This is a genomic window from Oceaniradius stylonematis (assembly GCF_003149475.2).
GTDB lineage: Bacteria > Pseudomonadota > Alphaproteobacteria > Rhizobiales > Rhizobiaceae > Roseitalea > Roseitalea stylonematis.
The window spans coordinates 150,131-204,161 of record NZ_QFWV02000005.1; the positions used below are offsets into that span (position 1 = coordinate 150,131).

Below are 54,031 nucleotides of genomic sequence, written 5' to 3' on the forward strand. Positions count from 1 at the left end.
GTTCATGGAGGCCGGGCAATGAGCGCCGGCACGTGCGGCCTGCTGGTGCTGGGCGCGGGTCCGGGGGGCTATGTCTGCGCGATCCGTGCCGGGCAGATTGGCATCGACACCGTCATCGTCGAGGAAACAGCGCCCGGCGGAACGTGCCTGAATGTCGGCTGCATCCCCTCCAAGGCACTGATCCACGCGGCCAACGAGTTCCACAAGATTACGCACGCATCGGACCAGTCCGCCCTTGGAATCAAGGTGGCCGATCCGACCATCGACCTTGGCAAGACGGTCGACTGGAAGGATGCGATCGTGCGCCGCCTGAATGGAGGCGTCGAAGGTCTTTTCAGGAAGGCCGGCGTGCGCCTCGTCCGTGGACGCGGTGAAATCCTCGACGGCAAGACGGTTCGGGTCGTTACGGAGGATGACGAGGAGACGATCCAGACGGAAGCACTGGTGCTGGCCACCGGATCGGCGCCGGCGGCGCTGCCCACGCTGCCCTTCGGCGGCAAGGTCATCAGTTCGACCGAAGCGCTGTCCCTGGCCGAGCCGCCGTCCGCGCTGGCGGTCGTCGGCGGCGGCTATATCGGGCTCGAACTGGGAACGGCCTATGCCAAGCTCGGCTCGCGCGTGACGGTCATCGAGGCCGAAGAGCGCATACTGCCGCAATATGATGCCGCGATCACCCGCCCGGTTGAACAGAGCCTTGAACGTCTGGGGGCGACGGTCCTGACCCGCACCAAAGCGCTGGAGCCCACCAAGAAAGGACTTCGCGTCGACCATGCCGCCGATGGTCCGCGCGAGATCGAAGCGGACCGGATCCTCGTTACGACCGGCCGGACGCCGCGCATCCGCGAGGCCGGCATCGATGGCCTTGCCCTGACGATAACGCAAGACGGTTTCATCGCGATCGACGACCGCTGCGCGACCTCCATGCGTGGCGTCTACGCGATCGGCGACATCACGGGCGATCCGATGCTGGCGCACAAGGCCATGGCACAGGGCGAGCTTGTCGCGGAGGTCGTGGCCGGGCATCGCGCGCGGTGGGACCGTACCTGTATCCCGGCGGTGTGCTTCACCGATCCCGAGATCGTCACCTGCGGGCTGCTTCCCGATGAGGCGGCGGAACAGGGATTCGACGTTGCCGTCGGCCAGTTCCCGCTCGCCGCCAGCGGACGCGCCATGACCATGGAGGCTGCGTCGGGCTTCGTGCGGGCCCTCGCCGAGCGCGGCACCGGTCGCATCCTCGGTTTGCAGGCGGTCGGCCGCGACATTTCCGAACTGTCAACGGCGTTTGCGGTCGCCATCGAAATGGGCGCCGTTGTTGACGATATTTCCGGTGTCATTCACGCCCACCCGACCTTGGGCGAAGGACTGCAGGAAGCCTGTTTCGCCATCGGCGGCAAGGCGATCCACGTCTAGCGGACAACAGGGCGCCGCCGGCGGGCGGCGCATCCTGCGTCAGTTGAAGAGCCGGTTTGGCAGCCACAGCGCCAGATTCGGAAACTCCAGCACCAGCGCGAGCGCAATCAGCTGCAGCAGCACGAACGGAACGATGCCGCGGTAGATGTCACCGATCGTGACCAGATCGCGCGCCGTCCCCTTGGTGTAGAACAGCGCAAAGCCGAATGGGGGCGTCAGGAAACTCGTCTGCAGATTGATCGCAACGAGGATCGCGAACCAGTAGACGGTATCCACCGATGCAACGTGATCGCCGAAATCGAGCAGTTGGACGATCGGCGCGAAGATCGGCAACACGATCAGCGTGATCTCGATCCAGTCGAAGAAAAAGCCCATGACGAAGACCATCAGCATCAGGATGCCAAGGATGCTCCACGGCCCGAGCACTCCCGTGTCGATGAGCGACAGGACAAGCTCCTCTCCGCCGAAGCGGCGGAACAGATAGCTGAACGCGGTCGCGCCGACGAAGATGAAAAAGATCATGGAAACCGTGGTCAGCGAGCGGCCCAGAACCTGGTTGAGGCCGGGCAGGCTCAGACGGCGCCGGAAAAGCGCGAGCGCAAGCGCTCCGAGCGCGCCCACGCCGGCCGCTTCCGTCGGCGTGGCCCAACCGCCGAGGATCGAGCCGAGAACCAGGCCGATCAGAAGCGCGGGCGGTATGAAGCCGTAGGCCAGCTTGCGGGCAAGCGCCCGTTTCTCGTCATCGGTCAAAGGCGTCGATGCGCGGGGCGCAAGCTTGGGCCGCATAAAGCTGATCGTGACGATATAGACCAGGTAGAGACCCGACAGGATCAGCCCCGGAACGAGCGCCGCCATGAACAGCTTGCCGACCGAGATCGTCAAGAGGTCGCCCATGATCACAAGCATGATCGAGGGCGGGATGAGAATCCCAAGCGTTCCCGATGCGGCGATCGTTCCCGTCGCCAGCGACGGCGCATAATTGTTGCGCAGCATCATCGGCAGTGCCAGCAGGGTCAGCATGGCGATCGATGCGCCGATGATCCCCGTCGAGGCGGCCAGGATGGTCCCCATCAGCGTCACCGACAAGGCAAGACCTCCCGGGACGCGGCGCATCAGCGTCTGAAGCCCATCCAGCAGGTCCTCGGCGATGCCGCTCTTCTCCAAGAGCGTGCCCATGACGACGAACATCGGTACCGCCACCATGACCGGATTGGCGACGATGCCGCTGAATATCCTGTTGATCAGCAGCGGCAGGTGGACGAAGCGGATCTCGCCCATCGCCAGCCCGATCCCGGCAAAGACCAGCGACACGCCGCCCAGGACGACCGCGACGGGCAGGCCCGAGAAGATGAACAACGCGAGGCTGACGAACATGATGATGGGCAGCCATTCAGCAAACATGCCAAAGTCCTCAGGTGGCGCCGCGAGCGGCTACGGATCGGGATAAAACGGAGTGTCCGGCGTCTTGCCGCCGGATCGCAGCGCGTCGATGCAGCGTGCCAGGATCGACAATGCCGACAGGATCACGAGCGCGAAGCCGATCGCCAGGAACGATTTGATGATCCAGCGGTTGGGAAGCCCGCTGCCGCCGACCGAGCCCTCGCCCGTCGCCCAGGCCCGCAGCGCGTAGTCGATCGAGAAGTGAAGCAGAAACCCGAGATAAGGGATCAGGAACAGGACAATACCGGCCGTTTCAAGCCAGATCTTGGTCCGCTGCGGAAAACTCTCGCGCAACAGATCGACACGGACATGCGCGTCTTTCAGATAGGTCGCGCCGAAACCGAGCAGCATGGCCGCGCCGTGCAGGTGCCATTGCAGTTCCTGCAGCAGGGTCGATCCGGTGTTGAAGAACTTCCGGCCGACCACGTCGTAGCCGATGACGAAGGCCAAGCCGAGCAACAGCCAGCCGCCGACGAAATGGCCCGCGCGCGGAAGGGCCGCACATGTACGCGCAATTGTCTGAAACATGGGTCCGTCCGGTCGCTCTGGGCCCCTCCCGACCGTTCGGCCGGAAGGGGCAGCATGCGGATCAGCGAGGCGTCAGCGCAGATAGCCGAGATCGCGCCAGATGGCGTAGTTCTCTCGGAATTCGCTGTAGGAAGCCCACGTCCGCGCGAAGTCGGCGTCTTCGGACAGTTCATCGACGACCTCGAGCCATGCCGTCCGCATCGCTTCGAGGATCTCCGGAGACCAGGTGTGCAGCGTCACGCCCTGCTCCTGCAACTGCGCCAGCGCGTCGAACTGGATCGCCTCGCCCCAGGCGATCGATTCGGTGACGGCCGAGCGGCAGACTTCGTTGACGATCGCCTGATTGCGCTCGCCCAAATCGTTCCAGACATCCAGATTGATCAGCAGAGAGAAGAGCGAGGTCTGCTGATGCCAGCCCGGGAAATAGTAGTGGGAGGCATAATTGTTCATGCCGAGAGCGAGATCGAGGGCCGGCATCGAGATTTCCGCGGCATCGATCGTTCCCAGTTCGAGTGCCGGAACGGTGTCGCCGACCGGCAGGGTCTGGGCCGAGACGCCGAGCTTTTCCATCACACGGGCGCCAAGGCCGAAGAAGCGCATCTTCTTGCCCTGCAGGTCATCGAGCGTTTCGATGGGTTCGCGGAACCAGCCCGATGCCTCCGGCGGGATCGTCGAGCACAGGACCGGCTTGACGTTGTGGCCGGCGGAGATCTCTTCCCAGATTTCCTGGCCGCCACCGTGATAGTACCAGGCAAGATATTCGGGGGCCTCGGGGCCGAACGGCACGGAGGTGAACATCGCCGCCGACGGAATGATGCCCTGCGCGAAGCCCGGTGAATACCAGGCGGCATCGACGGCACCGGTGGAGACGGCATCCCACGCCTCGGGCGCCGGCACGAGCGCGCCGGGCTCGTTGAAGTTGAGCGACAGGTCACCGCCGCTGATCAGGTCCATGCGCTTGCCGATTTCCTGACCGATCTCGCCGATAATCGGGAATGTGCCGGGATAGACGCTGGTCATTTCCAGCGTCTGTGCGTGCGCCAGTGTCGTTGCACTGACCGCAGCGGCGAGCGCCGCGAGGCGCATGTGTGATTTGATGGACTTCATGGTCTTCCTCCCTTGTTGAAAAGCTGTCGGTGCTATGCCGGAGCACCCGGACTTCGGCCGCCATCGGCGGCGAGCCACTCCTCGATGGCCAGTTCGAACGTCACGCATACGAGGTTCTTGCCGCGCACGAAGCGCCCGCCGCCGATGCGGCCGTCAGGTCCTGCGATCATGCCGTTCAGGACGGCCACCGGTTTTCCGCCGGAGGCCGCCCGGACTTCACCCGCAAGGCCCACCACTTCGACGGCAGGGCCGTAGACCACGGTCTCCGATCCGTCACCGCAATCCACGCAGGCGTCCGTGAGGCTGCCCAGGCTGCCGCGCACGAAGCCATTGAGGACTCCGGGCTCGTCGCAGACCGCCTCGACGGCCTCGACCAAATCCTCGTTTGGCCTGACGCGGCCATAGACCACGCGCCCCACCGAACCCGCCTCGGCGCGTACAAACCCGCCCATCAAGCCGCCTCCCCGATGGTGACGGGCGCAAACACGGCATGGTTGGTTTCGGCGTCGGGCGCCTGCCGCACGTCGATCCGCTCGAAGATGGTCGCGCGCAGCCGCAGCCCCCCGGCGCCGACGATGCAGCGAACCGGGTCGAGATGCCCGCCCCCAAGCGCACCGGTCGCCGGCAGTGAAAACCATGCATGGCTGTGAACCATGCGGGTGCCGTCGACAGACCATCCGATGGTTGCCGAGCCGCCAAGCACCATCGTGTCGGTGAAGCTCATCCAGTCCGAATAGGTCGCAACCGTATGCCCGGTCGCATCGGACGCGGCGAGACAGTGCACGCACTGTGAAAACGCGCCCGACAGGAGCGTGAACACGGCGGCTGGCGCGTCGCCGGCGGCATCGACCAGACCGGTCAGAAGATCGATGCCCGCCGGAAGCGCGACAATGGCCGCCCGCGCCGACGGTTCGCTGGCGGTCACGAGCCGCAATGCTGGGGCAGGACCGGGGTGGCGCATGGAACGCGGCTCAAAGCGCGTGGCGACATCGGCGATCATCGCGCCTCCTCCGCCAGATCGTCCTCGGCCTGCAGTCGCTCCAGAAGCGCCTGCCTGACGAGGTTCTTCGTCACCTTTCCGTAGCCCGATCGCGGCAGCTGTTCGAAGCGCTCGAACCGCTTGGGGATCTTGTAGGATGCGATCTTTCCGGTCAGGTGGGATTTCAGGTCGGGCAGCGGGGCATCCGGGCTGCGCGGCACGATCGCCGCCACGCCGATCTCGCCCCATTTGTCGTCCGGAATCCCGACGACGCTGACCTCGCAGACATCGGGATGGGCGGCCAGCTTCTCTTCGATTTCCAGCGGATGGATGTTCGAGCCGCCCGAGATGAACATGTCGGACTGGCGCCCGGTGATGTACAGGAAGCCTTCGTCATCGAGATGGCCGACATCGCCGGTGCGGAACCACCCGTTCCGGAAGGCGGCGGCATTGGCGGTGTCATTGTTGTAGTACCCGCTGAACACGGCCGGCCCGATGACGCATATCTCGCCGGTTTCGAACGGGCCCAGACGGCGCCCTTCGGCATCCTGGATTTCGATCCGCATGCATGTCCGCGTGTAGCCGCAGGTCCCGATCCGCGCCTCCGGACCGTCCTCGACCGCATGCAGGTGCGGCGGCAGGACCGTGATGTTGCCGGTCACCTCGCCCAATCCGAAATACTGGACCAAACAGGGGCCGAGCTTGTGCAGGGCCTGTTTCTGATGCGCTCGCAGCATCGGCGCGCCGGCATAGATGACGTGTCGCAGGCTGGTGTGGTCGAACCGGTCGGCCGCTTCGTGCTCGGCCAATGCGGACAGGATGCTCGGCACGGTGAAGATGTTGGTTATCCGGTACTTCTCGATCAGTGCGAACACGGCAGCCGGATCGAGGCTGCCGGGATCGGACAGGACGGTGCCGACACAGCGCGCCACCTGAACCAGCTGGTGGATTCCGGCGCCATGCGAAAGCGGCGCGACAACGAGCGAACGGTCCGCCTCGGTCATGCCGGGCATCAGATCGGCAAGGTGGTTGTTGATCACGAATGCCATCTGGCCGTGGGTCAGCACGCCCGCTTTGGGGCTTCCCGTCGTGCCCGAGGTCAGGAAGAACCAGCAGGGATCGTCACGCTCGACAGGCGCCGCATGGAACCGGTTGCCGTGACCCGCGCGCACCAGATCGCCATAACGGTATTCGCCCGGCCGCGGTTTGCCGATACAGATGGCCAGCCTGGCACCGGCCGCAAGCGCCGCATCGGCATGGCCGGCAAAAGCCTCATCGTAGATGACGGCCGACGCGTCGGTTGTCTTGGCGATATGGGCCACGTCATCGGGCACGACGCGATGGTTCGTGGGCACCCAGACGGCGCCGATCTTGAAGATGGCGAACATCGTCTCGAACATTTCGTTCGAGTTGCGCGCGTGAACGACCACCTTGTCGCCACGGCCGATACCCAGCTTGCACAGCGAGTTCGCCGCCCCATCGACGCGGGCGTCCATTTCCGCCCACGTCCAGACGCGATCACCGCTGACGATCGCCTGGCCCGTGGGATAACGGCGGGCCGCTTCGGTGAGCAGGTCACCCAGATTCATCACTCGGTTCGAGACGCGCTGCATGACCGGAGCTCTAGCGAAGACGTTCGAGGATGGAGACGTAATTGGCGACCGCAGCACCGCCCATGTTGAAGACGCCGGCCAGTTGGGGCGCATCGAGCTGCATCTCGCCGGCATCGCCGCATAGCTGCATCGCTGCCATGACATGCTGCGACACGCCGGTTGCGCCGATCGGGTGACCCTTGGACTTGAGGCCACCGGACGGGTTGACCGGCAAGCGCCCGTCGCGCGCCGAAATGCCCTCGTCGATGACGCGGGCTCCCTCGCCCGGCTCGGCCAGACCCATCGCCTCGTACTCGATCAGTTCGGCGATGGTGAAACAGTCATGGGTCTCGACGAACGAAAGATCCTCGTTCGTGACGCCAGCGGCGGTGCGGGCCGCCGACCATGCGCGTGCCGCGCCCTCGAACACGGTTGCCGACCTGAGGCTCAACGGGAGATAGTCGTTGACCTGTTCGGCCGCGCGGAAATGGACGGCCTTGTTTGCCGTGCGCAGTGCCGTCTCCGTGCCGGTCATCACGAGCGCGGCCGCGCCGTCGGAAATCAGCGAGCAATCGCTGCGCCTGAGCGGGTCGGCAACAAGCGGGTTCTTGTCGGACACCTGCCGGCAGAATTCATAGTCCAACGCCTTGCGCATGTGCGCACAGGGGTTTTTTGCACCGTTCTGGTGGTTCTTGGCCGCGATCCGGGCCAGGCTGTCGCTCTTGTCGCCATATTTCTGGAAATAGGCGCGGGCGATCCCGGCAAAGACGCCGGCGAACCCGCCCTGAACGTCCGCTTCCTGCTTGTGATACGATGCGCCGAGCAGGATTTCGCCCACTTCGGAGGTCGGCGTTGCTGTCATCTTCTCGACGCCGACGACAAGAACATGCCGCGCCGTCCCGCTTTCCAGCGCGCGCAAACCCGCATGGATGGCCGCTGAGCCGGTGGCGCAGGCGTTTTCCACGCGAACAGCCGGCACATGGCGCAATTCCGGCACGGCAAGCGCAACCAAGGCACCCAGAAAATCCTGCCGCCCGAAACCGTTGTTGAAGGCACCGACAATGACGGTGTCTATGTCTGCCGGCTCCAGCCCGGCGTCGGCAATGGCCGGACCAGCGACCTCGGCGATCAGCGCCTCGGCATCGACGGCCTCGGACTTGCCGAACCGTGAATGTGCCCATCCGGTGATGCATGCTGACATGTTGCCCTCCCGCCTGTCAGCCGCATGTTATGGTCGGTATGGAGCAAATTCTTGCCTGATTATCTTGATATGCATACTAATTGAACATACTATGTGCTTGATTTTCCAATTATGAGCATGTGCGATGCCTCACATTGACGATACGGATCGCCGGATTCTGCGTGTGATGCAGGAGGACGGATCGTTGACCGTCTCGGAGATCGCGGAGCGGGTAGGACTGTCGCAATCACCCTGTTCCAGGCGCATCAGCCGGCTGACAGAGGAAGGCATTATCCGCGGCAAGGCCATCCAGCTCGACCGCAAGAAGCTCGGTTTCGACGTTATCGTTCTGGTCCGGATCAAGCTGACCGAGCATGGCCGCCAGGCGCTGAACGTGTTTCAGGAAGCCGCAATGCTGATCCCCGAGGTGCAGGTGATCCAGCTCATGCTTGGCGAGTTTGATTTCAATGTTCGCGTCGTGGTGCGCGACATGGACCATTTCCAGACGCTGCTGCGCGAGAAGCTGGTCATGCTTCCCGGCGTCCAGGAAATCCAGAGCACGGTCATTCTCGAGGAGATGAAGTACACGACCTCGCTGCCGCTTTGAGAGGCCCGGGCGTTGTTCGTGCTCTCATGACCAAGCGGTGGGACGCCCTCTTGCCCGGATGCTGCCGTCTGCACATGCGACGCCACAACCGGCGCCATGGCCGAGCAGGGAACCATAACGCCGGCAATGCGTTTTCAGCGCGTGGCCGATACCAACCAGCAAAAGTTGAGCATGGCGCAACGATCGGCGGTTCCGGGCGACACTGGCCTCGGTGCCGCAGCATCGCTTGACCGGGACGCGCCAACATCGCCGCGCCGGCTCAGCGCGCGCGCATGGTGGTCGGCCCTGAAGGCAACGGCGACCCGGGCGGCCGATATGGATGTCAGCTTGCGGTGTGCCGGCGTGGCGTTTTTCGGCTTCTTGTCTGTCTTTCCCGCCCTGAGCGCGGCGGTCTCGCTGTTCGGCCTGATCGCCAACCCGCTGGCGATCGCCGACGCAAACCTGGCGATCGCCATCGCCTTGCCGGTCGAGATCACGACCGTCATCACCGAACAGGCGGCTGCCTTTGCCGCTCGCGAAACCAAGCTGGGCATCGGGCTGGCCGTCAGCCTGGCGATCGCACTGTGGACCGGTTCGCGCGGCATGAACGCGCTGATTTTCGCGATCACCAAGGCGCATCGGGAAACCGATACACGTGGCTTTGTTGCCGGTGCCGTCACCTCGTTCATCGCGACCGTCAGTGCCTTCGTCACGCTCGGCATCCTGCTCATCGCCGTGACCGTGCTGCCGACGCTTGCGCTCATCTGGCCATTCGCCGAATCCCGCGAGAGCGCCATTTTGTGGCTGCGCTGGCCGGTGGTCGCGGTCGTGCTGTGGGTGGCTGTGCTGCTGCTTTTCCGCAATGCGCCCCACCGGCGGTCGCCCGAAACGCGCTGGGTGGTGCCCGGCGCGATCCTGGCGACGGCGCTGTGGCTGCTCGGTTCGGCCGCCCTTTCCTTCTTCATCGAGAATTTCGGCCGCTACGACGCGACCTTCGGCTCCATCGCCGCGGCCGCCGTGTTCATGCTGTGGCTGTACGTCTCGGCCATCGTCCTGGTCTCGGGCGCGGCGCTCAACGCCGAACTGGAATGGCGCACGCGAAAGGACACCACTGTGGGGCCGGACCGGCCGATGGGTCAGCGCAACGCCTATGTGGCGGACACGCTGGCCGCCGATGCGGCGGATCCAATGTGCGAGCGAACACATCCGACCAACAATCGACATGAGGAGACTGGCGATGGCCAAACCCGATAGCAAAACGACGAAACTCACCCGCAGCGATCTGGCGTCCGACGAGATGGGCAACAATCGGTTGCAGGCAAAGGATCAATCCGATGTCCGCAACCAGCGGAAGGCGGTACCCGACGTCAAGCAGGAGGCGGACGGCGTCATCGAGAGTTTCCAAAAGCTGGACAAGGATGAACGTGCAGAGCGCGATCTGGGCAAGGGTAACGCCTGAGCGGAGCCGGATCGTTCGTACCAACACCGAGGAAACCGCATGATCCATCGCCTGAAGATCACTGCCATAACGCCATTGGCGCGCAACGTCTTCCAATACGATCTCGAAAAGCCGGAAGGGCTCGTCTTCGAGCCCGGTCAGGCCGTCGATGTCTCCATCGGCAAGGAAGGATGGGAAGACGAGAAGCGCCCGTTCACCTTCACATCTCTGCCCTGCGACGACCGGCTTCAGTTCATGATAAAGAGCTATCCCGATCATGGTGGCGTGACCGAGCAGCTTGCGCGTCTGATCGTCGGCGACATGCTGATCATCGACGAGCCGTTCGGCACCATCGCCCACAGGGGTGAAGGCACGTTCATTGCCGGCGGCGCCGGGGTGACACCGTTCATCGCGATCCTGCGTGATCTCCAACGGCAGGGCCGGCTGGCCGGCCATCGACTGCTGCTGGCCAACAGGACCGAGCGCGACATCTTCCCGCAGGCCGAACTCGACGCGATGGCCGGCCTCGACGTCACCCACATATTGAGCGAAGAGCAAGGAACGCAGCACGAAACCGGACGCATAGACCGCGCTTTCCTCGAGCGCTCGATCGACGACCTGTCGCAGAAATTCTATGTGTGCGGCCCGCCGCAAATGGTCGAGGATGTCAACGACGCGCTCAAACAACTGGGTGCCGAACCGGACGGGCTGGTCTTCGAGGAGTGACCAGAGGACGGAGGCTCCGTCCTTGCTTTTCATATGTCCGGCCCGGCCTGCCCCTCTCCGCAGCGGGCCCAATCCGCGCCGCGTTCCAACTTCCAAACACCCGAGCGGTTAGGGTGGGCCGTCCCGACCTGCCGGCCACGCATCCATAGGCATTTTTTGCGCGATAACATGAAACCGATGTGGTCACACGGGCGTTTGTTACGCGACGGCAACCACTTCGCGCGGAGGTATATCGCGATGGCGCAAAAAGAACATGACACGACAGTTATTCGCACCGGAGGCGGAGGGGCAGGATGGTTCATCGCCGCCGTTCTGGCCGTGATCCTGCTCCTTGGCGGGTATTTTCTTCTGACCGGCGGCGTCTTCGAGACGCAGCGCTCGGTCGACATCGACGTCCAACTGCCTGCCGCCGAGGGCCAGCAGTAACACCCCAGCCGGAGGCTCCTGCCTTCTGACCAAGCCGGATGGCATCCGGCAATCAATCGAGAGGAAAACTTCGATGACCTTCAAGAACGCCACACTTGCCGCACTCGTGGGGGCCGCGGCCATCGCCGCCACGCCTGCCGCCGCTCAGACTGCCGGCGTGCAACTGGGCCAACTGGTCTGCCAGGTCGATGACGGAACCGGCTTCATTTTCGGTTCGTCCAAGGACCTTTTGTGCACCTTCACGCCGGCCAATGACAGTTTCGCCGAGGAAACCTACACCGGTGTCATCAACAAGTACGGCATCGATGTCGGCGTGACGGGCGAAGCCGTCATCCTGTGGACGGTTGTGGCTGCCGAGGAGGACGTCTACGAGCCCCGCGCGTTGACCGGCACCTACACGGGCGCCACCGCATCGGCGGCCTTCGCCGCCGGCCTGGGCGCCAATGTGCTGGTTGGCGGCTCGGAGACGTCCTTCGCGCTGCAGCCGGTCAGCGTTTCGGTCACCGAGGGCGTCAATGTGGCCGTCGGCATCGCCGAAGTCATCCTGAACTGATCGGCAGACCGGCCTGCACGACGGGGCGCACGCCCCGCCGTCAGCCGCCGAACGACAATTGAAAGACCACCAACATGATGATGCAGCCCCCGGACGATCCGAAAATCAAGCGAGACGAGCGGCTGTCCGAACTGGCGACCCTTCAGGTCCGCCACACCGACGCCGCCAACGGGTACGATGCCGGCCTGGAAAGCGCCAATGCGACAATGGACCCGGTTCTGCGCCGGCTGTCGGACATGCATCGCGATTGTGCCGAGCAGACGGCACGCATCCTGGTCGCCCATGGCGGCGAACCCGATCCCGACGGGTCCTGGTTGTCATGGGTGCACCGGTCGGTGATGGTGGCCCGCGGCATGATCGACGGACTGGGCGCGGACGTCATTCCGGGCCTGATCGACGGGGAAAAGCGGGTACTCGAACAGCTCGACCGGGTTCTGGAACAAACCCATTGGACCGACGTCGATCGCAATGCGCTGATCGGCCAGCGTGACCGGATCGAGGCCGAAATCGCCGAACTGAACGCCATGAAAGCCGACACCGGCGGTGCAACATCATAAGAAAGCCGACCAGCCGGCGCAGCCCTCTTTGAAGCTGGCCGCTGGCGCGCCGTCGCGCAACGACGCATCCGTGACACGCCGACCGGCTCCCCGAAGGCGAGCTCAGTCAATACATCGAAACGCTGACGGATCCTGGCCGGTGCGTTGACTGCTGCTGCTTCCCTGGGATCCGGTCTGACGCCCCGATCGTGTGCCGGTCGCCCACCAAACAAGATTCTGATCTCTGCAGAATGAAAGGACCACGACAACGAAGCCATGCGACCCCATGGGGGCCGCCTGGGTTCGACCGGCTGTGTTCTGGCACGTCTCCGGGTGTTGGTCACTCCGCCGCCTGCCCCTGCCGCTGCCGCGCGATGGGCAGCGGTTCCTGCGGCTCGAACAGGAGCTGGCGCTGCGGGAACGGAATGTCGATTCCCGCATCGTCCAGCGCCTCCTTGACGGCCTTGATCACATCGAGCTTGGTCCGGTAGAAATCGTCATTGGTCGTCCACCAGCGGGCGCGGATGTTGACCGAGGAACCGGCAAGATCGGCAACGCCGGCGTCGGGCGCCGGATCGTCGAGTACCGTGTCGAACGAGCCGATGGCATCAAGGATGACCGCCATCGCCCGATCGAGATCGGTATCGTAGGCGACGCCGAACTCGTACTGCGCGCGGATGGTGGGCGTGCGCGTGACCACCGTCATCGCATTGGTGAACACTTCGCCGTTCGGAATGGCGATGTCGCGGCCGTCGAAGGTGCGGATCCATGTCGAGCGTGTCGAGATCGCCGTGACAATGCCCTCATGATCACCAAGCTGGACCCAGTCGCCCCGGCTGAAAGGCTCGCGCAGCAGGATCAGGATGCCCGCGAGGAAGTTCTGCAATATGTCGCGGAAAGCAAAACCGATCGCCACCGAGCCGACGCCCAGGACCGAAAGGAGTTCGGCGGCACCGACGCTTGGCGCAACAATGCCGACAGCGGCCAGGAAACCGGCGAAGACGACGCCCAGATGCGCCAGACGTCCCAGCGCGTTGCCAAGGCCATCATGGTTCTTGGTGCTGGCGACCCTCCGGACAATACGGCGAACGCCCATCGCGACGAGATAGAACAACGCGAACACGACGAGCGCGATCGCCAGTTTGGGGAGCATGGCGAAAAAACCGTCGACCAGCGTTGCCAACGTTCCCCATGCGTTTTCGACTTCGTCGGACAGGGCGCCGACGACCTCGGTATTGCCTTGGTATTCCAATGATTTCTCCGGAATTCAGGGGTTTATTCGTCGCCTGCCTCGTCTTCGCCGACCAGCCGGCTGGCGAGGAGGAGCCCCGCGATCGCGGCGATGAGAGGCAGCGCGGTGGTGCCCGAACGGCGAATGGCGACGAGGCCGGTGGCGAGCGCCGCGCTCTTGACGGCGGCGGATCGCGAATTGCGGCGACGGGCGCGCGCTGCGAGGGCGGCATTGACGATAACGGCCAGCGCCGCGATCGCCAGGAAGATGGCGGACATGATGACCAGCGCGACCAGCAGATCGTAGCTGCGCGCGATCGCCACGGTTCCGGCGGCCGCGCCGAAGCCGACGGCGAAAAGGCCGGCGATGCCGCCCACCGCATAGAACGCCGCAGCCGAGATCCAGCGCTGCTTGCGGCGCTTGAAATCGGCTGCGGTCAATTGCGTGATCGTTGTCAGCGCGGTGATCATGTTACCTGCGCATCAGGATGGCGGCGAGAAAACCGATGCCCGCGGCGATGCCCAGCGCCTGGATCGGGTGCTGCCGCACGGCGGTACCGGCCTTCACCTCGATCTCGTTGAGTTGGCGCGTCAGGTCGTCGATGAGCTGATCGCTGGTCTTCTGCAAGGCCATCGCGGATTCGTCGCCCCGTTGCTTGGCTTCTCGGACGCCGGCACCGGCCACCTTGCTCAGGCGGTCCGTCACGGCGGCGACCTCCTCGCGCAAGGCTGCGATCTCGGCGCCAAGATTCTCGGACTTGGTCGTCGAGGCGCTGCTGCGCGCCTTGCTCCGGCCCGTGGATTTGGTAGCGGTTGCGGTCATAGGACCCTCCTTTCGCGGGCTAAACGCGCCGCCCGCGAACGGGTTCCATACAGATTTGCTGCAATGCGCCCATCACGGCGGGCCCGCGGCGTCAGCATGCGGTTGAGCGCCGACAGGGCCTCGACGCGCTCGGCGACGGCATTGAGGACGACGAGCATGGGAATGGAGACCAGAAGGCCGGCAAAACCCCAGAGCCAGCCCCAGAACAACAGCGACAGGATGATCGCCAGCGGCGCGATGTTGACGCGGCGTCCCACCATGTTGGGCGTGACGAAATTGGCCTCGATGAAATTGATCACCAGATAGGCCGCTGCCGGCACCAGCATCTGAAAGATCGTGCCGAATTGGACGATACTGACCGCCAGAAGCAAGGCCGCACCGATCGTCGGACCGACGAACGGCATATAGTTGAGCACGCCGACAACGAATCCCCAGAAGATCGGCATCGGCACATCGAGCGCCCAAAGGACGAGCCCGACCACCGTGCCAAGACCGATGTTGATCAGTGTCGTTACGAAGAAATAGTGGCTGACATCGCTCTCGACGCCTTTCCACAACCGCGCGGCTTCGAGTTTGGAGGCCATCGTGCTTGCAGGAATGGTCGCCAGCGTGAGGAACGGGTTGCGGATGGCGAAGATGAAGCCGAAAATCGTCAGCGTCACCGCGATGCTGCCCAGGCCGCCGGCGAAGTTCGATGCGATCTGCATCCACAGATTGCCCTCGCGCACCACCACCTGCTCGACCTCGGTTGCTTCGCCCTCAAGAGCGCCACCCACCTCCTTGCCGACATCGACGATCGCTTCGCCGACCTTCTGCGCCTCGGCAAGCGATGTCTGGAGGCTGAACACCTTGCCGCGCAACTCGCCGATCATCTGCGGATAATCCTGGATCAGAGTGCGGGCGGGCGCGGAGACAAACAGTGCGAACAGCACCAAAGCGCCACACAGGATGGCGATCATCACGATCGCGGCGGNCGAAGATCGGAATGAAAACGGCCTTGGCCAAAGACAAGGCGGCGACGATGGCGATCAGAAGCGCAATCGTCGCAAGCGAGCGGAACAGGTAGCTGTCATATCCGATCATTGGCAGAACCGCGCCCCGTCAAACGGGGCGCGGCCTCTCTTCTGGTTACATCGCCGGGGCGACCAGGATCACCGCGTCGGGATCGTTCTCATAACCAGAGCGCGAAAATGCCTGATGGCTTTCAAGCTGCTCGGCCGTCAGGCTGGTCTTGATCACCGACCAGTCGAACGCACCTTCGGCGCGCGCGATCATGAGGTTTTCGAGCGACACGGCAACGGGCTTCTCGCCAAGGCCGAGGAATCCGCCCACATCGATGATCACGGCCTGAACCTGGCCGTCGCCGCCGATCAGCACATCGCCGACTTCGCCGACATCCTCGTCGTTGGCTCCATGAACGTCCATGCCGATCAGACGGTCAGCCTCGAACGAGGCCTCGACGATCGGCACATAGTCGCGATCGTCGCCGGCCATCGCGGTTTCGGTGTCGGGCATGGGGTCGCTTTCGGCGGCGGTTTCCGTTTCGGTCATGTTCTCGGCCTCGGCGTTGGCATCGGCCGCCGCCATGGTCTCTTCTTCGGCCCCGCGGTCATCGGTCATCATCGCCTGCTCGCGGTTGGTGAGAACCGAGCGGTCGAAGCCGGGAGCTTCATTGAGCTGCTCGTCGGTCAGATCGCCGACCAGCCAACGCTCGCCGTCCGGTCCGGCCCGCCAGCTCAATTGATCGATGGAGATCGCCACTTCCTTTTCGCCGATGCCCAAAAAGCCGCCGACGCCGGCAATCACGGCCATCACATCGCCGCTCGTCGAAAAGACGACATCGTTGACGTCGCCGATGCTTTCGGCGTCATCGCCGGTGCCGTTGTAGATGTAAGAGCCGATCAGATTGGTGGCGAGCATGTGGGCCGCGTCGGCATCGTAGAAGGTGGACGCGTCTGCCGCCATCTCGCGGTCGAAGACGCCGCGTGTCGCGTCGGTGCCCGCCTCCGCGGCAAAGGCCGCAGCGCTGCCCAGTGTGACCAGGGCGGTGGTAGTGGTCATAAGGCGTTTCAGCATGATAGTCTCCCTTGTGGGTTGCTAAACTCACCCGCCCGGCTGAAGCAATTTCGCGGTTGTGATGCCGGGCGGACTTCTCTTTAACGCCGAGCCTGGCATTTGCGTTCCGCGCCCTCTCATCAGATGTTTCGCAGGGTCACCGGGAACCGTTTGACGGCCCTTTCCGTTATCGACGCGAAGGAGAGCCGAAATGGAAAATGCTGTCTTTGCCCTGTTCATGATGGGATGCGGCCATCAGCTGGACGTGTGCCGCCCGGTCGATACACATGCCGAACTCTTTGAGGATCGGACGACTTGCGAAGCCGGGCTCGAGAGCGCTGCCCGCAATGTCGACACCCATCCGATGGCCGTCGGCAAATGCGTGGCTGTCGATCCCGCCAGCGCAACGGCGGACATGCGGTTCAAATGGTTCTTCGCCGCCAACGGCGAGCTGGTCGTCGACCCGCTTTACGGAACGTCGAACGGCACCGTCATCGCGGACCGCGCCGATCGCCTGCCCGAACGGCAGGGTTGATCCGGCACCTAGGAGTTGACGTCGAGCGGGAAGGCGAGCCTTACGCGATAGCCGTCTTCGGTCGGCCCGCGCTCGATCGACCCACGCTCGGCCCCGATCAGCCGGTCGATGAGCTTGGAGCCGAACCCGGTGCTCTGGGCCCGCATGGCGATCTGGTCCCCCACATGGGTCTCCGTCCATTCGATGGTCAGCAGTCCGGCCCTGTCATCGGGCATGCAGCGCAGCACGATCGTGCCGTCGTCGAAACGCAGGGCGCCATATTTGATGGCATTGGTTGCCAGCTCATAGATTGTCAGGGCCAGAGCCTGGCCCAGCGATGGCGTCACGCCGACATCGACGATGTCCGTGCGGATACGGCGGCTCCAGTCGGCCGTATCTGTGAACGGGCCCATTGCCCCCTCCACCGCGGACCGCAGATCCACCAAATGCGTATCGCCTGTCGTGCCGATCGCACGTTGCGCAGCCGCAAGCGCGTCGATCCTGCCCCTGAACCGCTCCACGAACGCATCGACCGCGTCCGTCTCCCGCGCCGTCGCCGCGGCGAGAGAGTTGACCATGGCCAGCGAATTCTTGATGCGGTGGCGCATTTCGCTGACCACTGCCTCCAGCCGTTCCTCGCTCTCCACCAGCGCGGTGATATCCATGTTCAGGCCGATGATGACCGACGCCTTTCCGTCCTTGTAGCGCCTGTGGACCTCGCCGATGCCGCGCAGCCACTTCACGGTCCCGTCCTGGTGCGTGACGCGGAACCGGCAGTCGAACACAACCCCGGTCTCGATCGTCTCGTTCAAAGCCTCGCTGACGCCGAGGCGGTCGTCGGGATGGATGGAGCCGATGAATTCAGTGGCGGTAAAGTTGCCGGTATCCGACAGGCCGAACAACCGGTAGGTCGCCTGGTCGGCGTCCACGAGGTCGGTGCGCACATCCCACGCCCAGGTGGCCAGGCCGGCATAGCGCAGCGCGAGCCGGTGCCTGTCCTCGATCGACAGGCGCTCGAAGGTCGGCGAGGGGGTCATGTCCAGCGATTGCGTTGCGAATGATCCGGCGTCGGGTGGCGAGCCGGCGATCGGGTTTCTGTCGTCAAGACCATCGGCGAGTTGCCCCATGGCACACCTTTCATGAAATCGTGATGCCGCACGACTGACGGAACCCTTCGCCCCATATAGTAGTTGCAGCGGGGTAAAAGGCAATGCGAGGCGCGCGTGTGACGGACGAACTGACCAGTGCGCAACCGCTGGTGACCGCAGAACAGGCCTTCCCGGCCATGGAGGAGCTGGTCCTTGAAGCGCGCGAACGGCTCGACCTGGCGCTGCACATCTTTTCGCCGCGCACCAAGACGCGGTCTTCCGCGGCGCATTCGCGGCACATCGGCGACTGGGGCGCACTGATCGCCGATGCGCTGCGGCGCGGCGTGCGGACGCGGTTGCTGCTCAACGATTTCGATCCGGTGGGCGCGCCGGAAATGCATGCGGCGGTCTGGGAGCGGCTGCGCCTGCTCGCCGACGCCGTCAAGCCGCTGCCGCACGGCGCCCGGACGCATCTGACCGTCCTCGTCGCCCACCCGGGCGGCCAGAGCGGGATGGCGCTCAGGACGCTGATATGGCCTGTGGCACGCGTCAAGCAGGCGCGCATCGTCTCCCAGTTTCGCCGCAAGGGGCGGAACCTGCCGCCGGGACTTGCCGAACGGGCCGACCGGATCCCCCGATGGCCGCCACGGCGCAACTTCACCGCGACACTGCACCAGAAATTCCTGGTCGCCGACAAAAGCCTTGCCATCGTGGGCGGGCTCGACATCGACGAGCGCCGCTATGACGACCCCGATCACAACCGGTCGGCACCGGAAACCTGGCACGATGTCAGCGTCGGCGTCGCCGGCGGCACGGCATCGGACCTGGCGGACCATTTTGACCGGTGCTGGAACATCGTGCGGGCCGAAGGGGCCAGCCATGCGCCGACATTCGTCGCCATGGACCCCGATTGCCCGCTGCGGTTCGCCGCCATCGAAAAACGAAGCGTGCTCCGAACCGGGGAGCCAAAGCCGGCAACGCCAGAGAAGGGCATGGCGGTGGCGGCAACATTGCCCCGGCCAGGCCGGAGCCCGTTCCGCTTCGGCCCGGTGGCCGACCTGTGCCAACTCGAACGGGCCCATCTGGACCTGATCGCCCGTGCCCGCCGCTATGTCTATCTGGAGAGCCAGTTCTTCCGCTCATCGACCATCCGCGACGGCCTGATCGCGGCACTCGGGCGCAACCGCGCTCTGCATGCGATGCTGCTGCTGCCCGGCGCCCCCGACGTGATCGCCTACGAGGGCGAGAAATCGGGCGTCCAACGTTACGGCGAATGGCTGCAGATGCGGTCGCTGAACCGGCTGACGGACCTTTTTGGCGATCGCTTCGCGGCCTATTGCATCACCAACGACCGGACGCGCGAGGAAGAGATCGAGCGCGACGCACTTTACGGCAAGTCGATGGTCTATGTGCATTCCAAGGTCGCCATCGCCGACGACGACACCGCGATCGTCTCCTCGGCCAATCTCAACGGCCGTTCAATGCGATGGGACACCGAAGCCGGGATCGTTGCCCGCGACGCGACCTTTGCCGCCAGTTTGCGCGAAGCGTTGTGGCGCGCCCATATCGGGGGCGATACGCCGACACCCGATCCTGTCGACGATCCCGCAGGCGCGTTCGGACACTGGCGCACCATCGCCGACGCGCGCCGGATAGCTGGTGCCGAAGCCAACGGCACCGGCATCGTACCCTTCCCGCTGGAAAAGACACGGCGCTTCGCCAAGCGCCACATCCTCATTCCGCAGGAAATGGTGTGAACGCGGCGGAACGATCCGCCGGATCATGCGTTGTCTCCTCGTCCGCTCACAGACGGACGAAGGAGTTGTGATGAAAACGATTGATTCTGGTCAAGCACGCCAGGGCGGCCGCGGCCGCCGCGTACTTGTCATCCTGCTCGCCGCCATGGTGCTGGCGGGCGCGAGCGCGTTGGCGCTCGACCTTTTCGACCGTGACCCGGTGAGCGCCGACATCGGCGAACCCGGCGTCTGATCGACGGCCGAATTTCGGCCTCAACCTGCAACAAACTCAAGAGAAGGAGCTGTTTTCATGGTACAAGCTGCCCTCAAACCCGAATTGAGCGATGAACCCGTTTCCACCGGCATCGACGAGGCCGCGCGCGAGAAGATCGCCCAGGCGCTGTCGGCCATCCTGACCGACACCTACTATCTGGTGATCAAGTCGCACATCTATCATTGGAACGTCGTCGGCCCCATGTTTCACGCGATCCACAACATGACCGAGGAGCAGTACACGAACCTGTTTCAGGCAGCCGACGATATCGCCGAACGCATCCGCGCCCTGGGGCACAAGGCGCCGATCGCCGATGCGGCCGGTCCGAACCAGGCGGTGGTTTCGATGGACGCATCGGCCAAGTCGGCACACGACATGGTCGCCGATCTCATCGACGATCACGAAGCGGCCATCCGCAAGATGCGCGAAGCGGCCGACATGGCCGAGGAAATGAGCGATTTTGTCACCCACGACCTTTTGGTCGGGCGGATGACCTACCATGAGCAGGTCGTCTGGATGTGGCGCTCGCTGATTACGGAGTAAGACAGATGGGTATCGAAGTCGGCGGCCTTTTGGGCCTCATCCTGCTGATCGCCATGGTATGGGCGATTTACAGCACCTTTCAATCGAGCGCGTCCACGGGGGCAAAGGCACTCTGGACCGTCCTCATTCTCGTTTTGCCGGTGATCGGCCTGATCCTGTGGTTCATCTTCGGACCCAAGGGCGGACGCCGCGCAGCGGTCTGAGCGGAGGTGACGTCATGTCAACCAATCAAGACCCATCCATCGTCGGTGGCGCCCTGGGCGTCGAGAAGGACCTGACGCCGGAACAGATCGTCGAACGCGGCGACTGGTCGGAGCAGCAGAAGCTGGACCGTCTTGAGAAAATGAAACTCGACGCTATCGAAAAGCAGCGCGCCGCCAACGAAGGCATGGCCGGCGACGAGCCGGCGAATCTGCGGGCCATCGAACTGGCCATCGACGCGGTGAAAAGCGACGCAGCAGGCGGTCCGGAAACGGACGCGATAGCCGGACGGCGACTCGGCTGACCGGCACGACAGGCGCCGAAAACGACGCGCCCGGCGGGGATACAATCCGCCGGGCGTTTTCGTGAGCTTTCATGTGACCTTTACCTGGCGCGGCGGTGACCGCTCTTTGCCGCGGCTGCCCCCCTCACGCCTGCGAGCGCTCTGCGGCGCCGCTCAGATGAACGGCCGCATACCGTCCGGAAGTCCGTCCCATCGCGCAATGTCCTTCAACCTGGCGATGTCGCTGATACGGAAGCCGGCTTCTTTCCAACGGATTGCCTGCCGATCCTGCAGTTTGCGCAGCGTCTTGTTTGTATGCACAAGTGACAAGCCGAGCGTATCGGCCACATGCTGTTGAGTCAGCGGCGAGATCTCCGGTGCGTCCTTGAACAGGCCCACCCGGCTCGCACGGTCGTGCAGGTAGGCCAGAAGATAGGCCGCTCTTTCCAGGGCGCTGCGCTGGCCGACGCTCAGCAGGTGCTCGTCGAGAATTTGCTCCTCGCGGGCAGCCAGCCAGGTGATGTCGAAGCCGAGAGCGGGATTGGACTTGTAGAGGTCGCCGAGCCGGTCGCGCTCGAACATGCACAGCACCATGTCCGAAAGGCATTCGAGCGAATGCTCCATCTCGCCGAGCAGCGTGCCCTGGAGGCCCACCAGATCGCCCGGCAGCACATAGTTCAGGATCTGCCGCCGGCCGTCTTCGAGCGTCTTGTAGCGAAAGCCCCATCCCGAAATCACCGTGTAGAGGTGCGGGCTGTGGCTGCCTTCCACGAAGATCGTCGATCCGGCCTCCGCTGTCAGTTCGCCCCGCTTGAAACCGGAAACGAACGACACTTCCTGTTCGGTGAAATCGCGAAACCGGCCGCTCTCGCGGAGCGGACATGCCTCGCAGGCGATCTTTCGGGTGCGTGAGGGTGCCGATGTGTCGGGTGATGCGCTCATGGCTTTCGTCATTGCTCGCTGCGATATGTCAAAGTTTAAAGACGGGCGGATGCGGAGCGGGTAATGAGACCGCTCCCAGGAACGGTAAGGGGAATGATTCCCCATGTTGAACCCGATCGCCATGCCGCAATTGCTTGCCGACAAGACCGTTCTCATCATCGAGGACGAGATGCTGATCGCCATGGATGTCGAACAGATCGCCAACGATCTGGGCGCCCGTCATGTCCTCGTTTTGCGGGTTCGCGAGGCGCTGCGTCACATGCTGGAAAATGTCGTCTCTCCCGATGTTTGCTTTGTCGACTACCGGTCGGCCGATGGCGAGCGTCGCAGCGTCGCCGAATTCTTTGGCTCAACCGGCGGAAAACTGATCGTCATGACGACGGACGGCGACCCGGAAAAGGATCCGTTGGTGGCAAATGCCGACGCCGTTTTGCGCAAGCCGTTTGGCGCCGAAGAGGTCGGCCAGGCTTTTCGCGATGCGCTCGGCGCCAGATCGAACGACACTTAGGCCGTTTTCGCCATTACATGGGTCGCCACTGCATCCGGACCGTACTCCGACGCGTCATCGATGTCGAGAATGGCCGCCAGGCGGGCCCTGGCGCGCGAAACCCGGCTCTTGACGGTGCCCGTCGCGCAGCCGCAAACCTCGGCCGCCTCCTCGTAGCTCATGCCCGACGCGCCGATCAGGATGATCGCTTCGCGCTGGTCGTCGGGCAGCATCTGCAAAGCCCGCTGCATGTCGGCCAGATCGAGTTTTCCCATCTGGTCGGGATGAACCGCCATGGCTTCGGTCAGCGTGCCTTCCGCATCCGAAACCTCACGCCCCTTCTTGCGCATCTGCGAGTAGAACTCGTTTCGCAGGATGGTGAAGAGCCATGCCTTGATGTTCGTACCGGGCTGGAAGCTTGCCTGCTTGTGCCAGGCCTTGACCAGCGTCTCCTGGACGAGATCGTCCGCCCGATCGCCGGCTCCGGTCAACGACAGGGCGAATGCGCGCAGATTGGGAATGGCGCCCAGCAGATCCGCCTTGAAGTCCGCATGAGCGGTCATTGGTCCTGGCCCTGCTGTCCTTCGGACTTTTCAAGTTCGTCCAACAGGGCCGCAAACCGGTCGGGGACCGGTTCCTTGACGACCTCGTCGAACGATTCCCGTAACTTTTTCCCGATCTGCCGCACAGCCATCTCGTTGAGCGGACGGGCCTTTCCGTCTTTCGATGTGTCCATTGCCAAGCCCATTGATTGCATCTTTCCTCAATCCATCTATCCCGGAACGCCGCGTTGGCAAAAAAGTTCCGAAAAAATGGAACCACTTTGTCTCGCGCGCGTTCAAATACCGTTCATCTCTCAAGAGCCGGCAGGGAGTTCACATGTCGCTAGCCGCACAGATTTCACCCCATGTCCCTCTTTTGCGCCGCTTCGCGCGGGCGCTCACCGGATCCCAGCGCGCCGGCGACACGTATGTCGCCGCCTTGCTGGAGGCACTGGTGGCCGACCGGGCCAATTTTCCCGATCTCGATGATGTAAAGCTCGCACTGTACAAATCGTTCCTCGATTTGTGGTCCTCGGTCGATATCAATCTGAAGGCGGACCCGGATGTACCGGCCGAACAGGCCCGCGGCGAGCGCAATCTGCAGGCCATCGCGCCCATGGCCCGCCAGGCTTTTCTGCTGACAGCGGTCGAGGGGTTTTCGCCCAAGCAAACCGCACAGATTCTCGGCATCGAGGCCGGAAAGGCGGACGAACTGCTGGAACAGGCCGCTCGAGACATTGCGGGACAAGTGGCGACCAGCGTCCTGATCATCGAGGACGAACCGCTCATCGCGATGGATGTGGAGGCGATGGTCGAGGATCTGGGACACCGGGTCACCGGCATCGCGCGCACCCATATGGAAGCGGTGGCGCTCTTCGGCAAGGAGCGCCCGGGTATCGTTCTTGCCGACATTCACCTGGCCGACGGCAGCTCGGGCCTCGATGCCGTCAACGAGATCCTGCAGTCGGTCGAGGTGCCGGTCATCTTCATCACCGCCTATCCGGAACGCCTGCTGACTGGCGAGCGCCCCGAGCCGGCCTATCTCGTCACCAAGCCGTTCCAGCCGGCCATGGTCTCGGCACTGATCAGCCAGGCACTTTTTTTCGACGAATCATCAAAAAAGGCGGCGTAAGCCGCGCCATGGGCGGAACCCGATGCGCGCTCAAGCCGTTAGACAGGTGATCACATCGAAGGAGGATCATCATGCTTGGTTGGGCACTCATGTTTCTTATCGTGGCACTGGTTGCTGGCGTTTTGGGGTTCGGCGGCGTCGCCGGCGCCTCGGCCGGCATCGCGCAGGTTCTTTTCTTCCTGTTTCTGGTGCTGTTCGTCGTCAGCCTGGCTTTCCGCTTCTTCCGGAAAGTCTGAGGCGCGACTGTCTGACAACTGATCAATCGGGCGGGTTTTCCCGCCCGTTTTTCGTCCATTGATTCCATGAACGTCCACGAGCCCGATCACAACAGTCTCGCCATCGCACTGGAAGGATCGCCTGTCACGATCTTCTTTCAGACCGCAGACGGCCGGTTTGCATGGTTCGAGAACCAGCAATCGGTCTGGGCACGCAAAGACCTGGTCGGCCTGAGCGACGCCGATGTGTTCAATGGCGCCAGCGCTTCCGCGTTCGCAACAGCAAAAGATGATGCCCGACGATCGGGCCAGCCTGTGACGCTGGAACTGCAGACGCTGTCGTCGGTCGCCGCGGACGGCAAGGATTGCTTCCTGAAAGTCACGGTGAGGCCGGCCTGTGATGAGGCTGGCCGGACGTCGGGTTTCTTGTGCTCCTCGGTGGAGATCACCGAGGAGAAGATTCGCGAACAAACGCTCAAGACGCTGCTGATGGAGGTGGCCCACCGGTCCAAGAACATGCTCGCCATGGTTTTGAGCCTTGCCTCGCAAACCGCGCGGTCGTCGCGATCCGTGGACGGGTTCGTGCGCGCCTTCACCGGCCGGATCCAATCGCTCGCCAAGTCGCAGAATGCGGTGACGGACAGCGACTGGCGCGGCGCGCGTTTCAGCGAACTGGTCAAGTTGCAGGTGACCGATGTGGTGCCGCTCGGGGCAAGCCGCATCGAGATCGCGGGCGACGATCCCACTTTCTCGCCGTCGGCGGCGGTCCATATCGGGCTGGCCCTGCACGAACTGGTGACAGACGCACTTGTGAACGGCGCGCTCCTCGATTCCCGGGGCACCATCCGGATCGACTGCAACATCCTGGCCCAGGAAGGCAGCACTCCTGTCGCCGAAATCCGATGGACCGAGGAACGCCGCGTCCAGCCAGAGGACGCGGAAACGCAGAAAGGATTCAGTCGCACCGTGCTCGAACGAGTGGTCCCGTCCGCAGTCAACGGCGAAGCCCAACTCGACGTGGACAATCATACCGTCAGCTACCGGCTGTCCGTCAATTTTACCGAATTCCGGTAATGCGAGGATCGCTGCGCGCGGGCGTGCTTCAGCCTTGCTACCCTCCCGGGCGCCTGCCTTGGCCAGTTCAATGATTGCGCAATGCGTCGATCAGTTCACTCTTCGACATGTAGGAACGGCCTTCGATGTCGAGTTCGCGCGCACGATCGTAAAGGTCGGCTTTCGACCAGTCCTCATAGGCCTTGGCGGACCCGCCCTTTGCGGACGGGTCCTGATCTTCGGAGGCTTGTGCATTGGCGATGCGCGCCGCCTTTTCCTTCGACGCGCCCTTGTCGCGGAGCGCCTCATAGGTTTCATCGTCCTTGACGGACGGCCCGTGGCTGGAGGCCATGTTCATTTCCGTTTTTCGTTGAGGGTCTCAGGCCGGCGGCTCATTCGGACGCCGTCGCCGACCGCACGCCGGCTTCGCCGCCGGCGCTTGACAGGTTCTCGATCGCATTGTCGACTTCCTCGACCAGCGGAGCCAGATCGCCGCCGCCATCGGCCGAAAGCCGGGCCTCGAGCTCGGTTTTCATGCTCTTGAGCGCCGCCAGCCGTTCATCGACCGGTTCGGCGGAAATCGCGACGGCCCTGATGTCCCGCGAAGTGATCGACTGGGCCGTTTTGTCGGCATCGTCTCCGGTACCGTCCCCGGTGTGTTTGCGGTCCGACTGGTTCATGTCCTTCATCACTGTCATTATCGATCTCCTCTCTTTACCTTCCCAACGCGGGAACCGGGTTGGGGGTTCCCGCGTTTTCGATGCGGATGGTGGCAGGATCGATGATCGGACGTGCATTGAGGCAGTTGGGCAGCGTCCGGGGGCTGATCACCGTGCCCGGCGCGCTTGCGCTGACACTTTGGCTGAGCGCGTTCATCGCGCTTCGGCTCGACCGGATGCTGGCGCGCAGCGATGCGGTCGAACTCTACCGCATCCTCCAGACCGACTACGAAACGGCGGTCACAATCCTGTCGACGATCTCCGGCGCTTCGATTACGACGCTGAGCCTTGTCTATTCGCTGGTGCTGGTCGTCTTCACCCTGGCCGCCGGCAACATCGCGCCGCGGCTGTTGCGGCGATTCACCGGCGACCGTGTCAATCAGGTGACCGCCGGCCTTCTCGGCGGCACCTTCCTGTTCTCCCTGACCATCCTGCACCAGACCGGCCCCGATACGGTGCCGGGCGTTTCGATCGCCATCGCGTTCTGCCTCGCCGTGATCGCGGTGCTGCAATTGATCTTCTTCGTTCACACCGTTTCGCGCAGCGTGACGATCGACGAGGAGATCGCCGCCATTTCCACCCAACTGGAAGAGCGCCTCACCGGAATCGTCGCCGACAATGATGACAAAGCCCTGGATGCGTCGTTCGACCGGGGTGACGCGGCGGCGTTCGAAATCACCGCCGGCGAAAACGGCTATATTGTCGGCATCGACGAACAGCGTCTGACCGCGCTGGCCGACCAGTTCGACGTGCGCGTCGAGATCGTCGACAAGCCGGGAACCTTCGTCCTCAGGGGGCAGGCTCTGGCCAGCATTNTTCAGCGATGCGGGCGATGGCAAACGCGGTGCCATCGAAGAAGCGTTTGCCGGTTCGGTGACCCTCTCCCCGGTGCGCGGGTCGGGCGACGACATCGAGTATGCGATCAGCGTGCTGCTTGAGATCGCGCTGCGCGCGCTGTCNGCCGGGCGTCAACGACACGTTCACGGCCATCGCCTGCGTCGATCGGCTCAGCGCAGCCTTCGTGACGCCGGTCTACAGGGGATTGCGCCAGCGCCTTATCAGCGACGGGGACGGCGTCGTCCGCGTCAGCATTCCCGGCCTGACGGTCGAGGACATCGTCAACACGGCATTCCACCCGCTGCGACGCGCGGCGGCCGGCAATCTCCTGATGGTGCAGAACATCGCCGACGCGCTGATGCGGCTGCATGACATTGCCGATGATGAAGTCGGGCCGATCTTCGAGCGGCACGCCATGCTGCTGATGGCCTCGTTCGAAAGAACCGATCCACTCGATGCCGACCGCGATTTTCTGGCAAACCGGCTTGCCCCGATCTTGGGCCGCGACGGCACGACCGGCTGATGCGAGCGACGCTTTTCCGCCGCACAGCAAAAAGCCGCCCCGAAGGGCGGCCTCCTGACTGGCCTGCGCGACGCGATCAGACCGAGTCGGCCCATTCGTCGATTTCGCGTTTGGCTTCCTCGCGGGTCTTGCCGTATTTGGCTTGGATCTTGCCGGCCAGTTCCTCGCGATTGCCCTGCACCTGATCGAGTTCGTCGTCGGTCAACTCGCCCCATTTCTGGCGCGCCTTGCCCTTGAACTCGGTCCATTTGCCTTCGATCTGGTCCCAATTCATGGATAACTCCTTTGCGGTTGATGTCCTTGGAGGAAACGCCGGACAGGGCCAGCCGTTCCCTGAAAAGACTCTTGCCGCCCGCCGCAGGCTTCCATTCCCAGCGGCGGCTACGAAGTAGCGTATTTCGGAAAGCCGCGGCAGTTTTCGGCAGTCAGTGCCAACAAGAAGGCTTCGACTTGACGAAAAGACTCGGACGTCCAGCTCATCACGCTCCTTACCGGAGCACATCCATGAGCGCTCCCCAGTGTTTGACCTGTTGTGGCCATCGCTCCTCACCGGTTTTCAATTGGCAGACCCTCGAGTTTTGCCACCGTCAACCGACCATTGCCGGCCAGCCCGATACGGACTTCAGCTCGAGAAATTCCTCGATACCCCAGATGCCGCCCTCGCGCCCCACGCCGGAGAGCTTATAGCCGCCGAATGGCGTGCCCGAGGCTCTCAGATGGCCGTTGATATGCACCATGCCGGACTGCAGCCGGTTGGTGACGTGGCGAATACGCTCGGCGGACCCGCCATGCACATAGGCGGCCAGCCCGTATTCGGTATCGTTGGCGAGCGCGATCGCCTCGTCCTCGTCACGGAAGGCGCGCATGCACATCACGGGACCGAAAACCTCTTCGGCATAGGCGGCCAGCGTGTCATCCGCATCGGCGAAGATCGTCGGCCGGACGAAATATCCGGTTTCGAAACCCTCGGGTCGGCCCGGTCCACCCGCGACGACGCGCCCTCCGGCGGCGACCGATCGGGTGATGAAGTCCTGCACGCGGCTGTACTGCAGCGCCGATGCGACGGGGCCGATATGGCCTCCTGGTTGCCGGGGCGAACCGACGACGGTTTCATTGGCGAAACGTGCCGCGATCTCGACGGCACGCTCGTAGAGGCTTTCATCGACAAGTATCCGCGAGGGCGCGTTGCACGACTGGCCCGAATTGCGCATGCCCTGCTCGACGATGAAGCGGATGGCCGGTTCAAGATCCGCATCCTTCAATACGATTGCCGGATTGTTGCCGCCCAGTTCCAGCGTCATTCGCTTCAGCGCACGCGACGCCGTGGCCGCAACTCCGAGGCCGGCGCGCGTCGACCCCGTAAACGACACCAGGTCGACCTCGTCATGGGCCACGAGAGGCGCACCGCCCCCCTCGCCCGTTCCATTCACCATGTTGAAGACACCGGCCGGCACGCCGGCGTCGTGGAGAATTTCGGCAAAGATGCGATGGGTCACCGGCAGATGCTCCGAGGGTTTGAGAATCATCGTCGCCCCGGCGGCCAGCGCCGCTCCGACCTTGAGCGTCACCTGGTTCATTGGCCAATTCCAAGGCGTGATGAGCGCACAAACGCCGACCGGCTCCTTGAAAAGCATGTCGGTCTTGCTGCCCGCGACAGACGGCGTGCAGAGTTCCATACTCGAAAGAGCCGCGGCATAGGCGCGTAAATTAGACAGCCCGCCCGCGACCTGAGCGCTCCGTGCAAGATCGATCGGAGCGCCGAGTTCCAGCGAGATGGCGGCGGCCAGTTCGGTTTCCCTGGCGGCATATCCCTCGATCACCCTGTCGAGGAGATCGAGACGTTGTTCACGCCCGGTGGCCGCCCAATCCGGAAAAGCCTGACGGGCGGCCGCGACCGCGCGGTCGACGTCGGCGGCGGAACCGCAGGCCACGTGATTGATGACGTTTTCCGTTGCCGGATCGATATTGGCGAGCATCTCGCCTGCCTGCGGCGTCTGCCATTGCCCGCCGATATAGAACGCCCCGTCGTCTGCGTGGGTGTCGCGATCCGGGTGCGGTTCGATGTTCATGGGATTTCTCCAGTCAGGTAGACAACATGTGGTGATGGGGCCTGCTTCTGGGCGACGCGAACGAATTAGCGCCGAATGAGGGCGAGCAGGCCGAGCAGGCAGCACGAGAGCCCGATCGTCACAGTCGCCGCGGCGACCACGGCGGGGCTGATCGATTCACGAATGCCGCTGAAGATCTCGCGCGGCAGCGTGGTGTGTTCCGGGGAGGCCAGGAACAGTGTCACCACCACCTCGTCGAGCGATACGGCAAAGGCGAACACGGCGCCCGACAAAACGCCCGGCGCAATGAGCGGCAGCGTCACCGTGAGGAAGGTGCGCAGACGACCGGCGCCAAGGCTTAGGGCAGCACGGTCGAGCGTGAAGTTGTAGTTTCGCAAGGTCGCAAGAACAGTGACAACGACGAAGGGAAGGCCGAGCGTGGCATGACCGAGAATCAAGCCGGTCCGCGTGCCGACCAGCCCAAGCTTGCTGTAGAAGTAGAAGAGCGAGACCGAGACAATGACCACCGGCACGAGCATCGGCAGCAGCAGAAGCCCGAAGGCGATGCGGGAAAAGATCGAGCGCATATGCACCAGGCTCAGCGCGGCCAGCGTCCCGAGCACCGTGGCGATGGCGGCGCTGCTGACGCCGATCACGAGCGAGTTGACGAAGGCGCGCTGCCAGCGGGCGTCGCTCAAAATCTCGCCATACCATCCCAGGGAGAACCCGGGCAGCGGGTAAATGAAGAACTCGCCGGAGGAAAACGACATCGGAATGATCGCGATCACCGGCGCCACCAGGAAGAAAAGCGTGGCCGCCACGAAGGTGCCGTACAGGATCCTCGAGAGATGGGGCATTAGGAAACAGCCCATTTCTTGCTGGAAAGCGTGCCGCCCACGACAGCGATGAATGCCATGGCGAACACGATCAGCCAGAGCCCGAGCGCGGCGGCGAGACCCCAGTTGAGGCTACGATTGACGAAGGTGGCGACGAGATTGCTGATCATCTGGTCGCCGCCGCCGCCCAGTAGCATCGGCGTCACGTAGAAGCCGAGAGACAGCGTCATCACCAGAACGACCCCGGCACTGAGACCCGGCAGGGTCAGCGGCAGGTAGACGCTGACCAATGCCCGTATTCGGCCGGCGCCGAGGGACTCGGCCGCGTTCATATAGTTGGGCGGAATCTTCTTCATCACGCTGATGAGCGGCAGCACGACGAAGGGAAGCATGATGTGAGTCATCGACACGATCACCGCGAAGCGCGTGCGCAGGAATTGCAGCCCTTCCGACATCAGGCCCGCCTCGATGAGAACGCCGTTGAGAATGCCCTGCCGCTGGAAGATGACCATCCATGCGAGCGTTCGCACCAGAAGCGACGTCCAGAAAGGCAAAAGCACCAACAGCATGAGGATGGCCGCCGTCCGGGCCGGCGCGTTGGCCACGGCATAGGCCAGCGGATAGCCGAGCAGAACGCAGATCACGGTGACCGTCAGCGAGATCGTGAGGGTCCGGGCATAGACGCCCAGAAACAGCCTGTCATCGACGGGTTTGACGGAGACGCCGCCGTCAGGACCCGCTTCGAGGTCGAGGGATTCGAGGATGTTGTAGGTCGTGAACGTGCGCGCGCTCTGCCGGATCACCCGCCAGATTTCCGGACTTGCCCATGCGCCGTTGATTGCTTCGAGCCGCGCGCGCGCTTCGCCCCCCAGATCGGCCTCCAGTTCTCTGGCGGCTTGCAGGATGAGGCGTCTGTTGCCCGCTTGCCTGAAATTGAGTTCCCGGGCGAGCGAAGCGACATCCGCCGGCTCGGCTTGTGTCAGATCCCGGACCAGCGCCTCGAAGACATCGTCTTGCGGAAGGCCCACCCCGTCCCAGCCGGCAATCGCCTCGGCCGTTGCGGGAATGACGGAGACGACCGGACGGCCGTTGGTGGCCTGGGAGAGAAACCACAGGATGGGCAGAAGGAACGCGAAGACGACGAACAGCAGCGCAGGCATCAGGGGAAGCGCGATATGCGCGTTTTTGGCAAACATACGGACCGTTCCGACTGCGATTAAGGTCTGAAGACCACTGTCTCCCGGGCGCACGGTGCGCCCGGGAGACAGAAAGCTCATCTCGAGGCCCAGGCGAGGAACCGCTCGTTGAGCGTGTCGAAGTTGTTGAGCCAGAAATTCGCGTTCGGCGGCACCGCATCGTCTTCAAGAGCGGGGTTTCCCGGCATGATCGCGAGCCGTTCCGGCGAGATCAGTTCATGTGCCTTGCGGCTGATGACGCCGTAGTCGATGCCGTTCATGAAATCGGCCTGTTGTTCGGGACGCAGCGCGAAAGCCAGGAAGCCCATCGCAGCCGCCTTGTGCTTGCTCCCCTTGAGGACCACCCACTGGTTTCCGGTCAAGATATGACCGGCTTCCCAGGCCATGGCGAGATCCGCGCCCTCGGTCTTCGCCGCGCTTGCCACGCGACCGTTCCAGGCCGCAGCCATCACATACTCGCCCGAAAGGAGACCCTGGATCTGTTCCGTGCCCGAACGCCACCAGATGATGTGATCGCGCAGTTCATCGAGTTTTGCGAAGGCACGGTCCTGTCCGTCCTTGGTTTCCAGAACCTCATAGACCTCATCCACCGCCACACCGTCGGCGAGGAGCGCGACGATGAGCGTGTCGGTGACCGAAAAGTTGAGCCCGCGACGTCCGGGAAAGCGGTCGACATCCCAGAAATCCGCCCAGCTTCGCGGCCCCTCGCCTTCGAATTCGGCCGCGTTGTAGGCAAGCACCGTCGAGGCGAGAAGGGACGTGACGGAACAGCGGGTGACATGCGCAGCCGGGATGTCGTCAACGTCGATGATGCTGGTATCGAGCGGTTCGAAAAGCCCCTCCTCGCAACCCAGCGCCGCTTCCGCGAATTCCGGCTCGGCGATGTCCCAAAGGATGGTGCCGCTTTCGACCTGGGCACGGATGTTGCTCAGTTCGCCGTTGAAGGAGTCGTCCAGGATCTTGATGCCGCTCTCTTCCGTGAACGGGTCCCAGAAGGATTTCCTGTGCGCCTCGGAAACAACGCCGCCCCATGACACGATCGTCAGGCTCTCTTCCGCGGACGCAGTGCCGACAGCACCGCCGCATACCGCGAGAAGGGCCATGCCTGCGGCCCCGCTGATACTTTGTTTCAAGATATGTTTCATTCTTCTCTCCTGTCAGGTTGACTTTTTTTGACGCTTTTCAGGTTGCGCCCTCTTCAAGCGGGTAGGCCCTCACGTAATCGGGGAGAAACCGGATTCCGACGTCGGCGCCGATTTCGTATTTCTGATCGGTTGCGTGCTGTTCGATCTTCGCCACGAGCGAGCCGCCACCGCTCGTCGCGATGGTCAGTCGAAGGTGATCGCCGTAGAAAATCCGCTCCTCGACGCGCCCGGGCAGAGTGTCGAAATGCCCTGTTTCGGTGGAACTCTGTCGCGCCTCGACGCAGACATGCTCGGGGCGGACCAGAAGCTTGACTCCCTGCCCCGGAACCATCCCGCCACTCACCTGACATGTCAGCCGGACGCCATTCGGAAGACGAACGCTGCCCTTGCCCTCCGCGATCTCGTCGAGCGTCGCCTCGATGACGTTCGTCTCGCCGATAAAGGTCGCGACGAAGAAGCTACCGGAGCGGTGATAAACGTCCTCGGGCTTGCCGACCTGCTCTATCGCACCGTCGTTGAGAACAACGACGCGATCCGACATGGTCAGCGCTTCGGCCTGATCGTGGGTGACGAACAGCACCGTGAGGCCCAGCTTCTCGTGCAGCCGCTTGAGCTCGATTTGCATGTGATCGCGCAACTGCCGGTCAAGCGCGCTCAACGGTTCATCCATCAGAACGAGGTCGGGATCGAAGACCAGAGCCCGCGCCAAGGCGACCCGCTGGCGCTGACCTCCGGAGAGCTCGGAGGGCCGGCGATGGCCATAACCCTCCAGCCTGACGAGAGACAGCGCCGCATTCACCTTCTCGACCTGCTGATCGCGCGGAACCCGGCGGGCGCGGAGCGCGTATCCCACGTTTTCGGCAACCGTCATGTGCGGGAACAGGGCATAATCCTGGAAGACCACACCGATGTTGCGCTTGTTCGGGGGCATATGCGTGAAATCCCGGCCACCCACCACGATCGTGCCGGCCGTCGGCTTTTCGAAACCCGCCAGCATCATCAGAAGGGTTGATTTTCCCGAGCCAGACGGACCCAGAAGCGTCATGAACTCACCCTTCCTTACGGAAAGGTCGAGATTGGCAATCACATCGACCCCGCCGGGGTAGCTCTTCTTCACAGCCTGAAAACGAATGAAGTCGTCGTCCCCCTGCGCAATCTCTATGTCGGTTCCGTCGTTCAAAGGTGTTTCCTTGTTTCGATGTCCCGGCGGTCGCGCCGGGACATCCGATCGCCGAGCAAAGCCTCCCATCCTATTTGTCCCTGAAACAGAGCCATTTTTCTGATTTTGGGAGGTCCACTTTATGCGAGGGAGGCTTGGCCCTCCTCCACTTCGTGCGCGACTTCGGCGGCGACCTGGTCAAGCGATGCGCGCAGAGCGCCGAACAGCACCTCCAACTCGTCCTCGGAGATAACAAGCGGCGGGCACAAGTTGACGGTCTCGCGTGTCCAGCGAGTGATAACTCCGTTTTTCTGGAGCGCGCGGCCGATCTTCAGCGTGACGTTTTCCATCGCATCAAAGCGCCGGCGCGTCGTCTTGTCCGCCACGATTTCGAGCGCTCCGAGCAAGCCGGCATTACGCGTTTCGCCGACGATCGGGCAATCGGCGATCGCGGCCAGATGCCGCTCGAATGTCGCGATGGTTGCGTGCAGGTTTGCCCGGAAATCCGCTTGCGCATAGATCTCCAGCGCCGCGCTGGCGACCGCGCAGCCAATCGGATGACCGCCATAGGTCAGCCCATGTCCCAGCAACCCCGATTTGGCGCTTTCAAGCGTCAATGTATCGTAGATCTCGTCGGTCATCAGCACCGCGGACAGCGGGAAATAGCCCCCGGTCAGCGGTTTGGCGAGCGTCATCAGATCCGGACGAAGACCGTATCTGGTCGAGCCGAAAGGCGAATCCAGGCGACCGAGCGCGCAAACCACCTCGTCTGCGATCAGAGCGACATCATGGCGCCGAAGCACCTCGTCGACCAACTGAAAGTACCCCTTCGGAGGAAGGAGACAGCCCGCCGATGCCATGACCGGCTCGGCGATGAATGCCGCCACGGTATCGGGCCCGACCGCAAGGATCGCCGCCTCCAGTTCCGCCGCGCATCGCGCCGCATAGGCCTCTTCGCTCTCGCCGTCGTGGCCGTGGCGGTAGTGGCAGACCTCCGGAATGAAGCTGACATCGGGGGACACGCTGTCCGACCCGAAACGCATGTGGGCCTGCCCGGTGACGGACGCGCTGAGCGTCGTCGAGCCGTGATAGCCGGCATGCCGCGCAATCACCCGTCGCTTTTCGGGCTTTCCGCGGCTGATATTGACGGCGCGGACGATCCTGATCGCCGCGTCATTCGACTCGGAACCGGAATTGGCGAAGAGCACGTGGTTCAGATGCTCGGGCGCCATCGCGCTGAGCTGCCGTGCAAGGCGCTCCGCGGGCTCATGAGACTTCTGCGCGAAGAGGTGATAATACGGCAGTTTCCCGGCCTGTTCCGTCATCGCCTGGACAAGACGCTCGTCGCGGAATCCCAGACTGGCGCAGGACGACCCCGACATCGCATCGATGTAGCGGTTGCCCTCGGCATCGAAGACATGAACGCCCTCACCCCTGACGATTGTGGTCGTTTCGCCGTTTCGATGGGCCTGAAGATCCGAGAACTGGTGAACGAGATCCAATCCGTGTCGCGCCGATGCCGTCATTCGTCGTGCCTTTCGGTTTCTCACATCGAAACCGAGAGCTACCGGCCAACTGGATCTGGAAACAGAGCCAATTATCTGTTTATAATTGGACCACTTCGCGGCCATTCGGTCGCAAAGGAGATCTTCTGCCCCCGCGCGGTGCGGCAAGGCGACAGAATACGAGGACAAGGGGGAGTGCCGTGGCGCGGTTTGTTGGGCTGTTCGAATTCCTCGACCTTGATCGCAACAGCCAGCGCACGCTCGCGACGCAGCTCTTCGACGGCATCCGCGAGGCAATTCTCGACGGCACCCTGTTGCCCGGCACCGATCTTCCCTCGACGCGCAAGCTCGCCAAACAACTGAACCTGTCGCGCAACACGGTCACCGCAGCCTACGAGCAGCTCTGCGTGGAGCAGTATCTGGTTTCGGTTCAGGGCGCGGGCACGAAGGTCGCCGATTTACCGGCGCTGCGGGAGGTCCGCCCCGGCAAGGAAGTCATCGACGAACCGTCCCTTTCACGCATTCGGCTCTCGCGCCGCGGAGAGAGCCTGAGCGACAGTCCGCGCTATCTTCCGCAATACAAGGACAGATCGTTCGCCGCCGGACTGCCGGCGCTGGACCTCTTTCCCCACCAGCTTTGGGCCCGCTACATCAACCGCGCCGCCCGACGGTCCGCCATCAGGCGGTTCGACTACGGCGAAATCGCCGGGACCCTGGAACTCAAGCGCTCCATTGCCGACCATCTGGCGACAACCCGTGGGTTCCGCCCGGAGACGGATCAGATCGTGGTGCTGAACGGAGCGCAGGCCGCTCTCGATCTGCTGGCGCGGGTCACCACCGACATCGGCGATACGGCCTGGATCGAAGAGCCGGGCTATCTCGGCGCGCGCGGCGCCTTTCGCGGCGCGGGTTTGACCATACGGCCGATAGAGGTCGACAGTCAGGGCCTTCACCCCCCTGACGACATCACCCCCGCGCCGAAGCTGATTTATACCAGCCCCTCGCACCAGTGTCCGACAGGCGTGCTGCTCTCACTGGTACGGCGCCTAAAGCTTCTCGATGCGGCGCGGCGCTCTGGAGCGCTGATAATAGAAGACGATTACGACAGTGAATTCCGCTATGCGGGTCCGTCGATCTCCACACTCTGGAGCCTCGATCAGGGACGTTCGGTGGTCTATATGGGCACCTTTTCCAAGACCATGTTGCCCGGGATCAGGATTGGATACCTCGTCGCTCCGCCGCAGCTGTGCGCCGCCATCACCAACGCCCTGCACCACACAGGTCAGGCGGCCAGCAAGGTGGTCCAGTTCGCCCTGGCAGAGTTCATCGACGACGGCCGGTTCTCCGAGCATGTTCGGCAGATGAAGAAGGCCTATCTCGCGCGCCGCGCCACCTTCCTCAGGGAGATAGAGCGCCAGATCGGAGGCGCCGTCACCTACAAGCCGACGAGTACGGGAATGCAGCAGACGGTTTACCTGAACGGAGATCTGTCGGATGTCGCCCTTTCGGCCGCGGCACGCGACAAAGGCGTCGTAGCGCCGACGCTGTCGCGCTTCTATATCGGCCGAGATAAGACAAATGGCCTTTTGCTCGGATTTGCCTCTTCCGAAGAGCCGGAAATCAGGAAAGGCATGGAGAAACTGGCCTCGGCTTTTGACCAGATCACCAGATCGGGGCAAACCACGCGAAGTGCTTGTACCAACGGTCATAACGATTGACCGCCGTGGGCCCATTCACGCATTCCGATGGAGGAGATCGTGCATGGGTTCACCGTCAGCTTGCGCCATGCCTCGCAGACTGCATCTGGTATGGCCTCGTAGTTTTTTGTGCACGCGATTTGAGAGCCAATTGGCGCGCATGTCGAAGCAGGCGAAGCGGTGCGTCATTTTTCCTGGGCAGATGTTTTAATATAGTAAAGAAATGATGCTTCGAACGAAACAGTGTCCCTTTACCTAGCTGATTGATGGAATAATGCCTCTAGCGTTCATAATGAAGAGACTATGCAGAAAGGCGCCAGAAATTCATAAAAAATGATGTAATACTTCTGAATAATGCAAGATATCATACGGCGGCGAGCGCAATGGCTATGCCCTGGCCGACGCCGATGCACATGGTGGCCAGTGCGCGCCTGCCGCCGCGCATCTGCATTTCGAGCGCCGCCGTCCCGGTGATCCGCGCGCCCGACATGCCGAGCGGATGACCGAGCGCGATCGCCCCGCCATTCGGATTGACGTGATCCGCGTCCTCGGCAATGCCCAGATCGCGCAGGACCGCGATGCCTTGGCTGGCAAAGGCCTCGTTCAGTTCGATCACGTCTAAATCCTGCGGCGTCCAGCCGATGCGGGCGCACAGCTTCTTCGTCGCAGGCGCCGGGCCGATGCCCATGATCCGCGGCGGAACGCCCGCCGTCGCCCCGCCGACGATGCGCGCGATCGGCGTCAGCCCGTATTTCTTCATCGCTGCCTCCGAGGCGATGACCAGCGCCGCCGCGCCGTCATTGACGCCGGACGCATTGCCCGCGGTCACGCTGCCATTCTCACGGAACGGCGTGCGCAACCTGGCAAGCGCCTCCATCGAGGTCTCGCGCGGATGCTCGTCCGTATCGACGATCACCGGGGCACCCTTGCGCTGCGGGATCGTCACCGGCGTGATCTCTTTCGCCAGCCGGCCGTTCTTTTGCGCCGCTGCGGCCTTGGCCTGCGAACGCAACGAGAAGGCGTCCTGATCCTCGCGCGTGACCTTGAAGTCCTCGGCGACGTTCTCGCCGGTCTCCGGCATCGAGTCGACGCCGTACTGCTTCTTCATCAGCGGGTTGACGAAGCGCCAGCCGATGGTCGTGTCGTAGATCTCGGCCTTGCGCGAAAACGCCGTGTCGGCCTTGGGCACAACGAAGGGTGCGCGGCTCATGCTTTCCACGCCGCCTGCGATCGCAATCTCGATCTCGCCTGCCTTGATGGCCCGCGCCGCCATGATGACGGCGTCCATGCCCGAGCCGCACAGGCGGTTGATCGTCGTGCCCGAAACGCTGACCGGCAGGCCCGCGAGCAGCGAACTCATGCGCGCGACATTGCGGTTGTCCTCGCCGGCCTGGTTGGCGCAGCCGTAATAGACCTCGTCGACGGCTTCCCAGTCGATGCCGCGATTGCGTTCCGTCAACGCCTTGATCGGGATCGCGCCAAGGTCGTCCGCGCGGACCGGGGAGAGCACACCACCGAAACGGCCGATCGGCGTGCGGATGTAGTCACAGATGTAAGCGTCGGGCATGACATCGTCCTTCAGAGTTCCGGCACGGCGAGGTCCGCGACATCACCGTGGATTTTCAGCTCAGCGCCGGTCACCGACTGAAGATCCTCGAATGACAATTGCGGCAGCCTCTCCCGCAGAACGAAGCGGCCGTCCTCGACATCGATCACCGCGAGCGAGGTGTAGACCCTGGTCACGCATCCAAGCCCCGTCAGCGGCAAGGCGCATCGCTTCAAGAGCTTCGGTTCGCCTTTCCGGGTCACGTGATCGGTGACGACAGCGACACGTTTCGCGCCATGAACCAGGTCCATTGCGCCGCCGACGGCGGGCACGCCGCCCTTGCCCGTCGACCAGTTGGCGAGATCGCCGTTCTCGGCAACCTGGTAGGCGCCGAGCACGGCAAGGTCGAGATGGCCGCCGCGCACCATGGCGAAGCTGTCCGCGTGGTGGAAGAACGCCGCACCCGGCTTGAGCGTGATCGCCTTTTTGCCGGCGTTGATCAGGTCCCAGTCTTCCTCGCCCGCCGCCGGCGCCTCGCCGAAGCCGAGCACGCCGTTTTCGGTGTGGTAGACAACGTCGCGGCCTTCCGGCTGGAACTTCGCGATCATCTCCGGAAAGCCGATGCCCAGATTGACATAGGCGCCGTCTTCCATGTCCTGCGCTGCGCGCCAGGCGATCTGCGCGCTGGACAGCTTGAGTGTATCGAGTGCGGCGCTCATGGATAAACGGCTCCCTCGCGGTTGAGGCTCTCTTCCTGTTCCGGATCGGGCACTTCCACGATGCCGTCGATGAAAATGCCCGGCGTGACAACCTGTTCGGGATCGATCTCGCCAGCCGCGACGATGCGCGTGACCTGCGCGACCGTGCGCGTGGCCGCCGTCGCCATCAGCGGATTGAAGTTGCGCGCGGCCATCCGGTAGGTGAGATTGCCGAGCGGGTCGCCCAGTTCCGCCTTGATCAGCGCGAAATCGGCCTTCAGCCAGCGTTCCTGCACGTAGTGGCGGCCTTCGAACTCGGCCACCAGCTTGCCCTCGGCGAGTTCCGTGCCGTAGCTCGTCGGGGTGTAAAAGGCGGGGATGCCCGCGCCGCCGGCGCGGATGCGCTCGGCAAGCGTCCCCTGCGGCACGATCTCCAGCTCGATCTTTCCGGCGAGATAGAGATCCGTGAATACCTTCGGATCGGCCGAACGCGGAAACGAGCAGATCATCTTCGCGACCATGCCCTGCTCGATGAGCGCAGCCAGCCCCACATGGCCGTTGCCGGCATTGTTATTGATGATCGTCAGGTTCTTCGGGCCCGCATCGATCAGGGCGTGGATCAATTCGATCGGTGCGCCGGAACCGCCGAAGCCGCCGATCATGACGGTCGTGCCGTCACCGATACCGGCGACCGCTTCGCTCGCGAAGGCGATTGTCTTGTTCATGTCGCGGATCCCTCAAACGTGGCTTCCGCGGTCGTGATCGGCGGGATAGACAGCCAAGACAAGGAAATTTGTGCGCATATTGACATTTGTTCAATAACTGCACCAGCGTGTGCGCATGGTGAACAACACCGACATAATCGCCTCCTTTGCAAAGGGATTGCGCGTTCTGGAGTGTTTTGGCGCAGAGCATCCGCGCCTGACGATCGCCGACGTGGCCGAAGCGACGGGGCTCGATCGCGCGACGGCGCGGCGGTGCCTGCTGACGCTGCACAAGTTCGGCTACGCCGAGTATGACGGCAAGTTCTTCGGTTTGACGCCACGGGTTCTCAGGCTTGGTATGGGCGCGCTGGCCGCCCTGCCCCTGCCGCAGATCGTGCAGCCCTGGCTGGACCAGTTGTCGGAACAGATCGGCCAGTCTGTCTCCACGTCCATCCTCGACGGCACCGACATCGTTTATGTCGCGCGCGCCGCCCAGCGCCGGGTCATGTCAATCGGTCTGATGCCGGGATCGCGGCTTCCCGCCCATTGCACGTCGATGGGCCGCGTGCTCCTGGCCGCACTGCCTGAAGAAGAGGCCCGCGCGGTGGTCGAAGCGTCCGATCTCACACCGCGTACGCCGTACTCCCTGACCGACCCGAAAGACATCATGGACACGATCGCCGATGTGCGGGTGAATGGATATGCCGTGATCGACCAGGAAGTTGAACTCGGTCTGCGCTCACTCGCGGTTCCAGTGTACAACGCCCGAGGCAAGGTGATTGCGGCTCTGAATACCGGGATGGCCGCGATACATTCCGAGACGAGAAAGATCGTGAACGACTACCTGCCGGCGTTGCTGAAGGTTCAGGACGGTCTGCGGCGGATGGTAAACTGATTGACGACCGTCTGCATCCACGAAGGACCTAAACCGACCAAAGAGCGAGGGCAGCAGTTCGGCAAGGACTGGAGTTGCAGTTCCCCCGGTTTGATGGACACTTTTGACTGCGATGGAAAGGGGCTCACATGCCCGGAACGAGAAACCCGTAGCCGGCGGAATTCCGGGAACAGATTGTCGAGCTTCACAGAGCTGGTCGTAGCGCTGATGACCTTGCCCGCGAGTTTAAACCGTGCGTTGCAACGATCCACGGTTGGATCAAGCAAGCCGCACGTGACGATGGCAAGCAGGCCGGCATTCTGAGTGAGCTACTCCCCGATTGTTGGACAGATTTCGGCGTAAATTAAGCTACTTTCTGCACCGCGCGCCGGCATCAATCTGCAATATGGCATCACAAACCGCCGCGCCTAGCAGGTCGAGATGCTCGAAACCGCATATGGCCGCACCGAACTGCGCGCCGTCACCAGCCCCGGACTATGGCGGCATCTACGACCACGAGATCGTCTCCGCCGCCAGTGCATCGCGGGCGACGGCGTCGGCGACACGCGCTGGAAGGTACCGGGCGTGCTCGATTGGTCGACCGGCAGCTACGATCCAATGGTCGAAGTCACCAAGGACACCACTACGCTCTACGCCTCGGACCGCGATGTCTTCCTCTTCCTGGCCGACGATCTGAATCCAATCGAGGTAGGGTTGCTGCCCGACGGCGCACCCGATCTCTTCTTCCGGGACTTTTATTGTTGGAACTCGGAGGTCGGGGCCAAGACGCTGGGTATCGCGAGCCTCTATCTCTGCGCGGTCGGCCAGAACCGCAGATCTGCTCTCCCGCCTCGACTTCCTGATCCTCGACGTGCTTGGCTATCTGCCGTTCGCCCACACCGGCGGCCAGTTGCTGTTCCAACTCATCAGCAAGGTTTACGAACGCACCTCGATCATTGTCACCACCAACCTGGCCTTGAGCGAAGGGCTCAGCGTCTTCGGTGATGCCAAGATGACCATCGTGCTCCTCGACCGTCTCACTCATCACTGCGAGATCGTCGAGCGCCGCAACGATAGCTGGCGCTTCAAGAGCCGGGCATGACCTCGATATCAGCACCAGACCGGTCGCGCGCAGATTAAAACGTTCCGCGCGCGCGGCCGGCATCATCCCGCAGGGGGTCAAAATTGCACGCCGATGAGGGGTCAACATTCGATGCCGATTGACAGTCAGACACACCGGTTGGCCGATAATCTTGATGAACACACGCCTGGGATATCCGCTATCGGCTTTGCGCTTGCAGACTGGTCTGGCGACCTTCACTCGATCTTGGTGCCTTTTCCTTCGACGCGGTTTCGGAACAAACGGTCCGAAGTCGAAGCCGCGATCGAGAACACCGCACGGCACGTCCGAAAACTGATCGACCAGAGTGCGGCAGTGCAAGCCGTTACGCCGGCGCTCACACCAACCAGACCTTGCTGGAAACGCTACTGCCCGCAGGTCCTCGGGCCGCGGCGCGACCAACGTCTTGCGCTCTGATCTCCCTGGGTTGGGGTTGCCGGCTATTGTCAAACACCGATTGATGCGGCTATAGCAATAAAGGTCTGCTGTGTAGACCTTTTAAAATTGGTGCGCTCGCCGAGCTCCCGAAGTCCGGGAGTGGCGTGAACCCGGATACATCGTGTTTGCGGGATGGGACTTGATGACTGGACAGAACGGTGGGTCGCAAGACCGTTTCTTGATCGTGAAAACGGGCAGCTTGGACGATGTTTGTGTCGATATCACGAAACGCTTCGGTGACTCTGAGCACATTTTCTCACACGCGGCCGGTATCGGGCTTTGCGACACTTCGGTCGTCGAAGTGTTCAAAGGAGAATGTCTGCCGGATGGAGTCTGTGGGTTCGCCGGGGCATTCGTAACCGGGTCCGAGGCCATGGTCTCCCATCGCTCGGTCTGGGTTGAACGTACGGCCGATTGGCTCAGAACCGCCCTTGGAAAAGGGCTTCCGCTGTTTGGGGTCTGCTTCGGCCACCAGCTTCTGGCGTACGCGCTTGGGGCACAAGTCGAACCGAACCCGGCCGGGCTGGAGATCGGTACGATTGACGTATCGTTTGTTGGCCACGAAGACGACGCGCTGTTTGGCACATTGCCCGACAAGGCGAAGTTTCATGCCATTCATCACGAGACCGTTGCCGCTCTGCCGGACGGTGTCCGGCCGTTGGCCTCGAGCGCGCTCGACAATTGCCAAGCCATTCGACTGGGTCCGTACGCGTGGGGGGTCCAGTTTCATCCAGAATACACGGCGGAGATGATGAGGGCGATCTGGTCCGCATCCGGACCTGAGATCGAGAGCGGAAAAAGCATTGATGAACTGCTTGACGACACACCGCACGGGCCCGCGCTGATGCGGCGGTTCGTGGCGTTGGCACGGTCGCGTTGCACATCCGATTGATTCCCCGCCGATCAATCTCGACACGGGGCCAACCGGTGCATGAACTCTGCGTGAGGGCTCGCTTTCGCTCGTCGCCACGCCGCTTGCCCTTGCCGTTCCGCTCGGGACTTTCTTCCCTCTCGCCCCTCCAGCATCGCGCCGCCGGAAAATTTCCTGTTGATTATGTCATAAAGGTCTATAAAACATACCTAAGGAACATTATTCCAATTGGGTGCCTCTCGTTCCGCTGTCTGGTGGCATCGCTTGAGTACTGGGATGGAGGGATGTTTGCTCCAAAAACGTGAGAAAACGATCGCGGGTGATGAGCGGCAAACCTTGGACGCTGTCGTTGTGGGGGCGGGTGCAGGAGGGCTCTACGCACTGTTGCGCTTGAAGCGGGAAGGTCGGACCGTCCGTCTGTTTGAAGCGGGTTCCGAGGTTGGCGGGACGTGGTACTGGAACAACTACCCCGGTGCGCGCGTCGATGTGCCCAGCCTGGAGTATTCCTATAGCTTCGACCGTGCGCTCCAGCAGGAGTGGGTCTGGCCCGAGCGCTATTCGGCCCAACCCCAGCTTCAGGCATATTTTTCGCATGTTGCCGACCGCTACGGGCTGCGCGATCAGATTACCTTTGAAACCAAAGTCGTCTCCGCCGAGTTCGACGAGAGTCGTTCGCTCTGGAAAGTGCGGACAGATGGAGGCGAGGTGGTTTGGGCCCGTTTCTTCATTGTCGCGACCGGTCCGCTCTCCGAGCCCATCTTTCCAAAGATCGAAGGCATGTCGACGTTCAAGGGCACCAGTGTCCATACCGGCCGCTGGAAAACGGACGGCGCCGATGTTGCTCACAAGCGCGTCGGCGTCATTGGCACCGGGTCATCCGGCGCCCAGATCGCGCCGGAACTCGCCAAGACCGCGCGCAAGCTGCACCTCCTGCAAAGGACCCCGGCCTACAGCGTGCCCTCCCAGAACAAGGTGCTCGATGCCCAGGAGATCGCCCACCTTAAGTCGAATTACGACGCAATCCGCGAACACGCGCGCGCAAACAGGTCTGCCCTTGGAATCGATGTCAATGATGTCGGTGCTTTCGAAGTCAGCGAGGACGAAAGACAAAGGATATTCGAGGAGCGATGGCAGTATGGCGGCCTGGGTTTCACGGCAGCTTTCGGAGACCTCTATCTCGACGTCGACGCCAACAAGACGGCCGCGGACTTCGTTCGGCAGAAAATCAGGGAAATCGTTGAGGATGCGGATGTCGCCGACCGACTGATGCCGGACACTCTGATCGGCGCAAAGCGGTTGTGCGTCGATAACGGGTATTTCCAGATGTTCAACCGCGATAACGTTGAATTGGTGGATCTGAGGGAGAATCCCCTTCTTGCAATCGACGAGACCGGCATTGTTACCGCTCAGGGACATATCGATCTCGACGTGATCGTCTATGCCACAGGGTTCGACGCATTCACCGGCTCAATTCTGAAGATCGATATTCGCGGGCGTGGTGGAAAGGAATTGAAGGCGGTTTGGGACAGCGGGCCGCGGACCTATCTGGGCCTGTGTGTGGCAGGCTTCCCAAACATGTTCATCGTCAACGGGCCTGGCAGTCCGGCCGGTCTTGCCAACATGGTTACCCTTGCGGAGACAGAGGTCGATTGGATCGTCGATTGCATCCAATCCATTGACAGGCAAGGGAAATCCGAAATCGAAGCAATCCAGGAGAAGCAGGACTGCTGGGGCAGGACCCTGAACGAGATGGCCGAACAAACCATCTATCCTTTGGCCAACTCTTGGTATGTCGGCGCGAACGTGCCGGGCAAACCCCGCAACTTCATGTCGCATCTGGACTATCCGGAGTATGTAAGATCCTGTCGTGCCTCCGCTGAAAGCGGGTATGCCGATTTTCGCGTCGAATAGAGCGTCGCATGCGCCCGATGGCCGCCTTCGGGTGCCGTCCAGGGTTGCCTTTCAGCCGGGAGGCTCAATGCTGATGTCCCCGAAAACCACCATGAGCGTTTTCATGTACGTCACCGAAAAGGACCTGACTTGATGGATGCAGTTGGCGTGGCAGAGTTGGAAAAGTCTCTTTCGGAAGGCGCCATTCGAACGGTTGCCTGCGCAATTCCGGACATATGGGGCAGGCTTGTAGGAAAGCGTTTGACGACGAACGGGTTCCTGGAGGCTCTGTCGGGAGCGGGTGGTGTTCACGCTTCGTCATACCTGTTTGCGTCCGACATGGAGATGGAGCCGCGGCCAGGGTTCAAGCTGACGAACTGGGATGATGGATTCAGTGATTTTATCATGCGGCCTGACCTGACAACCTTTCGCATTCTGCCGTGGCAGGATGGTACGGCATTGGTTCTCTGCGACGCCGTCGAGGAGCACACGGGCGATTTTCTTCAGATGGCGCCGCGCACGATCCTAAAAAAGCAGTTGGATCGCGCCAAAGGTCTAGGCCTGACACTCAAATGTGCGACCGAACTGGAGTTCTTCCTGTTCAGGACCGACTATGATGAGGCGTGGAAAAAGCGGTACCGCGACCTCGCGCCGACATCACGCTATCGCGCCGATTATCATCTTCTCCAGTCGACACGGGACGAGGACTTCATCGGGCTTGTGCGTGATCGATTGGCCGACGCCGGCATCGCCGTCGAGAACGCCAAGACCGAGTGGGGCCTGGGTCAGCAAGAGATCACGCTGAATTATTGCGACGCCCTGATGATGGCGGATCGGCACGCTCTGTACAAGCATTGGGTCAAGGAAGCCGCAAGCGAATTCGGCTACTCCGCAACGTTCATGGCCAAACCGTTCATAGAGGAAGTCGGCTCATCGTGCCACATCCATGCGAGTCTTTGGGATGCGAACACCGGCCAGCCGATCAGTCATGAAACCGGTGAGCCCGCGGGCATGTCGCGCCGTTTCGCGTCGTTTGTGGCTGGCATGATCCAAGGCGGTCGCGAGTACAGCTACCTGTCTGCCCCGTCGATCAATTCCTACAAGCGTTTCCAGGACGAGTCGTTTGCACCATGCCAGATGGTGCTCGGACTGGACAATCGAACCTGCGGATTTCGGCTGGTCGGCGAAGGGGCAAGCTTCCGCGTCGAATCCCGTTTGCCCGGCGCCGACGCCAATCCGTATCTGGCACTTGCCGGACTGGTATCGAGCGGTCTCGACGGTTTTGAGGCGAACCTTGCGGCGCCCGAGACATACCAAGGCAATGCCTATGAAAACCACTCGCTGCCGCGCGTGCCATCGACCATGCGAGAGGCGGTCTCGTTGTTCTCCAACGGCGAGAAGGTCCGGTCGGCCCTCGGTGCCGACGTTCACGAGCATTTGGTCAATTTTGCTGCTCAGGAGTTGCGCAGCTTCGAACAGGAGACCGTCACAGACTGGGAGATGATGCGGTATTTCGAACGCATCTGATCGTATCCCAACCTGTCCGGCGAAAGACGCTGAGGGAGTTCACACAATGACACCGGCCAAGACAGCCCTCGTAACCGGCGGAGCGGGAGGCATTGGTAGTGCGATCAATGGACGGCTCGCAGCGATGGGCTACACGGTCATCGCAGCCGACCTTGCCATCGATGCCGACAAGAACGGCCAGGTCGGCGAAACCGGCGGCACGGAAGTCTTGCTTCATCATCTTGACGTGCAAGACGCCGCAAGTGTGGATCGGTGCGTGGCGACCGCCGTGGAGATCGGCCAGGGAAGACTGGACGTGGTCGTCAACTGCCACGGTGTCGTCCGGCATACACCGATCGAGAAGATGGAAGACGCGGCAATGAGCGCTGTGTGGGAGATCAATGTCGCGGGCTCGGCTCGTGTCTGCCGCGCCGCTGTTCCTCACTTTGCGGGCAAAGGCGCGTCGATCGTCAACATCAGCAGCATTACCGCTTCACTGGGACGTCTTCCGGGCGCATCGATGTATGGCGCCAGCAAATCCGCGCTGGAGGCTTTGACCCGCTACCTTGCTTGCGAACTGGCGCATAACGCAGTCCGGGTCAATGCGATCGCTCCGGGTTTCATTTTGGCGCTTCCGCTGAGCCCGTCCATGCGCGCGATTGGCTGGGGCGGGACCGAAGACGAAGTCGTTGCCCGCCTTAGGCAGGAGATTCCGCTGGATCGCTTCGGGACATGCGAGGAGATCGCCGATGCGGTCGAATTCCTGGTCTCGGAGAAAGCGTCCTACATCACCGGCACGACCCTCATGGTCGATGGCGGCGTCGCTGCGCGCTGATCCGGAACGATCCATTTCGACACATGAAGCTTGGCACCGAGACAAATGATGACTGAACTGCACCCGAAGCTGAGGGAAATTCTCGCAACTGCGCCAAACCCCGATGCGGTCCCCGTCGAGGCGCAAGATCCGGACGAAGCGCGCGCGGAATGGAAGGCCGACATGAGGGAACTCGACGCGCCGGCGCCCGAGATGGCGGTTCTCCGCGACGTGCAGCTTACGACCGACAAGGGCGTTCTTGCAGCGCGGGTTTATGTTCCCGACGATCTTCTGGGAGATGCGCTGCCGTGCCTTGTCTATTTTCACGGCGGAGGCTTCATTCGCGGCGATATCGAAACCCATGACAGCATTTGCCGGGTATTGGCAAAGAATGCGGCAGTCATGGTCATCTCGATTGCCTACCGTCTGGCGCCTGAACACCGGTTTCCCGCAGCGCTTGACGATGCGTATGCGGCATTGGAGGCAATCGTGAAACACGTCGGGGATTTCGGCATCGATCCCACTCGCATCGCCGTGGGCGGCGACAGCGCGGGAGGCAATCTGGCAGCCGCTGTCTGCCTTGCAGCGCGTGATCGCGGAGGGCCTTCGATCAAGGCGCAGCTTCTCATCTATCCGGTCACCGATCTCGTCGGCGAACCAGACTCCAAGCGCCTTTATTCGAACGGTTTTCTCCTCGACAGCATGCCGTTCTACATCTCGAGCTACCTTGGGCCCGATGGAGATGGGCACGATCCTCTTGCATCACCCCTTCGTGCCGAGACGCTCGCCAATCTTCCGGATGCTGTTGTACTGACTGCGGGATTTGATCCGCTGCGCGATGAGGGCGACACCTATGCCGCGCGACTGACAGACGCGGGAAACCGCGTTACGCATCTGACATATCCAGACATGATCCACGGTTTCGTCTCGTTGCGCGGCTTGTTGCCGGAAGCCGACCAGGCGCTCGTCCGGATGGCGACCGAACTCGGCGGCCTTCTTGGCCAAGCGCCAGAACGAACCCCGTTGCGGTGAAGCCGGCTCGGTTTTGACACTGCCCCAGCGCTTTTAGTCGTTAGATAATTCGGCGTTCGGTGGCAGCAGGTTTCGAAGGCTCTTTCTCGTCGCTGCGATATGAAGGCTCATTTCCTTTTCAGCCCTGTCGGCGTCCTGGTCCCGAATGGCAGCGTAGATGGTTTCGTGATGGGCGTTGGCTCGATCTTCAAGGCGTTTGAACACACGTCCAATCGGCATGAACATCGCGGCATGCGCATCGCCGACCGCCTTGCCGATAAGCTTGTTGCCCGCAGCATGCGCAATGGTGAGGTGAAATTCCGCGTCGGCGGCGAGGAACTGGGAAATGTTTGATACATCCTCCCGTTTGGCCTTTTGGGCACAAAGCCCTGACATCGTACCCAACAGTTCCGCCAGACAGTCGAGATGTGATTGCGTGCGCCGCCCGCAAGCGAGCCGTGCGGCAAAACATTCGTTGGCGGTTCGGAAGTCGAGAATTTCGTAGATCAGCCGGAGTTGCGTCCGCAGGTAGGCGCCCATCTCCGCTGAACCGAGGCTGGGAGGGCGCATGACGACCAGGCNCGGAAAGTTCTCGCTCGGGCGGCAACTTGTCGCCGGGCAAAAACCGGCCGAGCGCGATAGCACGCCGAATGTTGTCGGCGGCAACTTCATATGCCGCAGCAGCATGCACCGATTCAATTGTCCGAGCGCGTGCGTTTAATTGGTCGACCGCCGAATTGTCTTGCAAGTCTATTCCCCGATTGATTTCGACATGATGATGCCGATCTGATATCGCAAAAATCTGGCAAAGGTCTAGCCAATCATTGTTTGCGCCGGCCAGCTATCGAAGATGTCAGCGCGAAGCGTTCAGTGCACCGCGCGGAGCCCCACCATCTGTTGCGATTAAACAGCTATTGGTATATGTTTCATACCAATAAGAACTATATGTCCGCCTGATCAGTCTGGCGGAGTGAGGTAGGCGTTGACCATTCCGCCATCCACGGGAAGCACATGTGCGGTGATATAGCGCGCATCGTCGGACGCCAGAAACGCCACTGCGGCTGCGACGTCGCCCGGTGTTGCCATTCGGCCCATCGGTATGTGCAGGCGACGAAGTTCCCAGGCAGCGGTGTCGTCCACCAACTGCTCCGACATGGCGGTTGCTGTCAGACCCGGAGCGACGGCGTTGACCCGAATGTTTCGGCGGGCAAGTGCGACGCCCATCTCGCGGGTTATCGAAATCACCCCGCCCTTGCTGGCGGTATAGGCAATTTGGCTTGGGTAGGAGCCGAGGAGCCCGACAATCGACGCCACGTTGACAATCGCGCCACCGCTGGCTTCCAAGGCCGGCACCGCGGCCTGACACGCAAGGAAGACGCCCTTCAAATTGATGTCGAGCGTCGAGTCCCAAGCCGTCTGCGACGTATCGTCGATCGAGCCATCCTGAGGGTGAACGATGCCTGCATTGTTAACGAGGATATCGATGCCACCAAACGCATCCTCCACTCGTTCTATCAGGCTTCCGACCGAGGCCGGATCCGCCATGTCGGTCTCGACAACAACCGCTTTGCCTTCGCTGGCCAGAATTTTGTCGGCGATCGATTGAGCGTTGGCCACGTCGCGATCGGCGATGGCAACCGCACAGCCTTCATCGGCAAGGCGTTGGGTGATGGCTGCACCGATTCCGGCGCCACCGCCGGTGATAATGGCTCTCCTGCCTGCCAGTCTCATGTCTTTGCATCCTCTTTCTGTCTGTAAGGGCGGACCAACTGTGCCGGTCTCAATCGAACGTCGGCCGATCTGAAGAAGCCGATCCCGACATTGAAAAGGAAGAAACCATGGCTCGTTTTGACGGAAAGGTGGCGTTCGTCACCGGCTCGGCAGGTGGAATAGGTCTCGCGGTCGCAAGCGCCCTTGCGCTTGAGGGGGCGTGCGTTGAGGCCGTGGACATCAAGCGACCCAAGCCGGGCGAATTCGAAGGAGCGCTGAACTTCCGGCAGTGCGATATCACGGACGATCGCGACGTTCGCGATGTGGTCGAACAGGTCGGCCGTCAGCATGGAAGGCTCGACATCGTCGTCAACTGCGCTGGAATTTGCCTGTTCGAGCGGGACGGATCCATTAGCGTCTCCAACGACGATGTGCTCAATCGCACCCTGGACGTGAATCTGCGCGGTGTCATTCGCGTCATCCGTGCCGCCATTCCTCTTCTCAAAGTGTCCGGCGGCGGATCCATGGTGCATGTTGCGAGCGTCGTCGGCATCCGCAACATGGAAAACATTCTGGAAGGGGGTCCATCGGACGCTTACCAGGTTTCCAAAGCGGCGCTGGTGTCGCTGTCCCGTTCGCTTGCCATGCAGTTTGCGGCGGATGGAATCCGGTCGAACACCGTGTGCCCCGGGGCCGTTCAGACTCCCATGACCGGCGATATCTACGCTGACGAAAGACGGGTCCGAATGATGGAGGGCCGAACGCCTCTTGGACGCATCGCAACACCGCAAGACATTGCGAACGCTGCGCTTTTTCTTTCGTCGGACGAGGCAAACTTCATCACGGGCATCGACCTGCCAGTCGATGGCGGGCTGCTTGCGAAGCTCTAGGAATCGGGGCTGATCCAAAAACACGGTTGACATATATCATAAAGGTCTAAAAACTGAACCAAAAGCAAGGCCATCGGCATTCTTTGGCTTCTGGACCCAAGGCAGGTTTGGCAACAGTGCGAATCGCAGAGCCCTCAAATGGCGAAAGCCTTGGTCCGCGATCTGGCGGGAAGAAGCTCATCGTTTCGCGAGTTTGCAAGAGTTTTTCCGGCCTTGAGGTGCTGCGTGACGTGTCTTTGAGGTGCGATGAGGGCGAGATTGTCGGGTTGATCGGCCCGAACGGTGCCGGAAAGTCCACACTCATCAACGCGATCACCGCACTCATGCCTGTCAACTCGGGTGAAGTGGTGATCAACGGGTTGCGCGTCAGCAACACGACGCCCCAGTTCGGGGCGATGTCGGGCTTGGGACGGACCTTCCAGAACATCAGGCTCTTCAAGCGTCTGACGGTTCGGCAGAATGTCGAGGTCGCCCACACGTCGGCCCTGCGAGACAAGCCGGGCGAAGCTGCCGCAATCGATCTTGACGACTTGTTGGCCCAGTTTGATCTTTCGGCTTTCGCCGATTGGCGCGCAGGGTCGCTTCCCTACGGAAGCCAGCGCCGGCTCGAAATTGTGCGTGCATTGGCGCTGGCGCCGGATTTCCTGCTTCTCGACGAGCCCGCGGCGGGGATGAATGCCGGCGAGACATCGGCACTGATCGATGCGGTGCGGCAGTCGAGCAAAGCGTTTGGCTGCGGCGTGCTCGTAATCGACCACGATCTCCGGTTCATCATGACGCTGTGCAACCGCATCTATGTTCTGGATGCGGGACAGATAATTGCGTCGGGAACGCCGGAAGAGGTGCGCAACGATCCTCAGGTCATCGAGGTCTATATCGGCCACCCAAAAAACCAGCCGACCCAGGACCACTAATTTCAGCGGAGGAGACCGAAATGTCTAATGGAAAACTGCCTTGTAAAACGTGTGGATTTCTAGTTGCGCTCTTGGCGGGCTCGGCATTGGTCGCGCCAACGGCGTCGAGTGCGGAAGGGCTCACCATCGGGTATGCCGCAGCGGTCACCGGCGGTCTTGCACCCTATGACAGTCCCGATGGCGTCAGTTGTCGCGTTGACCAGATAAACGATGCTGGTGGCATCAATGGCGAGGCCGTCGAGCTGATCATCCGAGACACAAAAAGCGACCCCGTTGCTGCCTCAAATGTGACGCGGGAACTGCTCGACCTTGGAGCCGACGTGCTTTTGGGGCCGCCAACCGACGACGGCCTCATTCCCATGGGGCAGATGGCCATGGCGCAGGGGGTTCCGGTATTGGCGGTGGGCGCGACCCAGCCGGCCTTTCCCGTTGCCTCTCCCGACAACGGTTTTCTGGTGCCCTACGGTGACAACGCCGCGGCAGCCGCTGCGGCCGAGCATGCCTACGCTTCGGGGCATCGCAATGCTGTGCTGATGATTGCTCACGATGTGGGAGCCTATTCGTCCGTCACTCCGGAATACTTCGCACAGGCTTTCGAGCGTCTTGGCGGCGAGATCGTGGGGCGGGTGAACTACCACCACGGCCTTGCCGACTATACGCCGCAAGTTACCGAAATCCGGAACTTGTCGGGTGAGCCCGACATGATCTTTGCGGCCATTCTGGTCCCCGACGCCGGCGTCTTGGTGCGCACGCTCAAATCGGCCGGAGCGGAGTTGGCGGTGTATGGAACCGATGGCTTCGACGACCCGTCCTTTATTGAGGTGGCCGGAAGCGGCGCGTCGCTGGCCAGCTTCACGACCCACGGATTCCCCTCCGAGGGCACAAGGCTGGCGGAGTTCTACGAGGACTGCAAGGAACGGGGATACGATGTTCAGAACATCTTCTTCGGCCTGGGCGGGGAAGCGGTCGAGGTTGTCAAGACCGCGGCGGAAGCCGCCGGGTCATTCGAAGGCGCCGAGATCAAGGAGGCGATCAAGGAGATTGAGGGCATGACGGGCATCGTTGCCGACTCCATCACCTTCAAGGACCAGGGCGGAGTACCCCTCAAGAGCATGGTAATCATCCAGGTCGAAGACGGCGCCTTTGTGCCGGTCGACAGCATCGTGCCGAGCTGGATTGCCGCCCCTTGATGCTCGAAGCCTCGCACATTTCGGTTAACTACGGTCCGATCAAGGCCGTCCGGGATGTCAGTATCGACGTCGGGAGGGGCGATGTCGTCGCCCTTCTCGGTCCGAACGGTGCGGGAAAATCCAGCTTGTTGTCATCGCTTGTCGGGTTGGTGCCGAAGAACCGCGGAACGGTCGTTTTCGACAATGAAGAAGTGAGCAGGGCATCTACTGAGGACCTCATCCGACGCGGCATGTCGGTTACTCCCGAGGGTCGCCGCATATTTGGCGACCTAACTGTCGGCGAAAACCTTCGCCTTGGCGCGGCAATTCGGTCGGACAAAGACGGCATCGCCGAGGACACCGAGAAGTTTCTCGACCTGTTCCCGATACTTCGGAAGCGTTTCAATTCCGCCGCTCGCTACCTTTCGGGAGGCGAGCAACAGATGTTGGCGATCTCACGCTCTCTGATGTCACGACCCAAGCTCTTGATGCTTGACGAGCCGTCGCTTGGTCTCGCCCCTCGAATCGTGGACCAGATTTTCGAGTTTCTCGTAACGCTGCGGCAATGGGGGCTGACGTTGCTTATTGTCGA

Annotated in this window: 62 protein-coding genes and 2 pseudogenes (2 of these 64 cut by a window edge); 34 read left to right on the forward strand and 30 right to left on the reverse strand. The window is 62.3% G+C overall.

All coding sequences use genetic code 11. The features are described from left to right. On the forward strand, positions 1-22 hold the 3' portion of the coding sequence (locus DEM25_RS09685; protein WP_109766547.1) for a dihydrolipoamide acetyltransferase family protein. It extends 1,283 nt beyond the left edge of the window; the window shows 22 of its 1,305 coding nt (coding positions 1,284-1,305); its start codon lies beyond the left edge, outside the window; the stop codon is at positions 20-22. Then, on the forward strand, positions 19-1,410 hold the full coding sequence (gene lpdA, locus DEM25_RS09690; RefSeq protein WP_109766546.1) for a dihydrolipoyl dehydrogenase: 1,392 nt from the start codon (positions 19-21) through the stop codon (positions 1,408-1,410). The genes DEM25_RS09685 and lpdA overlap by 4 nt, the downstream gene beginning before the upstream one ends. Positions 1,411-1,449: 39 nt before the next feature. On the opposite strand, the gene DEM25_RS09695 is transcribed toward lpdA, so the two are convergent. The 7 genes from DEM25_RS09695 to DEM25_RS09725 all read right to left on the reverse strand — a co-directional run bounded on the left by DEM25_RS09695 (position 1,450) and on the right by DEM25_RS09725 (position 8,257). Continuing rightward, positions 1,450-2,811 carry a TRAP transporter large permease gene (locus DEM25_RS09695; protein ID WP_109766545.1) on the reverse strand — a complete coding sequence of 454 codons (1,362 nt, stop codon included), beginning with the start codon at positions 2,809-2,811 and terminating at the stop codon, positions 1,450-1,452. A 30-nt stretch (positions 2,812-2,841) separates the two neighbouring features. After that, positions 2,842-3,378: a TRAP transporter small permease subunit gene (locus tag DEM25_RS09700; protein WP_109766544.1), complete on the reverse strand. Its 537-nt coding sequence runs from the start codon at positions 3,376-3,378 to the stop codon at positions 2,842-2,844. A gap of 72 nt (positions 3,379-3,450) precedes the next feature. After that, positions 3,451-4,485, reverse strand: coding sequence for a TRAP transporter substrate-binding protein (locus DEM25_RS09705; protein WP_196780343.1), 1,035 nt, complete (start codon positions 4,483-4,485; stop codon positions 3,451-3,453). A 32-nt stretch (positions 4,486-4,517) separates the two neighbouring features. Then, positions 4,518-4,937 (reverse strand): PCC domain-containing protein, encoded by a 420-nt coding sequence (locus DEM25_RS09710; RefSeq protein ID WP_109766543.1) that lies wholly within the window; start codon positions 4,935-4,937, stop codon positions 4,518-4,520. Next, positions 4,937-5,485: a PPC domain-containing DNA-binding protein gene (locus DEM25_RS09715; protein ID WP_109766542.1), complete on the reverse strand. Its 549-nt coding sequence runs from the start codon at positions 5,483-5,485 to the stop codon at positions 4,937-4,939. The genes DEM25_RS09710 and DEM25_RS09715 overlap by 1 nt, the downstream gene beginning before the upstream one ends. Continuing rightward, entirely contained in the window at positions 5,482-7,077 is a 1,596-nt protein-coding gene (locus DEM25_RS09720) for an acyl-CoA synthetase (protein WP_109766541.1), read from the reverse strand. Before DEM25_RS09720 ends, DEM25_RS09715 begins: the two co-directional genes overlap by 4 nt. Before the next feature lie 10 nt (positions 7,078-7,087). Continuing rightward, positions 7,088-8,257, reverse strand: a complete 1,170-nt coding sequence (locus tag DEM25_RS09725; protein ID WP_109766540.1) for an acetyl-CoA acetyltransferase — start codon at positions 8,255-8,257, stop codon at positions 7,088-7,090. Between the two features lie 124 nt (positions 8,258-8,381). Here DEM25_RS09725 and DEM25_RS09730 point away from each other — a divergent pair, with 124 nt between their 5' ends. The 7 genes from DEM25_RS09730 to DEM25_RS09760 all read left to right on the forward strand — a co-directional run bounded on the left by DEM25_RS09730 (position 8,382) and on the right by DEM25_RS09760 (position 12,522). After that, the gene (locus DEM25_RS09730; protein ID WP_109766539.1) at positions 8,382-8,843 is read left to right on the forward strand and encodes an Lrp/AsnC family transcriptional regulator; all 462 of its coding nucleotides are present in this window, start codon (positions 8,382-8,384) and stop codon (positions 8,841-8,843) included. Between the two features lie 171 nt (positions 8,844-9,014). Continuing rightward, positions 9,015-10,076 (forward strand): YihY/virulence factor BrkB family protein, encoded by a 1,062-nt coding sequence (locus tag DEM25_RS09735; RefSeq protein WP_158585228.1) that lies wholly within the window; start codon positions 9,015-9,017, stop codon positions 10,074-10,076. Further along, the gene (locus tag DEM25_RS09740) at positions 10,060-10,281 is read left to right on the forward strand and encodes a hypothetical protein (RefSeq protein ID WP_109766537.1); all 222 of its coding nucleotides are present in this window, start codon (positions 10,060-10,062) and stop codon (positions 10,279-10,281) included. Before DEM25_RS09735 ends, DEM25_RS09740 begins: the two co-directional genes overlap by 17 nt. A gap of 39 nt (positions 10,282-10,320) precedes the next feature. Next, positions 10,321-10,986, forward strand: coding sequence for an FAD-binding oxidoreductase (locus DEM25_RS09745; protein ID WP_109766536.1), 666 nt, complete (start codon positions 10,321-10,323; stop codon positions 10,984-10,986). 237 nt (positions 10,987-11,223) lie between these two features. Next, entirely contained in the window at positions 11,224-11,412 is a 189-nt protein-coding gene (locus tag DEM25_RS09750; RefSeq protein WP_109766535.1) for a hypothetical protein, read from the forward strand. A 73-nt stretch (positions 11,413-11,485) separates the two neighbouring features. Next, positions 11,486-11,965, forward strand: coding sequence for a DUF992 domain-containing protein (locus tag DEM25_RS09755; protein WP_109766534.1), 480 nt, complete (start codon positions 11,486-11,488; stop codon positions 11,963-11,965). 74 nt (positions 11,966-12,039) lie between these two features. Next, positions 12,040-12,522: a DUF2383 domain-containing protein gene (locus tag DEM25_RS09760; protein WP_109766533.1), complete on the forward strand. Its 483-nt coding sequence runs from the start codon at positions 12,040-12,042 to the stop codon at positions 12,520-12,522. A 319-nt stretch (positions 12,523-12,841) separates the two neighbouring features. Here DEM25_RS09760 and DEM25_RS09765 read toward each other — a convergent pair whose 3' ends face one another. The 5 genes from DEM25_RS09765 to DEM25_RS09785 all read right to left on the reverse strand — a co-directional run bounded on the left by DEM25_RS09765 (position 12,842) and on the right by DEM25_RS09785 (position 16,630). After that, complete coding sequence (locus DEM25_RS09765) at positions 12,842-13,753, reverse strand: mechanosensitive ion channel family protein (RefSeq protein ID WP_109766532.1); 912 nt, start codon at positions 13,751-13,753, stop codon at positions 12,842-12,844. Between the two features lie 23 nt (positions 13,754-13,776). Next, positions 13,777-14,202, reverse strand: a complete 426-nt coding sequence (locus tag DEM25_RS09770) for a hypothetical protein (protein WP_109766531.1) — start codon at positions 14,200-14,202, stop codon at positions 13,777-13,779. A gap of 1 nt (position 14,203) precedes the next feature. After that, entirely contained in the window at positions 14,204-14,554 is a 351-nt protein-coding gene (locus tag DEM25_RS09775) for an ElaB/YgaM/YqjD family protein (RefSeq protein WP_109766530.1), read from the reverse strand. Then, the gene (locus tag DEM25_RS09780) at positions 14,551-15,519 is read right to left on the reverse strand and encodes an AI-2E family transporter (RefSeq protein ID WP_500797124.1); all 969 of its coding nucleotides are present in this window, start codon (positions 15,517-15,519) and stop codon (positions 14,551-14,553) included. The genes DEM25_RS09775 and DEM25_RS09780 overlap by 4 nt, the downstream gene beginning before the upstream one ends. Positions 15,520-15,682: 163 nt before the next feature. Then, the gene (locus tag DEM25_RS09785; RefSeq protein ID WP_109766528.1) at positions 15,683-16,630 is read right to left on the reverse strand and encodes a PRC-barrel domain-containing protein; all 948 of its coding nucleotides are present in this window, start codon (positions 16,628-16,630) and stop codon (positions 15,683-15,685) included. A 190-nt stretch (positions 16,631-16,820) separates the two neighbouring features. Between DEM25_RS09785 and DEM25_RS09790 the strand changes: the two genes are divergently transcribed. After that, a complete protein-coding gene (locus DEM25_RS09790) occupies positions 16,821-17,144 on the forward strand; it encodes a hypothetical protein (RefSeq protein WP_109766527.1) in 324 nt (107 codons plus the stop codon). A gap of 8 nt (positions 17,145-17,152) precedes the next feature. Here DEM25_RS09790 and DEM25_RS09795 read toward each other — a convergent pair whose 3' ends face one another. After that, the gene (locus tag DEM25_RS09795) at positions 17,153-18,250 is read right to left on the reverse strand and encodes a sensor histidine kinase (protein ID WP_109766526.1); all 1,098 of its coding nucleotides are present in this window, start codon (positions 18,248-18,250) and stop codon (positions 17,153-17,155) included. Between the two features lie 83 nt (positions 18,251-18,333). Here DEM25_RS09795 and DEM25_RS09800 point away from each other — a divergent pair, with 83 nt between their 5' ends. The 5 genes from DEM25_RS09800 to DEM25_RS09815 all read left to right on the forward strand — a co-directional run bounded on the left by DEM25_RS09800 (position 18,334) and on the right by DEM25_RS09815 (position 21,269). Continuing rightward, a complete protein-coding gene (locus DEM25_RS09800) occupies positions 18,334-19,968 on the forward strand; it encodes a phospholipase D family protein (RefSeq protein WP_109766525.1) in 1,635 nt (544 codons plus the stop codon). A gap of 70 nt (positions 19,969-20,038) precedes the next feature. Then, positions 20,039-20,200: a hypothetical protein gene (locus DEM25_RS17785; protein WP_158585229.1), complete on the forward strand. Its 162-nt coding sequence runs from the start codon at positions 20,039-20,041 to the stop codon at positions 20,198-20,200. A gap of 57 nt (positions 20,201-20,257) precedes the next feature. Continuing rightward, positions 20,258-20,764, forward strand: a complete 507-nt coding sequence (locus DEM25_RS09805; protein WP_109766524.1) for a Dps family protein — start codon at positions 20,258-20,260, stop codon at positions 20,762-20,764. 5 nt (positions 20,765-20,769) lie between these two features. Beyond that, positions 20,770-20,967 carry a PLD nuclease N-terminal domain-containing protein gene (locus DEM25_RS09810; RefSeq protein WP_109766523.1) on the forward strand — a complete coding sequence of 66 codons (198 nt, stop codon included), beginning with the start codon at positions 20,770-20,772 and terminating at the stop codon, positions 20,965-20,967. Positions 20,968-20,981: 14 nt separating this feature from the next. Continuing rightward, positions 20,982-21,269, forward strand: a complete 288-nt coding sequence (locus tag DEM25_RS09815; protein ID WP_109766522.1) for a hypothetical protein — start codon at positions 20,982-20,984, stop codon at positions 21,267-21,269. A 153-nt stretch (positions 21,270-21,422) separates the two neighbouring features. Here DEM25_RS09815 and DEM25_RS09820 read toward each other — a convergent pair whose 3' ends face one another. After that, on the reverse strand, positions 21,423-22,190 hold the full coding sequence (locus DEM25_RS09820; RefSeq protein WP_109766674.1) for a Crp/Fnr family transcriptional regulator: 768 nt from the start codon (positions 22,188-22,190) through the stop codon (positions 21,423-21,425). Positions 22,191-22,293: 103 nt separating this feature from the next. Here DEM25_RS09820 and DEM25_RS09825 point away from each other — a divergent pair, with 103 nt between their 5' ends. Further along, positions 22,294-22,698, forward strand: coding sequence for a response regulator (locus DEM25_RS09825; protein ID WP_109766521.1), 405 nt, complete (start codon positions 22,294-22,296; stop codon positions 22,696-22,698). On the opposite strand, the gene DEM25_RS09830 is transcribed toward DEM25_RS09825, so the two are convergent. Both DEM25_RS09830 and DEM25_RS09835 read right to left on the reverse strand, forming a co-directional pair. Beyond that, positions 22,695-23,240, reverse strand: coding sequence for a sigma-70 family RNA polymerase sigma factor (locus DEM25_RS09830; protein WP_109766520.1), 546 nt, complete (start codon positions 23,238-23,240; stop codon positions 22,695-22,697). The two genes, DEM25_RS09825 and DEM25_RS09830, sit on opposite strands and share 4 nt — an antisense overlap. Next, complete coding sequence (locus DEM25_RS09835) at positions 23,237-23,434, reverse strand: NepR family anti-sigma factor (protein WP_196780344.1); 198 nt, start codon at positions 23,432-23,434, stop codon at positions 23,237-23,239. The genes DEM25_RS09830 and DEM25_RS09835 overlap by 4 nt, the downstream gene beginning before the upstream one ends. A gap of 122 nt (positions 23,435-23,556) precedes the next feature. On the opposite strand from DEM25_RS09835, the gene DEM25_RS09840 reads away from it, so the two are divergent. The 3 genes from DEM25_RS09840 (at position 23,557) to DEM25_RS09850 (ending at position 25,640) form a co-directional block, all read left to right on the forward strand. Continuing rightward, the gene (locus DEM25_RS09840; protein WP_109766518.1) at positions 23,557-24,351 is read left to right on the forward strand and encodes a response regulator; all 795 of its coding nucleotides are present in this window, start codon (positions 23,557-23,559) and stop codon (positions 24,349-24,351) included. A 71-nt stretch (positions 24,352-24,422) separates the two neighbouring features. Further along, positions 24,423-24,587: a DUF1328 domain-containing protein gene (locus tag DEM25_RS09845; protein ID WP_109766517.1), complete on the forward strand. Its 165-nt coding sequence runs from the start codon at positions 24,423-24,425 to the stop codon at positions 24,585-24,587. A gap of 66 nt (positions 24,588-24,653) precedes the next feature. After that, the gene (locus tag DEM25_RS09850) at positions 24,654-25,640 is read left to right on the forward strand and encodes a PAS domain-containing sensor histidine kinase (protein WP_109766516.1); all 987 of its coding nucleotides are present in this window, start codon (positions 24,654-24,656) and stop codon (positions 25,638-25,640) included. Positions 25,641-25,707: 67 nt separating this feature from the next. On the opposite strand, the gene DEM25_RS09855 is transcribed toward DEM25_RS09850, so the two are convergent. Further along, a complete protein-coding gene (locus tag DEM25_RS09855; protein WP_109766673.1) occupies positions 25,708-25,971 on the reverse strand; it encodes a DUF7218 family protein in 264 nt (87 codons plus the stop codon). 40 nt (positions 25,972-26,011) lie between these two features. Next, positions 26,012-26,317: a hypothetical protein gene (locus tag DEM25_RS09860; RefSeq protein WP_147393301.1), complete on the reverse strand. Its 306-nt coding sequence runs from the start codon at positions 26,315-26,317 to the stop codon at positions 26,012-26,014. Positions 26,318-26,400: 83 nt separating this feature from the next. On the opposite strand from DEM25_RS09860, the gene DEM25_RS09865 reads away from it, so the two are divergent. Further along, positions 26,401-27,276, forward strand: a complete 876-nt coding sequence (locus DEM25_RS09865; RefSeq protein ID WP_158585230.1) for a DUF2254 family protein — start codon at positions 26,401-26,403, stop codon at positions 27,274-27,276. Then, on the forward strand, positions 27,255-27,698 hold the full coding sequence (locus tag DEM25_RS18310; RefSeq protein ID WP_120222706.1) for a DUF2254 family protein: 444 nt from the start codon (positions 27,255-27,257) through the stop codon (positions 27,696-27,698). The genes DEM25_RS09865 and DEM25_RS18310 overlap by 22 nt, the downstream gene beginning before the upstream one ends. 76 nt (positions 27,699-27,774) lie before the next feature. Here DEM25_RS18310 and DEM25_RS09875 read toward each other — a convergent pair whose 3' ends face one another. From DEM25_RS09875 to DEM25_RS09905, 7 genes are all read right to left on the reverse strand, one after another. Continuing rightward, entirely contained in the window at positions 27,775-27,972 is a 198-nt protein-coding gene (locus DEM25_RS09875; protein WP_109766513.1) for a CsbD family protein, read from the reverse strand. Positions 27,973-28,285: 313 nt separating this feature from the next. Beyond that, complete coding sequence (locus DEM25_RS09880; protein WP_109766512.1) at positions 28,286-29,767, reverse strand: aldehyde dehydrogenase family protein; 1,482 nt, start codon at positions 29,765-29,767, stop codon at positions 28,286-28,288. Positions 29,768-29,832: 65 nt separating this feature from the next. Then, on the reverse strand, positions 29,833-30,603 hold the full coding sequence (locus DEM25_RS09885) for an ABC transporter permease (protein ID WP_158585232.1): 771 nt from the start codon (positions 30,601-30,603) through the stop codon (positions 29,833-29,835). Beyond that, on the reverse strand, positions 30,603-31,859 hold the full coding sequence (locus tag DEM25_RS09890; protein WP_109766510.1) for an ABC transporter permease: 1,257 nt from the start codon (positions 31,857-31,859) through the stop codon (positions 30,603-30,605). The genes DEM25_RS09885 and DEM25_RS09890 overlap by 1 nt, the downstream gene beginning before the upstream one ends. Further along, a complete protein-coding gene (locus DEM25_RS09895; RefSeq protein ID WP_158585233.1) occupies positions 31,856-32,881 on the reverse strand; it encodes an ABC transporter substrate-binding protein in 1,026 nt (341 codons plus the stop codon). Before DEM25_RS09895 ends, DEM25_RS09890 begins: the two co-directional genes overlap by 4 nt. A 79-nt stretch (positions 32,882-32,960) precedes the next feature. Then, positions 32,961-34,103 carry an ABC transporter ATP-binding protein gene (locus tag DEM25_RS09900; RefSeq protein ID WP_158585234.1) on the reverse strand — a complete coding sequence of 381 codons (1,143 nt, stop codon included), beginning with the start codon at positions 34,101-34,103 and terminating at the stop codon, positions 32,961-32,963. 119 nt (positions 34,104-34,222) lie between these two features. Continuing rightward, a complete protein-coding gene (locus DEM25_RS09905; RefSeq protein ID WP_147393302.1) occupies positions 34,223-35,755 on the reverse strand; it encodes an aminotransferase family protein in 1,533 nt (510 codons plus the stop codon). Positions 35,756-35,787: 32 nt separating this feature from the next. Here DEM25_RS09905 and pdxR point away from each other — a divergent pair, with 32 nt between their 5' ends. Beyond that, positions 35,788-37,305 carry a MocR-like pyridoxine biosynthesis transcription factor PdxR gene (gene pdxR / locus DEM25_RS17610; RefSeq protein ID WP_158585235.1) on the forward strand — a complete coding sequence of 506 codons (1,518 nt, stop codon included), beginning with the start codon at positions 35,788-35,790 and terminating at the stop codon, positions 37,303-37,305. Between the two features lie 343 nt (positions 37,306-37,648). Here the strand turns inward: pdxR and pcaF are convergent, their stop codons facing one another. From pcaF to DEM25_RS09930, 3 genes are read right to left on the reverse strand one after another with little or no spacing between them, the layout of a single operon-like run. Beyond that, entirely contained in the window at positions 37,649-38,851 is a 1,203-nt protein-coding gene (gene pcaF / locus DEM25_RS09920; protein WP_109766504.1) for a 3-oxoadipyl-CoA thiolase, read from the reverse strand. An 11-nt stretch (positions 38,852-38,862) separates the two neighbouring features. After that, positions 38,863-39,549 (reverse strand): 3-oxoacid CoA-transferase subunit B, encoded by a 687-nt coding sequence (locus DEM25_RS09925; RefSeq protein ID WP_120222708.1) that lies wholly within the window; start codon positions 39,547-39,549, stop codon positions 38,863-38,865. Then, positions 39,546-40,253, reverse strand: a complete 708-nt coding sequence (locus DEM25_RS09930) for a 3-oxoacid CoA-transferase subunit A (protein WP_109769275.1) — start codon at positions 40,251-40,253, stop codon at positions 39,546-39,548. Before DEM25_RS09930 ends, DEM25_RS09925 begins: the two co-directional genes overlap by 4 nt. A 118-nt stretch (positions 40,254-40,371) precedes the next feature. Here DEM25_RS09930 and DEM25_RS09935 point away from each other — a divergent pair, with 118 nt between their 5' ends. From DEM25_RS09935 to DEM25_RS09970, 8 genes and pseudogenes are all read left to right on the forward strand, one after another. Then, entirely contained in the window at positions 40,372-41,127 is a 756-nt protein-coding gene (locus DEM25_RS09935; protein ID WP_196780345.1) for an IclR family transcriptional regulator, read from the forward strand. Positions 41,128-41,484: 357 nt separating this feature from the next. Further along, positions 41,485-41,940 (forward strand): annotated as a pseudogene (locus DEM25_RS18185) (DUF932 domain-containing protein); the annotation flags it as partial. Further along, positions 41,930-42,208, forward strand: a pseudogene (locus DEM25_RS09945) (ATP-binding protein); the annotation flags it as partial. The pseudogenes DEM25_RS18185 and DEM25_RS09945, both read left to right, overlap by 11 nt. A 598-nt stretch (positions 42,209-42,806) precedes the next feature. Then, entirely contained in the window at positions 42,807-43,556 is a 750-nt protein-coding gene (locus DEM25_RS09950) for a glutamine amidotransferase (protein ID WP_109769277.1), read from the forward strand. Positions 43,557-43,823: 267 nt separating this feature from the next. Next, positions 43,824-45,446, forward strand: coding sequence for a flavin-containing monooxygenase (locus tag DEM25_RS09955; RefSeq protein ID WP_158585236.1), 1,623 nt, complete (start codon positions 43,824-43,826; stop codon positions 45,444-45,446). 132 nt (positions 45,447-45,578) lie between these two features. After that, positions 45,579-46,952: a glutamine synthetase family protein gene (locus DEM25_RS09960; RefSeq protein WP_109769279.1), complete on the forward strand. Its 1,374-nt coding sequence runs from the start codon at positions 45,579-45,581 to the stop codon at positions 46,950-46,952. 46 nt (positions 46,953-46,998) lie between these two features. Next, positions 46,999-47,766 (forward strand): SDR family NAD(P)-dependent oxidoreductase, encoded by a 768-nt coding sequence (locus DEM25_RS09965; protein ID WP_109769280.1) that lies wholly within the window; start codon positions 46,999-47,001, stop codon positions 47,764-47,766. Positions 47,767-47,814: 48 nt separating this feature from the next. Beyond that, positions 47,815-48,777 (forward strand): alpha/beta hydrolase, encoded by a 963-nt coding sequence (locus DEM25_RS09970; protein ID WP_158585237.1) that lies wholly within the window; start codon positions 47,815-47,817, stop codon positions 48,775-48,777. Positions 48,778-48,810: 33 nt separating this feature from the next. On the opposite strand, the gene DEM25_RS09975 is transcribed toward DEM25_RS09970, so the two are convergent. Together DEM25_RS09975 and DEM25_RS09985 are read right to left on the reverse strand one after the other, a co-directional pair. Continuing rightward, positions 48,811-49,443, reverse strand: a complete 633-nt coding sequence (locus tag DEM25_RS09975; RefSeq protein ID WP_120222709.1) for a FadR/GntR family transcriptional regulator — start codon at positions 49,441-49,443, stop codon at positions 48,811-48,813. Between the two features lie 270 nt (positions 49,444-49,713). Then, positions 49,714-50,487, reverse strand: coding sequence for an SDR family NAD(P)-dependent oxidoreductase (locus DEM25_RS09985; RefSeq protein WP_109769283.1), 774 nt, complete (start codon positions 50,485-50,487; stop codon positions 49,714-49,716). Positions 50,488-50,594: 107 nt separating this feature from the next. Between DEM25_RS09985 and DEM25_RS09990 the strand changes: the two genes are divergently transcribed. The 4 genes from DEM25_RS09990 to DEM25_RS10005 all read left to right on the forward strand — a co-directional run. After that, complete coding sequence (locus DEM25_RS09990; RefSeq protein WP_109769284.1) at positions 50,595-51,356, forward strand: SDR family NAD(P)-dependent oxidoreductase; 762 nt, start codon at positions 50,595-50,597, stop codon at positions 51,354-51,356. Between the two features lie 230 nt (positions 51,357-51,586). Beyond that, entirely contained in the window at positions 51,587-52,270 is a 684-nt protein-coding gene (locus tag DEM25_RS09995) for an ABC transporter ATP-binding protein (protein WP_281004536.1), read from the forward strand. 20 nt (positions 52,271-52,290) lie between these two features. Further along, entirely contained in the window at positions 52,291-53,460 is a 1,170-nt protein-coding gene (locus DEM25_RS10000; RefSeq protein WP_109769285.1) for an ABC transporter substrate-binding protein, read from the forward strand. Next, positions 53,460-54,031, forward strand: partial view of an ABC transporter ATP-binding protein gene (locus tag DEM25_RS10005; protein ID WP_109769286.1) — the 5' portion only. 142 nt of this gene lie beyond the right edge of the window; only the first 572 of its 714 coding nucleotides appear in the window; it begins with the start codon at positions 53,460-53,462; its stop codon lies beyond the right edge, outside the window. The genes DEM25_RS10000 and DEM25_RS10005 overlap by 1 nt, the downstream gene beginning before the upstream one ends.

Excerpts from the sequence above, each read along its gene's own strand:
- DEM25_RS09740 (WP_109766537.1), top strand. The coding sequence starts at position 10,060 with ATGGCCAAACCCGATAGCAAAACGACGAAACTCACCCGCAGCGATCTG.
- DEM25_RS09885 (WP_158585232.1), bottom strand. The coding sequence starts at position 30,603 with ATGCCCCATCTCTCGAGGATCCTGTACGGCACCTTCGTGGCGGCCACG.
- DEM25_RS09820 (WP_109766674.1), bottom strand. The coding sequence starts at position 22,190 with ATGAGCGCATCACCCGACACATCGGCACCCTCACGCACCCGAAAGATC.
- DEM25_RS09825 (WP_109766521.1), top strand. The coding sequence starts at position 22,294 with ATGTTGAACCCGATCGCCATGCCGCAATTGCTTGCCGACAAGACCGTT.
- DEM25_RS09695 (WP_109766545.1), bottom strand. The coding sequence starts at position 2,811 with ATGTTTGCTGAATGGCTGCCCATCATCATGTTCGTCAGCCTCGCGTTG.
- DEM25_RS09815 (WP_109766522.1), top strand. The coding sequence starts at position 20,982 with ATGTCAACCAATCAAGACCCATCCATCGTCGGTGGCGCCCTGGGCGTC.
- DEM25_RS09950 (WP_109769277.1), top strand. The coding sequence starts at position 42,807 with ATGACTGGACAGAACGGTGGGTCGCAAGACCGTTTCTTGATCGTGAAA.
- DEM25_RS09705 (WP_196780343.1), bottom strand. The coding sequence starts at position 4,485 with ATGAAGTCCATCAAATCACACATGCGCCTCGCGGCGCTCGCCGCTGCG.
- DEM25_RS09840 (WP_109766518.1), top strand. The coding sequence starts at position 23,557 with ATGTCGCTAGCCGCACAGATTTCACCCCATGTCCCTCTTTTGCGCCGC.
- DEM25_RS09805 (WP_109766524.1), top strand. The coding sequence starts at position 20,258 with ATGGTACAAGCTGCCCTCAAACCCGAATTGAGCGATGAACCCGTTTCC.
- DEM25_RS09735 (WP_158585228.1), top strand. The coding sequence starts at position 9,015 with ATGGCGCAACGATCGGCGGTTCCGGGCGACACTGGCCTCGGTGCCGCA.
- DEM25_RS09990 (WP_109769284.1), top strand. The coding sequence starts at position 50,595 with ATGGCTCGTTTTGACGGAAAGGTGGCGTTCGTCACCGGCTCGGCAGGT.
- DEM25_RS09755 (WP_109766534.1), top strand. The coding sequence starts at position 11,486 with ATGACCTTCAAGAACGCCACACTTGCCGCACTCGTGGGGGCCGCGGCC.
- DEM25_RS09985 (WP_109769283.1), bottom strand. The coding sequence starts at position 50,487 with ATGAGACTGGCAGGCAGGAGAGCCATTATCACCGGCGGTGGCGCCGGA.
- DEM25_RS09830 (WP_109766520.1), bottom strand. The coding sequence starts at position 23,240 with ATGACCGCTCATGCGGACTTCAAGGCGGATCTGCTGGGCGCCATTCCC.
- DEM25_RS09890 (WP_109766510.1), bottom strand. The coding sequence starts at position 31,859 with ATGAGCTTTCTGTCTCCCGGGCGCACCGTGCGCCCGGGAGACAGTGGT.
- DEM25_RS10000 (WP_109769285.1), top strand. The coding sequence starts at position 52,291 with ATGTCTAATGGAAAACTGCCTTGTAAAACGTGTGGATTTCTAGTTGCG.
- DEM25_RS09710 (WP_109766543.1), bottom strand. The coding sequence starts at position 4,937 with ATGGGCGGGTTTGTACGCGCCGAGGCGGGTTCGGTGGGGCGCGTGGTC.
- DEM25_RS09775 (WP_109766530.1), bottom strand. The coding sequence starts at position 14,554 with ATGACCGCAACCGCTACCAAATCCACGGGCCGGAGCAAGGCGCGCAGC.
- DEM25_RS09845 (WP_109766517.1), top strand. The coding sequence starts at position 24,423 with ATGCTTGGTTGGGCACTCATGTTTCTTATCGTGGCACTGGTTGCTGGC.
- DEM25_RS09700 (WP_109766544.1), bottom strand. The coding sequence starts at position 3,378 with ATGTTTCAGACAATTGCGCGTACATGTGCGGCCCTTCCGCGCGCGGGC.
- DEM25_RS09770 (WP_109766531.1), bottom strand. The coding sequence starts at position 14,202 with ATGATCACCGCGCTGACAACGATCACGCAATTGACCGCAGCCGATTTC.
- DEM25_RS09785 (WP_109766528.1), bottom strand. The coding sequence starts at position 16,630 with ATGCTGAAACGCCTTATGACCACTACCACCGCCCTGGTCACACTGGGC.
- DEM25_RS09855 (WP_109766673.1), bottom strand. The coding sequence starts at position 25,971 with ATGGCCTCCAGCCACGGGCCGTCCGTCAAGGACGATGAAACCTATGAG.
- DEM25_RS09795 (WP_109766526.1), bottom strand. The coding sequence starts at position 18,250 with ATGGGGCAACTCGCCGATGGTCTTGACGACAGAAACCCGATCGCCGGC.
- pcaF (WP_109766504.1), bottom strand. The coding sequence starts at position 38,851 with ATGCCCGACGCTTACATCTGTGACTACATCCGCACGCCGATCGGCCGT.
- DEM25_RS09930 (WP_109769275.1), bottom strand. The coding sequence starts at position 40,253 with ATGAACAAGACAATCGCCTTCGCGAGCGAAGCGGTCGCCGGTATCGGT.
- DEM25_RS09970 (WP_158585237.1), top strand. The coding sequence starts at position 47,815 with ATGACTGAACTGCACCCGAAGCTGAGGGAAATTCTCGCAACTGCGCCA.
- DEM25_RS09850 (WP_109766516.1), top strand. The coding sequence starts at position 24,654 with ATGAACGTCCACGAGCCCGATCACAACAGTCTCGCCATCGCACTGGAA.
- DEM25_RS09965 (WP_109769280.1), top strand. The coding sequence starts at position 46,999 with ATGACACCGGCCAAGACAGCCCTCGTAACCGGCGGAGCGGGAGGCATT.
- DEM25_RS09835 (WP_196780344.1), bottom strand. The coding sequence starts at position 23,434 with ATGCAATCAATGGGCTTGGCAATGGACACATCGAAAGACGGAAAGGCC.
- DEM25_RS09895 (WP_158585233.1), bottom strand. The coding sequence starts at position 32,881 with ATGGCCCTTCTCGCGGTATGCGGCGGTGCTGTCGGCACTGCGTCCGCG.
- DEM25_RS09860 (WP_147393301.1), bottom strand. The coding sequence starts at position 26,317 with ATGACAGTGATGAAGGACATGAACCAGTCGGACCGCAAACACACCGGG.
- DEM25_RS09810 (WP_109766523.1), top strand. The coding sequence starts at position 20,770 with ATGGGTATCGAAGTCGGCGGCCTTTTGGGCCTCATCCTGCTGATCGCC.
- DEM25_RS09880 (WP_109766512.1), bottom strand. The coding sequence starts at position 29,767 with ATGAACATCGAACCGCACCCGGATCGCGACACCCACGCAGACGACGGG.
- DEM25_RS09730 (WP_109766539.1), top strand. The coding sequence starts at position 8,382 with ATGCCTCACATTGACGATACGGATCGCCGGATTCTGCGTGTGATGCAG.
- DEM25_RS09875 (WP_109766513.1), bottom strand. The coding sequence starts at position 27,972 with ATGAATTGGGACCAGATCGAAGGCAAATGGACCGAGTTCAAGGGCAAG.
- DEM25_RS17785 (WP_158585229.1), top strand. The coding sequence starts at position 20,039 with ATGAAAACGATTGATTCTGGTCAAGCACGCCAGGGCGGCCGCGGCCGC.
- DEM25_RS09725 (WP_109766540.1), bottom strand. The coding sequence starts at position 8,257 with ATGTCAGCATGCATCACCGGATGGGCACATTCACGGTTCGGCAAGTCC.
- lpdA (WP_109766546.1), top strand. The coding sequence starts at position 19 with ATGAGCGCCGGCACGTGCGGCCTGCTGGTGCTGGGCGCGGGTCCGGGG.
- DEM25_RS09715 (WP_109766542.1), bottom strand. The coding sequence starts at position 5,485 with ATGATCGCCGATGTCGCCACGCGCTTTGAGCCGCGTTCCATGCGCCAC.
- DEM25_RS09750 (WP_109766535.1), top strand. The coding sequence starts at position 11,224 with ATGGCGCAAAAAGAACATGACACGACAGTTATTCGCACCGGAGGCGGA.
- DEM25_RS09800 (WP_109766525.1), top strand. The coding sequence starts at position 18,334 with ATGCGAGGCGCGCGTGTGACGGACGAACTGACCAGTGCGCAACCGCTG.
- DEM25_RS09720 (WP_109766541.1), bottom strand. The coding sequence starts at position 7,077 with ATGCAGCGCGTCTCGAACCGAGTGATGAATCTGGGTGACCTGCTCACC.
- DEM25_RS09925 (WP_120222708.1), bottom strand. The coding sequence starts at position 39,549 with ATGAGCGCCGCACTCGATACACTCAAGCTGTCCAGCGCGCAGATCGCC.
- DEM25_RS09960 (WP_109769279.1), top strand. The coding sequence starts at position 45,579 with ATGGATGCAGTTGGCGTGGCAGAGTTGGAAAAGTCTCTTTCGGAAGGC.
- DEM25_RS09760 (WP_109766533.1), top strand. The coding sequence starts at position 12,040 with ATGATGATGCAGCCCCCGGACGATCCGAAAATCAAGCGAGACGAGCGG.
- DEM25_RS09790 (WP_109766527.1), top strand. The coding sequence starts at position 16,821 with ATGGAAAATGCTGTCTTTGCCCTGTTCATGATGGGATGCGGCCATCAG.
- DEM25_RS09745 (WP_109766536.1), top strand. The coding sequence starts at position 10,321 with ATGATCCATCGCCTGAAGATCACTGCCATAACGCCATTGGCGCGCAAC.